Below are 56,104 nucleotides of genomic sequence, written 5' to 3'. Positions count from 1 at the left end.
AAGTGGTTGGCCGGGCCCGACGAGTAGTGGACGTCTGTGTTGCCGAGGCCGGAGGACCAGTAGTCCTTCGACGCGCCGTCCTTGCTCGGCTTGTCCATGTAGCGCAGCGGGGTGCCGTCGCCGTTGATGTTGATCTCCTCGCCGATGAGGTAGTCACCGGTGTCGGAGGAGTTGTTGGCGAAGAACTCGGTGGCGGTGCCGAAGATGTCGGAGGTGGCCTCGTTGAGACCGCCCGACTCGCCGCTGTAGTTCAGGTTGGCGGTCGCCGAGGTGACGCCGTGCGTCATCTCGTGGGCCGCGACGTCGAGGGCGGTCAGCGGGTTGGCGTTGTTCTCACCGTCGCCGTACGTCATGCAGAAGCACTCGTCGTCCCAGAAGGCGTTGACGTAGCCGTTGCCGTAGTGGACGCGGGAGTAGGCACCCTTGCCGTCGTTCTTGATGCCGCTGCGGCCGAGGACGTTCTTGTAGAAGTCCCAGGTCGTGGCCGCGCCGTAGTGGGCGTCCACGCCGGCGGTCTGGCGGCCGCCGCCCCAGACGTCGTCGGCGTCGGTGTAGATCGTGCCGGTGCCGGACGAGCCCTGGTTCAGGTCGTACGTCTTGTGGCCGCCGCGGGCGCTGTCGTTGAGCTGGAAGGTCGACCCGCTCTTCGTGGTGGTCAGGTTGACCTTGCCGCTGTAGGTGCTGGTGCCCGTGCCGGTGTGGACGCCCTCGCGCTGGAAGAGCTTCTTGCCGGTGGCCGCGTCGGTGATGACGTGCAGCTTGCTCGGGGTGCCGTCCTTCTGGACGCCGGTGACGACGGTCTCGTAGGCGAGGACGGGCTTGCCGCTCGCGGCCCAGACGACCTTGCGCGGGGACTGCGTGTCGGCCTTGGCGGTCTTCTCCTCGGCGGCGGCGCTCAGGGCGCTCTTCTTCGCCGCGGAGGGGGCGAGGGACGGCGTCGTGGTGGGCACGGCTATGTCGGCCTCGGTCGCCTTGTCGACGCTGCGCTTGCCGCCCTTGGCCTCGTGGACGACGAGGTCGCCGCCGAGGACGGGCAGGCCGTCGAAGGTGCGCTCGTAGCGCGTGTGCACGGTGCCGTCGGCGTCCTTGATGACGTCACGGACGACGAGCTTCTCCTTGCCGCCGAGACCGATCTTGGCGGCGGTGGAGGCCGCGTCGGTCTGCGCACCCTTGATCGCGGCGACCCGCTGGTCGGCCGAGAGCGTCAGCTGCTGGGCGCCGGTGGCGCGGTCGGCGGACGCGTTCGCCGCGCCGCTCTGCACGCCGACGACGACCATCGCGGCGGAGGCGACCAGGGCGGCGGCACGCAGGGTGTTCTTGCGGGAGGTGGAGGTGATGCTTCTCAACTCTGACTCCTAAACAGGCGGGCCGCGAACACACGGCCCTGTATGGGGGGTTGGAGCAGCCGGGGTCACCGGCCACCCGATGAAGCAAAGGTGAAGCCTGGGTGGTGCAGGAGTGGTGCAGGAGCGAATTGAGGAGAGAGTGCCACCGATCCGAGGACATTGACAGGGGCGCAACAAGGATTTGACCTGTCCTTCTCCGTTGAGCGGTGGATTGATTCCGCTATGCGGTGAACTGCTCCGCGTTGGTCCGGACTTGGATTGTCACGTATGGGCGTTCCGCGATCGGGATTGGATGCGATTGCATACGGAGCAGCGAGATTGCATGCAAACCCGAAGCGGGGAGTGAAGGGGCGTATCGGAGCGAAGGGGGCGTCAGGGGTTGCCGTGCCGGCGCGTCAAGAGCGTGGTGCCCGCGCCCCGATCGCGTCCTGCCCGGGCCCTGCTCGCGTCCTGTGCGCTCCCTGCCCGCGCCGTGTCCGCCTCTCCTGCCGGTCGGTCACCGCGTCCGCTCAGGGCAGCAGGCGCTGCTCCTTCGCCACGGCGACCGCGCCCGAGCGGGTGTCGACCCCCAACTTGTCGTAGATGCGCCCCAAATGAGTCTTCACGGTGGCCTCGCTGATGAACAACGCGCGGGCGATCTCACGGTTCCCGAGCCCCCGCGCGAGCTGCCCGAGGATGTCACGCTCGCGCTCCGTCAGGGAGGGCCGAACGGCCCCTCTCATCCGGGCCATCACCTTCCCGGCCACCGGCGGCGACAGCGCCGTCCGTCCTTCGGCAGCCGCCTGGATGGCCGAGAAGAGCTCCTCGGGCCGTTCCGCCTTCAGCAGATAGCCCGTTGCGCCCGCCTCGATCGCGCGCGTGATGTCGGCGTCCGTGTCGTACGTCGTCAGCACCAGGACGTACGGCCCCGCGGAACCACTCCGTCCGGCCGCGTCGGCGACGATCCGCCGGGTCGCCTCGATGCCGTCCATCCCGGCCCCGAGCTGGAGGTCCATCAGCACGACGGCGGGCCGCAGCCGGGCCGCCAGCGCCACGGCCTCCGCGCCGTCGCCGGCCTCGCCGACCACCTCGACACCGGGCGCGCTGGCCAGCAGCGCGCGCAGGCCGGCCCGTACGACGGCGTGGTCGTCGCAGAGCAGGACGCGCACCGGAGTGGAGGGTTCCGGGGGTGTGGGGGAACCCGGAAGGCCAGGCTGATTCATGACGTCTCCAAAGACGAGGCGAGCGGTACGGCCGCGGACAGGACCGTGCCCTCACCGGGGGCGGACTCCACCGTGAGCGTTCCGCCGAGCTGGCGCACCCGGGCCCGCATCGCGGGCAGCCCGTGCCCACGCTCCCCGGCGGCCCGCGCGGGCGCGGCGGGGTCGAACCCCCGCCCGTCGTCGGCGATGTCCAGGACCACCTGGTCACCCAGATAGCTGAGAGTGACCGCCGCCGTGGTCGCGCCGGCGTGCTCCCGTACGTTCGCCAGGGCGCCCTGCGCGATCCGCAGCAGCGCCGACCGCACCCGCTCCGGCAGCGGCACGGGCGCGCCGTCGACGTGGAACCGCACCTCGGGGGCGGCCCCGGCCCCTTCGCCGCGCTCCGTGGCGAGCTCCCGGAGCGCGTCCTCCAGGCCCAGCCCGCCGTCGAACTGCGGTGGCGCCAGGTCGTGCACGAACCGCCGCGCCTCGGCCAGCCCACGCGCCGCGACCTCCGCCGCCGTACGGACGTGGCGGCGCGCGGCCTCCGGGTCGGATTCCCAGGTCCGGTCCGCCGCCTGCAACAGCATCCGCTGGCTGGACAGCCCCTGCGCGAGCGTGTCGTGGATCTCCATCGACAGCCGCTGCCGCTCGGCGAGCGCGCCCTCGCGCCGCTCGGTGGCGGCCAGTTCGCGCCGGGTCCGCAGCAGGTCCTGGATCAGCGACCGCTGCCGCGCCGACTGCCGCTGGGTGCGGACGAGCACGGCGGTGGCGATCGCCGCGACGGCGGGCGGCGCGAGCACCAGGTTGGGGTCGAAGCCGTCGGCGAGCCGCAGCTGCGCCCCGACCACGAGGGTGGTGAGGAAGACGACCAGGGCCAGCGCGGCCCGGGTGGGCAGGGTGCGCAGGCCCGTGAAGAACAGCGGCACCGCGCACCAAGCGAAGCTCGGCGCGAGCACCACCAGCACCGCCCACACCGCGACGACCGCCCCCAGCCACAGCCGCTGCCGGGACCGGGTGAGGGGCCGCACGGCGCCCAGGACGTGCAGGAGAGCCAGCGTGACGCTGAGCGCGACGATCCAGGGGGTGCGGGGCTCGCCGGGGTGACGGATGAGGAAGCGGGCGAAGGAGGCACCGAGGAGGAGGAAGAACGCGGCGTGCATGACCGCGCCGAAGCGACGTCCGTCGGGGTCGGCGGCGACGTCTGGTTCGGGGTGGCGCACGGTGCTCCTCGCCGGAGGGATGGGGTCCAGACCGTTCTAACCCGCGCGGGCCTCGCCCGCATCATCCGATCGGTCGACCCCCGGGTCCGACGACGGGCCACGGGGGAGCAGCCGGGACGCCGATGCCCGGGGGGAGGGGCCGGGCCAAGGATGGAAGGGCGGGCCGGCGCCCCGGGACGACCCGGAGGAGCCCGGTCCGATCCGCCGGCCACCGCGACGGCCGCCTCGGCCACAGCGACGGCCGCCTCGGCCACAGCGACGGCCGCCTCGGCCACAGCTACGGCTGCCTCCGCATCCATGGTCACAGCCACATCCACAGCCACAGGGAGCCCGCCATGACGAACACGCCGACCGCGCACGACGTGACGACCGCCGCGACCGCGAAGAAGCGGAAGCTGTCCACCCGTGCCCGGCTGATCACCGGCGGCGCCGCCGTGGCCGTGGCCGCGGCCGGCACGTTCGGCGCGGTGGCCGTCGCCGCCCCGGCCGCCCCGGCCGCGGCCAAGGCCGGCGCCACCGCGCAGGGCAAGCACCTCACGCAGTCCACCCACCTGACGCTGGACGCGGCCACGAAGGCGGCGCAGGGCGCCCTGGCCGCGGCGAAGAAGGAGGGCCAGAAGGTCACCGTCGCCGTGGTCGACCGCAACGGCAACACCCTGGTGACCCTGCGCGGCGACGGCGCGGGCCCGCAGTCGTACGAGTCCGCCGTCCGGAAGGGCTACACGGCCGTCTCCTGGAACGCCCCCACCTCGGAGCTGGTCAAGCGCCTCCAGAGCGCCCCGAACCTCAAGGACATCCCGGGCACCCTCTTCCTCCCGGGTGGCGCGCCGGTGCAGGCGCAGGGCGGTCCCGTCGCGGGCATCGGCGTCGCGGGCGCGCCCAGCGGCGACCTGGACGAGAAGTTCGCCCAGGCGGGTGTCGCGGCGCTCGGTTAGTCTGCGCGGAACGTAACGGGGGCTGTGCCCCCGTCCGGGCGCGGGCGCGAAGGGGAACAGTGCGGATCTTGACCTTCGCCGAGGAGGACGTACCGGCGGAGCTGCGCACCCGCGCCGACGCCCTGCGGGAGCAGACATGGCCGGGCGCGGGGCCGCACGACCCCGCGCTGCGGCCCGTCACCATGCTCCTGGTCTCACCGGAGGGCGACGTGCCGGCCGCGCTCGACATCCTCACCAAGCGGATCGCCCACGGCGGGCGGCGGTACCGGGCGGCCGGGCTGAGCGCCGTCGTCACGGACGCGGCGCACCAAGGCAGGGGGTACGGCCGGCGGCTCGTGGCCGCCGCTCGTGAGGCGATCGGGGAGAGCGGCGCCGACCTGGGCCTCTTCACGTGCGACCGCCCACTGCGGGGCTTCTACGAGCGGGCCGGCTGGGACGTCCTGGAGGGCGCCGTCCTGGTCGGCGGCACCCCGCGCGATCCGTTCCCCAGCGACGGGCCCGGCTTCGACAAGGTCACGATGGCCGGCTTCTTCACGGAGCGGGCGAAGCGCGACGCGGGTGCCTTCCGGCACAGCCGCGTCGAGCTGTATCCGGGCGAGATCGACCGGCTCTGGTGAGACCCGGGCCTGAGCGCCGGTGGGCCTTGCGCTCGGGCCCGCCGGGCTAGGGCTGCGGAGGGCGCTGCTCGCCGCCGGGCCTCTCCTGCGTACCGAGCTGTTCGTTGATCTTCTGCTGGGCAGTGTCGACCTGGCTCTGGTACTTGTTCTGCGTCTTGGCGTCGAAGGCGTCACCGGCCTTCTCGACGCCTTGGCGGGCCTGGTCGGGGTGCCCCTTGATCAGACCCTTGAGCTTGTCGAGCATGGACATAACAGTCCTCCTCACGGAACGCTGACGCACCCAGCATCTCCGCATTCCGGCGGGACCGCACCTTCGGCGGACGGCGCGCGGGAGCCCTCGGACGGCGCGCGGGGGCCGGAGGGCGCGAGGGGTGGGTCAGCCGGTGCTCGTGTATCCGCAGTTCCAGCACTTGTACACACCGTTGCCCATCGACTGCATCATGTTCTGGCAGTTCGGGCAGGCCATCGCGAGCGGGGGTATCGCGAGCGGCCGTATCAGCCGCCCGCGCCCAGCCCTCTCGGGCAGTTCGGGCAGACCCCGCGGACGATCACCGGTGAAGTGGCGTCCCCGGGGCTCTCCGCCGCGACGACGACATGGAGCGGATGACTGCACTCCGGGCATCGCTCGTGCTCGTGGTCCCTGTCGCCGATCGCCGCGGCGAGGATCCGTTCGAGCGAGTCGCCGTTGCCGTCGTCCATGGTGCGTGTGTCCTGTCTCCACGGGTTCCCCTCCTTGGGTAACTGTGTACCCGCCCCGTGCATGCCCAACTCCGCTGCTGAGCCCGTGGTTACGCGCCCGTACGGGGTCCCGTGCCGGGCGCGCCAGGGCTTTCTTGTCACGCGTGGTGGACGCTGCGCCAGTGGCGTCGGAGGAGGACAGTGCAGTCGTTCGCTTGCCCGCCCGCGCGTGGGCCGACTTTGTCGCTGCCCTGGAGGCCGTCCTGACGCGGGGCTGCTTGCCGACGGCAGGTTTTCGCCATCGGAATGGGTCGGGTCGGCAGAGTCGAGGCTGTGGTGATGCTGCGTCACCTCGTTGAGTGATTTCCCTGCATGCGACCCGAGTTGGACTACGACGCCGATAGTGTTCGTGGTGGCGCCCCTTCGTGGGCGCCCCCCTTCGAGGAGGAGCCGACGACGGTTGTCGGGTTCGCGGAGGGCCCGGGCACCGGGTTCCTCCGGAGCGGTCACCGGCCTTGACCGCGCGCTGAAAGGGGGGCGCCCCTATGGTGGGTCGCCACCGGAAAAAGCCTCTGCGGGAACGGATCGCTGCGGTGATCCGAGAACTGTGGAGGTGGATGCGACGGCGCTGACCGGAGGCTAGGAAAGCTAGCCTCCGGCCCAAGCATCCTCCGAGGCCCTCGTTGCGGACGGTCGGGTCCGTGGCGGGGGCCGCCTTCGTGCGGGCTACCGGTAAAACTTGGCCGGGCCGGGAGCCCGTACACCCGGCCGACTGCGCGGCCAGGCGGACATGAGTTTAGCGCCGGTGTCGTGCGGACGCACTGCTTTGGTGACCGCAGTACGCCCGAACGGGTCGGGGCCCCGGGTGCCGCAGTGGGCGGGGAGGGGCGCTTGCCCGCTCCCCGGGTCTGGGCGTCGCGTCAGGAAGACGCGCCGAAGTTCTGCGTCCACCAGGGACCGTTGGCGCTGAAGTTGACGCCCACGCCGATCTCCTTGAACGAGCAGTTGAGGATGTTGTCGCGGTGGCCCTGGCTCTTCATCCAGCCGTCCATCGCCGTGCGGGCGTCCTTGGGGCTCTTGAAGATGTTCTCGCCGTACGTGCTCCAGCGGTATCCAGCCGCCGTGATGCGGTCGCCGGGGCCCTTGCCCTCGGGGCTGGTGTGGGCGTAGTAGTCGCGGGCGGCCATGTCGTCGGAGTGGCCCTGCGCGGCCGCCGTGAGCTTCGCGTTGACCGTTACGGCCGAGCAGCCGTGCTTGGCGCGCTCGGCGTTGACCATGTCCACCACCTGCTGGACGTGCGAGCCGTTCTTGCCGCCGCCACCGCCGGCGGGGGCGGCCGCAGCGGGGGCCTTACGGGCGGGCTTGGTGCCGGCGGGGGTGTCGGCCTTGGAGGCGGAGCCGGTCGTGGTGGTGTCGGAGGTCGTGTCGGACTTCGACTTCGCGTCGGTCCCCGCATCGCCCCCGGCCTTGCCGTCGGACTTTCCGTCCGTCTTCGCCGGCTTGTCGGACGCCTTCTCGCCGGGCTTCTTGTCCGCGGCCTTGCTCGCGCTCGGTGAGGCGCTGCTCGGCGCGGCCGACGCCGGGGCCGACCCGTCGGGCGTCGGCACGCCGGGCTGTCCCGGTGCCCGGTCCGCGGCCTGGACGGAGGTGGACCCGGCGGCCCGGTCGGACTCGCCACCGCCGCCGCCCAGGGACTGGGCCACGCCGTAGCCACCGCCCGCGATGGCTATGAGGGCGACCGCTCCGGTCACCACGGCCGCCCGGCGGGGCCGCTTGCTCCGGCGGCGCGAGCGGTCGGGCGTCGAGGTCGTGGGCTCATGGTTCACGAGGATCACTTCCGGTTCCGGTTCGAATCTGCCGAGCATTGGGCTGTCACTCAGGAGACGCGGGGGCCGGAAGCGGATAACAGAAATCCCGGAAAGATTTTCGGGTGGCGAACGGCAGGGTCCGGGAGTGTGGTCGGTCGGCGGCTACAACTTCGTACATAGGTACGGGTTTCGTGTACCGCAGGGCCTCGCTCGCTCGCGATACGGTGGCCTGGAGTCTGCTGCCTCGTTGCGAAACGAAGGCGGCCCCCGACGGTGTGCAACCACCGGTCGGGGGCCTTCACCGCGAGGGCCCAAGGAGTCCCCCGAGATGCTTCGGCATGTTATCGCCCCCGAGCGATTCTTCTCCCAAGTTCCCAACGACATCCTTCGCCACCCACGCCTGTCGGCGGCGGCCGTTCGTCTCCTCACCTGGCAGTTGTCGCTGCCGGGTGACGCCGACACCTCTTTGTCGGAGACGGCGGCCCAGGCAGGTATCAAGAACGCCTTCATCCGCGCCAAGCGGGAGCTGATCGCGGAGGGCTACGTACACGAGTGGCGCCGTCAGAGCGCGCGCGGCCGGTGGGCGACGACGCAGTTGGTGTCGAACGTGCCGCTGTCCGCCGAGGAAGCCCTGTGCTTACGGGACGGGGTCCGCCCGGCGGTCGACGTACCGGCCGTCGGTCAGCCGACACCTCCGTCCGTCGGTCATCACCCACACAACACTCAGGAGAACACGGAAAACCCTCCCTCCCAGCCCTCCCCGGAGCCGGCGGTGACGGCGACGGACGGCGTCCGGCACCCCCTGATCGAACGCGGCGGCCTGGTGATCGCGTCCGTGTCCCACCGCGACCGCAGGCTCCGGCTCACCGGACGTGACGTGCAGCAACTCGCCGCCCTCGCCGGGGAATGGCTCCTGCGCGGCGCCACGGTCAAGGACCTGCGCGAAGCCCTCACGGACGGGCTTCCCGACCGCGTGCACTCACCCGTGGCCCTGATCAGGAACCGCCTGATCCGCAAGATGCCGGACGTCGCGTCCTTCGCCGCTCAGGCGACCGCGCCGCCGCCCGCCCCGCAGCCGCTGCGGAACTGCGCGGGCGGCTGCGCGCGGGTGTTCCGGCCGGTGGCGGACGAGACCAGGTGCCGGGACTGCCGCCGGGAGGCGGCCGAGGCGCGGGAGGCCGCGGGGTCCCTGCGGCGAGCTTGGCTTCAGCTGCCGGAAGCCGGGCCGCCGGTCCTGTCGGCCTCCGGTGCCCTCCCCGGCAGCGGTCCCGGCAGCGGCCCCGCCTGACGCGACCGCAGCCCGTCCAGCACCACCCGAAGGTTCCGCTCCCACTGCCGGTCGCCCGCCCGGATGTCCAGCGTACGGGCGCTCGTCGACGCCGCCGCGAGGAGGAACGGGACGTCCTGCCACGGCACGTCCGCCCGCATGGCCCCGGCCTCCTGGGCGCGTTCGACCAGGCGCCGGACGAGCTCCCGGAGCTCCGCCAGGCGCGGGGCGAGGGCGTCGCCGCACGCTCCGCCCAGGGCCTCGCCGATGCCGCAGCTCTCCGTGCGCAGGCCCACGTACGCGGTGGCGAACGTGGCCAGGCCGCTCCAGGGGTCCGGGTCCTCCAGGGCCCGGTCGCCCACGGTCAGGATGTCGTCGAGCACCTCGTCGAGCACCGTGCGGAGCAGCGCCTCCAGGGACGGGACCCGCCGGTAGAACGTGCCGACGCCGACGCCCGCGCGGCGGGCGATCTCGTGTGCGGAGACGCTCACGCCGACCTCCGCGACGGCCACCCGGGCCGCCGAGACGAGCCGTTCGGCGTTGCGGCGGGCGTCGGCGCGAGGGACGCGCCCGGAGGCGTCTACGAGCAAGTGGTCGGGCAGGCGATCGAGCAAGTGGTCGGCGGCGTCGCCGGGTGGGGTCATGGAACGACCCTACCCAACATCTGGACCGATCTTGTCCGCTTAGCTAGGGTGAGCCGGTACCCAAACGGACAAGACCTGTCCGCTTGTTGGGGGAGGGGGATGAGGGGCAATGGAAGCCAAGAAGATACGCGTGGGCATCATCGGTGCCGACGCGGAGCGGGGCTGGGCGCTACGAGCGCACCTGCCGGCCCTGCGGGCGTTACCGGACTTCGAGATCAGCGCGGTCGCCGCCAGGAGCCCGGAGAGCGCCCGCGCGGCGGCGCACCGGTTCGGCGCCGCGCACGCGTTCGATGACGCGCGACAGCTCGCCGAACACCCCGACGTGGATCTCGTCGCCGTCACCGTCGAGGTGCCCGCCCACGCCGAACCGGTCCGGGCCGCGCTCGCCGCCGGCAAGCACGTCCACTGCGAGTGGCCCCTGGGCCGTACGACCGAGGAGGCCGTCGCGCTCGCGGAGTCCGCGCGCGAGGCGGGCGTCCATCACACGATCGGGCTCCAGGCGCGGTACGCCCCCGCGATCGGCCGTGCGCGCGAGCTGATCGCCGACGGTTACGTGGGGCGGGTGACTTCGGCGACCGTCTACTCGGCGCTCGGCACCGGCGCGGCGGGACAGGTCCCGGCCTGGGCGGCGTACACCCTCGACCGGCGCAACGGCGCCGGACTCCTGGAGGTCGCGGGCGGGCACACCCTCGACGCGCTCCAGTACGTACTCGGCGACTTCACCGAGCTGTCCGCCGGCCTGTCGGTGCGGACACCGGTCCGTACCGTCGCCGGGACCGGCGCCACGGTGGAGGTGACCAGCCCCGACCACCTGCTCCTGAACGGGACGCTCGCCGACGGCGTGGTCGTGTCGGCCCACATCCACGGCGCGAAGGTCTCCGAGGCCCGCACCCGGTTGGAGATCTCCGGTACGCGGGGTGACCTGGCCCTCGTCTCCGTCGGGCCGAACAGCGCGGCGGGCGTCCGGACAGGTGAACTGCGGCTGCTCGGCAGCCAAGTGGTGGACAGCGCGCAGCGGGAGATGCCCGTTCCGCGGCGGCACCGGTGGGCGGCGGGGATGCCGCTCGGGGCCGAGGGGTTCAACGTGGCGCAGATGTACGGGCGTATCGCCTCGGACCTGCGTACGGGCGCGCGGACGACGCCCGGGTTCGAGGAGGGCGTGCGCGTGCACCGGCTGCTCGACGAGATCAGGCGGTCCGCGGGGGCGGGTCTCCGGCAGCAGGTGGGGGAGGCGCCGGAGAGCGGGACCGAGGGGTCCGAAGCGCCCTAGGTGAGGAAGGGGCCGAGGTGCCCTGGACGGGAGGCGATCCGCTTCCTCGGCAGGTCACTCCGGGCGGCGTGCGCAAGCTGCTACTTTATCCACACTTTAAGTATTTTTTAATATCGCGCGCGCGACCAGACCCAAGAGGAGTCGGGCACTTGTCCATACCGATATCAGCGGCGGTCTCCCGCCGCGGACAGTGGCACAGACCGCCACGTAGAGGACAACCGCAGTGGGCGGGGGTGATGGCGCAGGCACTCTGTCTGGTGCTGCTCGCCTCCGCCGCCGTGCTGCTGACGCCCGCTCAGGCCCATGCCGTCGCCGACGTCACGACGAGAGCCCTCACGTTCAACGCACAGGGCGGCACGCGATGGGATCACATCCAGTCCGCCCTCACCAAGGAGTCCGACGTCCTGGCGCTCCAGGAGGTCAACACCCCGCCCAGGGGCTATGAGGCGCACGAGCTTCTGAACAATCGCGGCGACGCCGCGAAGACCGCGACCGGCCTTCCCAGCCTGAAATACGCGCTTTCCATCGGGGGCTGGGGCGATGCGGGCCGGGGTGAGCCAGGGGAGCCCAGGAGGAAGGGGACCCTGGTGTACCTGAACATCCTGGACAAGGAGTACTGGGGCAGCGGGGGCGCCGACGACGACGAAGTCGATCCGGACGCGCAGCGGAATTCGGCGAAGTCCATGGCGGTCTGGCTGAGAAATCCGCTGGCCGGGCCCGACGACATCAAGGTCATCACCGCGGTCGACGGCGGCCCGAACCCCAATAAGTGGATCCGGTCGCGCCCCGCGCTCGGTGTGCGGGTCGGCGGCACGTGGTACTTCGACATCCACGCGGCGTCGATCCGCTCCGGCGACACCCCCAATCCGCATTCCGTCGCCCTGATCAACACCATCAACCAGCAGATGGCCGGTCAGCCGTGGCGGGCGCTGGGAGACTTCAACAGCAACGCCTGGACATTCCGGCAGGGCTGGCCCGCCACCTACTACGCCAGCGGGAACGGTCAGCCGGACGGTTACCCCGTCGCCACGCAGCTGTCCGGCTTCCCGCTGGACTTCATGGTCTCCAGCGAACCGCTGACGAACCTCGCGGTCTCGGTGAACAGCAAGAACGGCGGCTCCGACCACTGGCCGGTGAGATTCGCCCCCGTGGCCGTTCCCGTGTGCGACCTGAACTGGAGCGCCCCTACCGTCTACCAGCAGTTCGCACGCGCCTCCCGTTCCCTCGCCGCGGCACCCCCCGGCACGTGCGGTAATCCGGGGGCCGTCGTCTCGATGGGCGACAGCTACATCTCCGGCGAGGCCGGGCGCTGGGCGGGCAACGCCAACAGCTATGCCGACGGTTCGGCCTGGGGCACGGACCGCGCGGCCTTCGACTGCAACGCGGACGAGAGCAAGTGCGGCCACGACCCGGAGCGGGTCTACGCCGGCACCTCCTATGTCTGCGACCGCTCGGACTCCGCGGAGATCCACGGCGCCGAGCTGGCGAGGTTCCCCGGGGCCAAACGGTTCAACATCGCCTGTTCGGGGGCGACCACCGCCCATGTCACCTCGGAGCCGTTCAAGGGCCAGCGGCCCCAGGTCGAGGCCCTGCGGGAGATCGCCGGCAACCACGAGGTCGGCCTGATCGTCCTGTCCATCGGCGGCAACGACCTGAAGTTCGCCGAGATCCTCCAGGAGTGCGCCAAGGCCTACCTGTACCCGTCCGTGAACAACCACGGATGCCGTGCCGCGAAGGAGCAGGGTTTCGCCGAGGGCCTGGGGACGACGAAGGCCAATGTGATCAAGTCCCTCGACGCGATCCGCACGACCATGCGCGCCGCCGGACAGGGTGACGACAGCTACCGGATCGTGCTCCAGTCCTACCCGAACCCGCTGCCCGCGAGCGGTGACTACCGCTACCCGGAGAAGTCGGCCAAGCCCTTCGGGCGCTACGCCGACGGCGGCTGCCCGTTCCTCGACCAGGACTCCGACTGGGCCCGCGATTCGGTGATCCCCCGGATCAGCACCATGCTGAGCGAGGCGGCCGGCCAGGCGAAGGTCTCCTTCCTGGACCTGCAAAAGGCCTTCGCGGGGCACGAACTGTGCGGGAAGGCCGCCCAGCAGGCGGACTCCTCCCACACCCTGGCCCGGCCGCTCGCCGCGGAGCGCGCCGAGTGGGTGCGCTGGGTGCCCTATCTGTTCGAAGGGACCAAGGACGTCGGCTGGCCGGCGCAGGGCCACCAGCAGGAGGGCATCCACCCGAACTACTACGGGCAGCGGGCGCTCTCGGCCTGCCTGTCCAAGGCGGTGGCCGAACTCGACGACACCACTCCGGTGACCTCCGTGTGCGCCGGCAGACCCGGCGGTTCCCCCGACGCCCTCGACGACGCCAGCCAGGTCTTCGCCAAGGGCAACCGCCGGGGACCGGTCGGGGGACTGCCGGACTGGAGCGGGGCCGGCTACCGGGGCGGCGAACGGCTGCCGGGCAGCTCGGCCCGCACCCAGGATCCGCGCTGCCGGATCAGCCCGTCGGACCTGAAGAGCAAGTACGGGGTGTCGCCCGATGACGGCGCCGACGACACGGCGGGCCTACAGAAGGCCATCGACCACATCCGCACCGACTGCACCCCGGGCGCGAACCGCGGCAGGCTGTCCGTCATCGAGCTTCCCGCGGGGGAGCTCAACGTCAGCAAGCAGCTGTCCGTCGACGCCTCGTACCTGGTGATACGAGGCCAGGGAGCCGCCAGCCGACTGGTGTTCAGCCCGGATTCGGCCACGGCGTACGACACCCTGGACGAGAAGGGTGCCCGGTGGGACCAGAGCTCGATGACCTACAAATGCCCCGGCAAGGTGGGGGAGATCATCGGAACGGGCGGGTGGATCTGGCCCGGACGCGGACTGTTCCGCGTCCAGACGCGGGAGGTGTCGGCCAAGCACCTCAGGATGTGCGGTGACATCTCGAAGGTGCCGGAGAACCGCCGGGACATCTTCGAGGGGTCGGTCAATCAGCACTGGGAGTCCGGTGTGGAGCTGAGCGGCTCCTCGGCGGACGCGAACTACTCCGCGCGCCAGGGCGACAAGGTGATCCGCCTGAAGGCGGGGACGAACATGTCGGTGTTCAAGCCCGGCGGCTTCCTGTGGGTCGGCGCCGCGAACAGCCTGAAGTTCTACCAGAGCCAGCAGATCGACACGGCCGCCAACGCCGGCCGGCTGGAGAACCTGCATATGCGTCAGCAGGTCTTCAACATCTCCTCCGTCGATGCCGCCGGAGGCACCGTCACCATCGACAAGCCGCTGGAATTCGACCTGCCGGTCAATTCCACCTCCGATGGTTCCCCGCCGCTGGAGGACGGCACCAAGGGGCCCTACCCGAGCAAGGTGACGCCGCTCAAGATGATCACCGATGTCGGGTTCGAGGACTTCTCCTTCACCCAGAAGCTCGACGGGATGCCCAAGCTCGGTGGTGGCAGATACCAGGCCGACCCGCAGTGCGAGGCATCGAAGCCGAACTGCCCGGTCCACAACTACGGGAACATCGCCCCCGAGTACGCGATGCACGGCATCGTCTTCAAATGGGCGGCGAACTCATGGGTGCGCGGGGTCCGTGGCGACATGGTCGGCTCCCATCCGGTGGTGACCGAGGTGGCCAAGAACCTCCAGATCGAGAACAACCGCTTCGACGGTGCCTGGAACAAGGGCAAGGGCGGAAACGGCTATATGCGCGGTTCCCGTGTCTGGGACTCGCTCTACGCCTCGAACACGACCCGGAACCTCCGGCACTTCACCTTCCAGTGGTCGTCCTCCGGAAACGTGGCCATCGGGAACGACTTCGATTCCGACCTCAACCTGCACGGCGGCTGGGAGCGCAGGAACCTCTTCGAGAACAACAAGGTGAACGTCCCCTACGAACACGCCTCCTCCCGCTGCTCCGTCAACTGCGGTGGCGAAGGCGGTGGCGGTGACGCCGGAACGTGGTGGCCGATCTACTGGAGTGCGGGGAACAAGGCGGTCAAATGGTCCGGAAGCTCCGGCCCGCAGAACACCTTCTTCCACAACGTCCTCACCAAGCAGACAAAACAGGGCGGAGCGTACGAACTTTATCGGCCGTACTCGATGTCCGACGGTGTCTTCCAGTTCGGCTCGTCGTCCTCCGACCCCAGCACCTTCCAGCACCTGGCGGAAGGGGGCACGCCCCTCTCCGACTGGGCGGGTAACGAGACGAAGACCTACACGGGCGGCCAGGGCGTCAACCATGGCTTGAATGTCCCCGCCACCTCGCTCTTCCTGAAGCACTACCCGAGGCAGTAGGGAGCCGGCGCGGGCGTCCTCGCCCGCGGACGTCCCGCCCGGAAACGCCGAGGGGTGCCCCCGCAGCAGCGGGGACACCCCTCCTTCACTTTCGCGGCGCGGGCCCCGTACGTCAGACGTTGACGCCGAAGTCCTGCGCGATGCCGACCAGGCCCGAGGCGTAGCCCTGGCCCACGGCGCGGAACTTCCAGTCCGCGCCGTTGCGGTACAGCTCGCCGAAGACCATGGCGGTCTCGGTGGCGGCGTCCTCGCTGAGGTCGTAGCGGGCGATCTCGGCGCCGCCGGCCTGGTTGAGGATGCGGATGTAGGCGTTGCGGACCTGGCCGAAGTTCTGGCTGCGGGTCACGGCGTCGTAGATCGAGACCGGGAAGACGATCTTCTCGACGTCGGCCGGGAGGGCCGCCAGGTTGACGTTGATCTGCTCGTCGTCGCCCTCGCCGGCGCCCGTGACGTTGTCACCGGTGTGGACGATGGACTGGTCCGGCGTCGACTTGTTGTTGAAGAAGACGAAGTGGGCGTCGGAGTAGACCTTGCCCGTGGGGTTCACGGCGATCGCGCTCGCGTCGAGGTCGAAGTCCGTGCCCGTGGTGGTGCGGACGTCCCAGCCGAGGCCGACCGTGACGGCCGTCAGGCCCGGGGCCTCCTTGGTGAGGGAGACGTTGCCGCCCTTGGACAGGCTTACAGCCATGGGGATGGTCCCTTTCTGAGTGCGTCGCGGCCATGAGGCCACCGTCACCCTGACTAACGTCACAAGGGGGACCCAGGGTTCCACGCTGCTTTACTTTCTTTGCCAATTCCTGATGTGCGGTGGCCGCACACGAGGCGCAAAACGAGGTGACGCACCGCGTCCCGGCGCGGGATCATGGGGCCATGTCCGGTCCCTACGTCATCCGCGGTTCGGTCTCCCTGCCGGAGGCCGAGCTCCAGTGGCGTTTCTCGCGCTCCTCCGGCCCCGGCGGCCAGCACGTCAACACCAGCGACAGCCAGGTCGAGCTCCGCTTCGACCTCGCGGCCACGGGCGCGCTGCCCGAGGTGTGGAAGGAGCGGGCGCTGGAGCGGCTCGCGAGCCGGCTCGTCGGCGGGGTCGTGACCGTACGGGCGTCGGAGCACCGGTCCCAGTGGCGCAATCGCGAGACCGCGGCCGTCCGGCTGGCCGCGCTGCTCGCCGAGGCCACGGCGCCGCCGCCGCGCCCCCGCCGGCCGACGAAGATCCCCCGGGGGATCAACGAGCGGCGGCTGAGGGAGAAGAAGCAGCGGGCCGACACGAAGCGGGGCAGGTCGGGGCGGGACTGGGGGTAAGGCGCGCGTGGGCGGGCTCCCCTTGCCTCGCCCTTTCACCTCACCCTTTTCCTGAATTCTCCCCATATGCCGGACAGTCCGGGAACCGTCAGCCCAGCCGCCGGTACTTCCCCCGGAAGTACGTCAGCGGCCCGCCCTCCGTGCTCGGCGCCGTCGCCGTCAGGACCCGGCCGATCACCAGCGTGTGGTCCCCGGCGAGCACCCGCTGCTCCGTGCGGCACTCCAGCACCGCCAGCGCGCCCCGCACCAGCGGCGCGCCGACCGCCTCGCCCCGCTCGTACGGGATGTCCTCGAACAGCAGCCGGTCGCTGATGCGGCCCTTCATGGCGAAACGTCCGGCGATGTGCCGCTGGCTCTCGGAGAGCACCGAGACCGCCCACAGGGGCTGCCGCTCCAGGAGGTCGTCCATCCGGGAGTCGTTGCGAACGCTCACCATCACGAGCGGCGGCTCCAGGGACACGGACAGGAACGCGGTCGCCGTCATGCCGACGTCCTCACCGCGCGGGCCGTGCTCCGGGTCGTGGGCGGTCACCAGCACCACACCCGCTGCGAGGCGGCCCAGGGCGGCACGGAAGTCGTCGGCGCTCACCCCTCAGCATGGGGTATGGCGGTCTCGTGGGGCGAAGTCGTCTGCAACACGCTGTGCACGCTAGCCGTCCGGCCAGCCCCGACGCATCGGGCTTCAGGACCAGGCCGGTCCTAGGTCAAAGGGTGCCTAAAGGGTGCCGGAAGGGTGCCCGAAGAGTGACCGAAGCATGTCGTACGGCGTCCGAATCCGATCCCCCCTCGCCCCCGGGCCGCGCCCCGGATGCGACCGCGCGCCCCCCGAAGCCTCCGGAATTCCACCGGAACCGCGGCCGGCGGGCATCCGGCGGGGCCTCGGACGGCGTCTGTACGGATGTGCCACGGACGATTGCCACGGATCGTTGCCACGGATGGGTGTTCCGCTTACGGATTTGCGTTCACGAAGCATAAGAGCGCGCTCGAACGCCAGTGGTAGTACTTCATCACGCACTGTGACATGAGTCACAGAGGGCGGTAATTGTTGACCCTGTGTACCGAGTGGTCAGCTCGCTGTGATTCAGTGGCCGTGGTAAACGGACGACAAGAAGCTTTTGGAGTTGCTGTCGAGGTCTCGGGGGAGAGCGAAGATGGAGACCGAGTCGGAGCCGTATGTCCGCCTGGCCACCTTGCGGGGCCTGCATCAAGTGGTCGCCGATCTGAACACGGCGCGCAGCCTCGCGGACACCTTGCAGACCGTCGCGGACGGCATCATCACCGGGCTCGGCTACGAGCTCTCGGCCGTCAACCTCGTCCGCCCGGACGGTGATCTGGTCGTGGCCGCCGTCGCCGGGAGCGCGGGCGCGGAGGCCCTGATGGCGGGCCGGGTCGGCTCGCGGGTGTCGTGGGAGCGGCGCCTGGCCATGGCCGACCAGTGGGGCTCGCTGCGCTTCATCCCGTACACCGAGGGCTGGGTCCTCGACAACGACGACGTGCCCCAGTGGCACACCGCCGGGCCCGCGCCTCGGTTCCCCGACGAGTGGCACCCCATGGACCGCCTCTTCGCCCCGATGTACACGGCGGGCGCGGCCGGCGGCGAGCTCCTGGGCGTCATCTCGGTCGACCAGCCGCGCAACGGACGCCGTCCCGGCGCCTGGGGCCGGGAGGCGCTCCAGATGTACGCCTTCCAGGCCGCGATTGCGATCAGTAACGCTCGTCTTCGCGCAAACATGCAGCGGGCACTGGTCCGGCTGGAGCGGGAGCAGCAGGCGCTCCGCGCCAGTGAGGAAAGCTTCCGCCAGGCCTTCGAGTACGCGCCGAGCGGCATGGCCATCGCCGAGATGGGCGGCGACCAGCACGGACGGCTGCACCGCACCAACGACGCGCTGTGCCGGCTCCTCGGCCGCCCCGCGTCCCAGATGCGCCGCTACTCCTTCTCCGACCTCGTCCATCCGGAGGACGTCGGCACCCTGCTGCGCACCTCGGCCGAGGGCGGCCGGGCCGAGCTGCGGCTCGCCCGCCGGGACGGCACGTACGTCTGGGTGTCCCTGCGCAACTCGGTGGTCGCCGACGCCGCCGACGGTCCGCGCTACCTCCTCACCCACGTCGAGGACATCGAGGAGCGCAAGCGGCACGAGCTCCAGCTCGCGCACCGGGCCAGCCACGACTCGCTCACCGGCCTGCCCAACAGCGCGGAGCTGCGGGCCCGCCTCAGCAGCCGGCTGTGCGGCACGCCGCCCGGCGGCGAGCCCCCGGTGGCGGCGGTCGCGCCGTACGGCGGCCTCGACGCCTTCGCCGAGGTCGAGGGCGGGGCGTTCGGGCAGTACGGGCAGCACGGCTTCGGCTCCGAGCCGGGGCCCGACTACCCGCCGGAGTACGCGAACGACTGCGCCCCGGACTGCGCGACCGGCGAGTTCGGCGCGGAGCACAGCGGGACGGCCTGCGGCGTCGGCACGTATCCCGGCCACGTCCACGCCGTCGCGCCGGACGAGGACGGCGAGGACGACGGGACGAAGGGGCTGGCGGTCCTCTTCTGCGACCTGGACGGCTTCAAGTCCATCAACGACCGTTTCGGGCACCACACGGGGGACGCGGTCCTCATCGAGGTCGCCCGGCGGCTCAGCAACGGCGTGCGCGACGGCGACACGGTTGCCCGGCTCGGCGGTGACGAGTTCGTGGTCCTGGCGGACGGCCTGGGCCAGGCCGACGCGGAGGACCTCGCGGTGCGGCTGCGCAACGCGATCGTCCCGCCGATAAGGGTCGACGGGCGCGCCGTGCGGGTCGGCGCGAGTTTCGGGATCGGCTGGGCGGGCTGCGGAATGTCCGCGGACGAGGTGCTGCGCTCCGCCGACCAGCGGATGTACGTCGAAAAGCGGTCACGGGCCAAGGCGGGGCGGCGGGCGGGCTGAGGTCCGTACCAGGGCGTGGTATCGCCGTATCGGGGTAGGCTGCGCCGATGCGGCACCGCCGCCTACCGTGAATCGATCGTGAATTTTTGGCCATCCGGACCGTTTGAGCCTCCCGGGCCGCCCCGGCTCGGCAGCGGCGGTCCCTGACGCGTACGCACGTGGGCGCCGATGGTCATACCAGGTTGGGAGTGACAGGGGATGACGGCCGGTAATAACGGCGCGGGAACGCCGGAGAACGACGACCCGTTCGCGCACCTGTACCGCTCGGAAGGCGGCGACGGGAACAACGCCGACAGCGGCCCGGAAGAGCGCCGTCCCGGCGTCCCCCGCACCTCGTACCACCAGGTCCGCCCGGTCGGCTCCCGCCAGTACGGCCCGCAGCCGCCGCGCCAGCAGACCCCGTCGCCGCACTACGCGGCCCCGGAGACGCTCCCGGGCGGCGCCCCCCGCCAGCCGATGCCCCCGGCCGCCCCGGGCGGCCACGGCGGCGGCACGCGCCCGAACCGGCGCGGGCTGCTGATCGCCGCGATCGCCGTCGTGGCGGTGGTCGCGGGCGGGATCGGCGTCGCGATGATGACCAACAGCGGCGACGACAAGGGCAGCACCCAGGCGGGGGCGACGGGCGGCGGGGACGACAAGCCGGGCGAGGACGACGGCAAGAAGGACGACAAGCCGAAGGAGCCGGAGAAGAAGCAGAAGCCGAGCAATCCCTCGGCGGTCGGTCTCCAGAAGCGTGACGCGGCCAGCCTGCGGCTGCTCGGTGGTGCCACCACCGCCACGGAGGTGGCGGGCGCCAAGTCCGAGGGCGGCGCCTACATCAAGGGTCTGGAAGCGCCCGGTGCGGGCGTCGAGTGGGAGGTCGCGGTCAAGAGCACCGGGGCGTACCGCCTGAACGTCACCTACGGCGTCCCCGGCAAGGACGGGGAACTCTCGGTCGCCGTCAACGACACCGTCAACAAGCTGCCGATACGTCTGGGTAACCACGGCGGGTCGAAGCCGGGCGAGTGGTCCACCAACTGGATGGGCAGCTGGACCCAGGTGGACCTCAAGGAAGGCAAGAACACCATCAAGGTCTTCTGCCAGTCGGGCAACAAGTGCGAGGTGCACCTCGACCAGGTGTCGCTGACCCCCGGCGGAGCCTGACGGTCACCCGCCCACCACCCGCAGGAACCCCTCCACCGCCCCCGTCATCCCCTCCCGCGCGGGCGCCAGGTACCTGCGCGGGTCCGTCGTCGACGGGTGGGCCTCCAGGAAGGCGCGGACCGCGCCGGTGAAGGCCGTGTTCAGGGCCGTGCCGACGTTGATCTTGGTCATGCCCGCCGCCACCGCGCGGCGGAGTTCCGTGTCCGGGACGCCCGACGAGCCGTGCAGGACCAGGGGGACCGGGACGGCCTCGTGGAGGGCTGTGATCAGGGTGTGGTCGAGGGTGGCCGTGCGGGTGGTCATGGCGTGGGTGCTGCCGACCGCGACGGCCAGGGCGTCGACGCCCGTGTCGGCCACGTAGGCCGCCGCCTCCGCCGGGTCCGTGCGGACGCCCGGGGCGTGGGCGTCCAGCGGGGGCTCGCCCGCCTTGCCGCCGACGCGGCCCAGCTCCGCCTCCACCCAGATGCCGCGTGCGTGGCCCCAACGGACCGCTTCGGCCGTGGCCTTGACGTTCTCCCCGTAGCCGCGCTTCGACGCGTCGAACATGACCGAGCCGAAGCCGTGCGCGTGCGCCGCCCGCAGCAGGTCCGCCGACTCGACGTGGTCGAGGTGGAGCGCCAGCCGGGCCCGGCACGCGGCCGCCACCGCCGCCGTCGCCGCCGCGAGGGGGCCCACGTCGCCGCCGTGGAACTTCACGGCGTTCTCCGAGATCTGAAGGATCGCCGGCGCGCCCGCGCGCTCGGCGCCCGCCGCGATCGCCTCCGCGTGCTCCAGGGTGATGACGTTGAAGGCGACGACCGCGCGCCCGGCCTCGCGGGCGGCGGTGACGAGTTCGGCGGTGCGTACCAGGGGCATGAGCGGACCTTCCGGTTCAGGGACGGTTCGGGCTTCACGGCTGCTGCTCCGCCGTCACCTCACGCCGGGGCGACCTTCACCTGCGGCAGCAGCGCCGCGTACGCCGCCGCGTCGAACTCGCCGGCCGCCGGTGTCCGTACCGTCGCCGCCGACAGGGCCACCGCGCGCGCGATCCGGTCCGGCCAGGGGAGGTTCTCCACCCAGCCCGACAGCAGGGCCGCGGAGGCGGAGTCGCCCGCGCCCGTCGGGTTGCCGGGTATCCGGCGGGGCGGCGCCGCGCGCCACGAGCCGTCGGGCGTCACGGCCAGCATGCCCGCCGGGCCCAGCGTCGCGGCGACCGCGTGGGCGCCGCGCCGCCGGGTGTCCAGGGCCGCCCGCAGCGGCTCCGTGGAGCCCGTGAGCGCCGCCAGTTCCTCGGCGTTCGGCTTGACGACGTCCGGGCGCGCGGCCACCGCGCGGCGCAGCGGCTCGCCGCTCGTGTCCAGCAGCACCGGCACACCCAGCGCCCGCGCCTTCCGCACCAGCAGGGCGTACGCGCCGACCGGCACCCCCGGCGGCAGGCTGCCGCACAGCGCCACCGCGCGGGCCTCCGGCAGGAGACGGGCGTACGTGTCGGCGAACCCCGCCCACTCCTTGGGGGTGACGTCCGGGCCCGGCTCGTTCAGCTGGGTCGTGTCGCCCGTCGAGGCGTCCACGACGCCGACCGTGCGGCGCGTACGCCCGCCGATCGGGACGAGCGCGTCGGTCAGCCGCCCCGCCGTACCCGCGACCCCGCCGAACGCGAGGCCCTCGCTCGGGGCGCTCTCGGCCAGCAGGCGGCGCACGGTGTTCCCCGTCGCGCCCCCGACGAACCCGGTGACGACCGCGTCGTGCCCCAGCGCCGCCAGCACCCGCGCCACGTTGAGCCCCTTGCCGCCCGCCCGCTCCGTGACCTCGGTGACGCGGTGCGAGCCGTGCGGCTCCAGGCGTGGGACGTGGTACGTCAGGTCGAGCGCGGTGTTGAGCGTGACCGTAAGGATCATCGGCGGCTCTCCCATGACCAGGCCGGCGTGACGGCGGTGTCGACGGCGGTGTCTCTCGGTGTCTCTCGGTGCCCTCGCGGGCGGGTCCGTGCGGTGTCTGCGGTGTACCGACTGCGTGTCGCCGTACGACGACCGCGCGAGCGATCATGCCAAAACAGCGGCGGCAGGCCCAGACCGTGGGCACCGCCGCCGCTGTTCGATGCCCCGTCAGAGGCGGGAGAAACTACCGCGCTTCGGGAGAGACCACCCATTCGCCCTTGCGCATCACGCCCACCAGGTCGTACGACGCGTCGAGCACGACGAGGTCCGCGTCCTTGCCCGCTTCCAGCGAACCGACCCGGTCGCCGACGCCCAGCAGCCGCGCCGGGTTCGCCGACAGCGCCCGTACCGCGTCCTCGACCGGCAGCCGGTCGACCGTCACCGCGCGCTTGAACGCCGTGTCGAGCGTCAGCGTCGAGCCCGCGATCGAACCCGCCGTCGGACCGCCGGCGATCCGCGCCACACCGTCCTTGACCTCCACGCTCATGGGGCCGAGCGGATACATCCCGTCGCTCATCCCGGCCGCGCCCATCGCGTCCGTGATGAACGCGACCCGGTCCGCGCCCGCGCGGGCGAACGCCAGCTCCAGGACCGCCGGGTGCAGGTGCGTCCCGTCGTTGATCAGCTCGACCGTGACCCGGTCGTCCTCCAGCAGCGCGGCGATCGGGCCCGGCGCGCGGTGCATCAGGGACGGCATCGCGTTGAAGAGGTGCGTCGCGACGGTCGCGCCCGCCCCGACCGCGTCGAGCGTGGCCTCGTACGTCGAGTCCGTGTGGCCGACGGCCGCGATCACGCCGAGGTCGGCGAGGAGACGGACCGATTCCAGACCGCCCGGCAGCTCCGGCGCCAGCGTCATCATCCGGGCCGCGCCGCGCGCCGCCTCGACGAGCTTGCGGACGTCCGCCGGGTCCGGGTCCCGCAGGAGCTCCGGCTGGTGCGCGCCGCAGCGGTGCGGGGAGATGAACGGGCCCTCGAAGTGGATGCCCGCCAGGTCGCCCTGCTCGGTCAGCTCCGAGAGGACCGCCGCCTGCCGCGCCAGGTCGTCCAGGTCGCCGGTGACCGTCGAGGCGACCATGGTCGTGGTGCCGTGCGCGCGGTGCGTACGGATCGCGGTCAGGGCCTCCTCGGGGTCGCCCGCCGAGAAGGACGCGCCGCCGCCGCCGTGCACGTGCATGTCGACGAAGCCGGGGACGATCCAGTGGCCGGTGAGGTCGAGGGCGCGCCGTGCGTCGTCGGGCGCGCCGGGCGCCTGGGGTCCCCCGCACCCGGCGATGCGGCCGTCCTCCACCGTGACGTGGCCCCCCTCCACGACACCGGTCGGCAGCACCACGCGGGCACCGGCGAGAACCGTTCGTTCGACCATCAGGCGGATACCTCCGTGGGAGTGGTGGGGTGGTGCGCGGCCAGCAGGTCCCAGGCGAGCAGACCCGCGCCCAGGCAGCCCGCGGTGTCCCCCAGCGCGGCGGGGACGATCAGGGGGAGTTTCTGGAATGTGACCCGCCGCTCGACGGCGGCGCGCAGGGGAGCGAACAACGTTTCCCCCGCTTCGGCCAGCCCGCCACCGATGATCAGCGTCTTCGGGTCGAGCAGGGTGAGGCCGGTGACCAGCCCGTCGGCGAGCGCGTCGATCGCCTCCTGCCAGACGGCCCGCGCCTTCGGATCGCCCGACTCCACGGCCTTGGCGCAGTCCGCCGCGTCCGCCTCCGGGTCGCCGCTCGCCGCCGCCCAGGCGCGGGACACCGCCGCGGCGGACGCCAGGGTCTCCAGGCAGCCCCGGCCGCCGCAGCCGCACTCCGGGCCGCCCGGGCGTACGGAGATGTGGCCGATCTCGCCGGCGTAGCCGTGGGCGCCCTTCTCGATGCGGCCGTCGATGCCTATCGCCCCGGCGATGCCGGTGCCCAGCGGTACGAACAGGAAGCGGTCGGCGCCCTGCCCCGCGCCCACCCGGCCCTCGGCGAGGCCGCCGGTGCGGACGTCGTGGCCGAGGGCGACGGGCGTCCCGTCGAGCCTGCCGCTCAGCAGGTCGCGGAGCGGGACGTCACGCCACCCGAGGTTCGCCGCGTAGACGGCCGTACCCGTCACGTCGTCGACGATGCCCGGCACGGCGACGCCGGCCGCCTCGGCGGGCCGCCCGTACCGCTGCCGGCCCAGCTCCCGGAGCTCGGCGGCGAAGTCCAGGATGCCGCCCACGACCGCCTCCGGGCCCCGCTCGCGGCCGGTGGGCCGGCGGGCCTCGTGGAGGAGCTGGTGGTCGGGGCCGACCAGGGCGGCCTTGATGCCGGTGCCGCCTACATCGAGGGCGATGACGTGTCTCACGGGGACAGTGTCGCGTGCGGCGGTGGGAAAGGTCTAGTCCACCTGGTTCGCAGGCTGCTGCCCCTTGCCGGGGTGCGGGTGCGTGGGGCTTTGTCCCCGGCCCCGCCCCTTCCCGAAACCGGGGAGATCCCCGGGCCCCCGTTCCGCGCTACGCGCGGTGGCCTCAAACGCCGGCCGGGCTGGATGTGCCCCTGTCCGAGGCCGGCTTTCCGCCCGGTTCCGGGCAACGATTCAGCCCGTCCGGGGGCAGTTTGAGGACCGGGGTCCGGGGCGGAGCCCCGCACGCGGCGGAGCCGCACATCGGATGCGGCGGGAAGGGGCGGGGTGGGGAAAAGGCCCGCCGCAGGCGCACCCCGCCCGCACCCGCCCCGCCCACCCCGCGTCACCCCTTCAAGATCACACTCCGCGTCAGGTTCCGCGGCCGGTCCGGGTCCAGGCCGCGGCCCTCCGCCACCGCCACCGCGAGCCGCTGCGCCCGGATCAGGTCCGCCATCGGGTCGCCCTCGGACGTGATCAGCGTGCCGCCGGTCGCGGTCACCTCCTCCGCCAGGCCCGCCGGGACCTCGCCGAAGATCCATGTCACCCGGCCGGGGCCCGTGATCGACACCGGGCCGTGCCGGTACTCCATCGCCGGGTACGCCTCCGTCCAGGCCCCCGCCGCCTCCCGCATCTTCAGGGCCGCTTCCTGGGCCAGGCCGTACGTCCAGCCCGTGCCCAGGAACGTCCACTGCTCGGCGGCCAGGGCCGCGGCCGGGAGGGGGGAGGCGATGGCCGACCCGGCGTCCGCCGCCGCCTCCGCCACCGTCCGTATCCCCGGCAGGCGGCCGTGGAGCTCCAGGCCGGCCCGCAGGAACGCCAGGGCGCTCGTCGCGAAGCGGGTCTGCACCACCGACTCCTCGTCCGCGAAGTCCAGGATCACGGTGTCGTCCGCGGCCGGTACGACCGGCGTCCCGGGGGTGGCGGTCACGGCGAGGACCTCCCACCGCTCGCGGACCTCGCCGATCAGGTCGAGCACCTCGGTCGTCGTCCCGGACCGGGTGATCGCCACGACCCTGTCGTACGTCCGCGACACCGGGAACTCCGACGCCGCGAAGGCGTCCGTCTCGCCCTGGCCGGCCGCCTCGCGCAGCGCCGCGTACGCCTGCGCCATGAACCACGACGTGCCGCACCCGGTGACGGCCACCCGCTCCCCGGGCCGCGGCAGCCCCGGCGCCCCGGCGGCCGCCTCCGCGGCCCGGCGCCAGAGGGAGGGCTGGGTGAGGATCTCGGCGGAGGTGCGGCCGGAGGACGTGGTGGAAGCGGGGATGTCGGACATGTGCCGGTGCTCCTTACCAGGTGCGGAAGGCGTCAGACCGTGGATAGCAGCCCGCTGCCGCAGGGGGGAAGAGCGATACCGAAGCGCAACCGGAGTCGGCTAGACCGTAAGGTGGCGCGCGGGAGAGACTCACGCTCTCCAGCGACGGACGAACCACGAAGGTGGGAAGCAGTAGTGCAGCGGCGGCGGTTCTTGGGTCTGACGGCGGCGGGTGCCGCCACGGCGGCGTTGGCGCCCGCTCTTTCGGCGTGCGGCAGCGAGGCGTCGGGCGCCACGACGCTCAAGCTGGTCGCGGCCGACTACGGCGACAAGCCGGGCAACAGCTCGAAGAAGTACTGGGACGCCCTCGCACGCGAATTCCACGAGAAGAACAGCAAGATCAAGATCGACGTCGAGGTCTACAGCTGGAACGAGGTCGACAAGAAGGTCGCCGACATGGTCGCGGCCGGCAAGGCCCCCGACCTCGCGCAGATCGGCGCCTACGCCGACTTCGCCGCCGCCGGCAAGCTCTACTCCGCCGAGCAGCTCCTCACCGTCCCCACCCAGGCCGACCTCATCGCCTCGATCGCCAAGGCCGGCGAGGTGAACCGGGTGCAGTACGGTCTGCCCTTCGTCGCCTCCACCCGCCTGCTCTTCTGCAACAAGACCCTCTTCGCCCAGGCCGGCATAGCCAAGCCGCCGGAGAGCTGGGACGAGCTCAAGGCGGCGGCCACGAAGCTCCAGAACGTCAAGGGCGTCAAGATGCCCTTCGGTCTGCCGCTCGGCCCCGAGGAGGCGCCCGCCGAGACCATGCTGTGGATGCTCGGCGGCGGCGGTGGCTACACCGACCACAACGGTGCGTACACGATCGACTCGAAGGAGAACGTCCAGACCTTCGACTGGCTGCGCGAGGAGCTCGTCGGCAAGGGCCTCACCGGCTCCGGCGACCCCGCCCGCACCAACCGCCAGGACGTCTTCGACGCGTTCTGCCGGGGCGAGGTCGGCATGCTCCACGGCCACCCCACGCTGATGCAGCAGGCCACCGCCAAGGGCGTCAAGTACATGACGGCGCCGCTGCCGGGCGCCAAGGGCAAGGCGAAGTCGACCATGGGCGTCGCCGACTGGATGATGGCCTTCAAGCAGAACGGCAACCGCGAACAGATCGGCCTCTTCCTCGACTTCGTCTACAGCACCAAGAACGTCCTGGACTTCACCGGCCAGTACGACCTGCTGCCCGTGACGTCGAGCGCCTCCGACCAGATGCTCGGCGACGACAAGCACAAGGACCTGCGCCAGTTCCTGGAGCAGCTAGAGAACGCCACGTTCTACCCCGCCGACAAGACCTCCTGGGCCAGGGTCAGCAAGGACCTCAAGGAGAAGATCGGCGCCGTGGTCAAGAAGGGCGGCGACCCGGCCAGCGTGCTCAGCGAGATCAAGCGCGACGCCGACTCCCAGGAGATCGCGGCCCGCTAGGCTGCGCATCGTGAGCGCGTACGAAGAGTCCGGCCTCTCCGAGCGGGACCGCGCCGTCCTCGCCCTGGAGCGCCGGACGTGGCCCGGCCCCGGCGCGAAGGAACGTGCTGTCCGGGAGCGGCTCGGCATCACCCCGACCCGCTACTACCAGCTGCTGAACGCCCTGCTCGACGACGAGCGGGCGCTCGCCCACGACCCGGTCACGGTCAACCGGCTGCGGCGCGTCCGCGACGCCCGCCGCGAGCGCCGGTAGCCGCCCTCCCCGGCAGGGGGAGGGCGGAAAGGGCCTGTCCGCGCGCCCCGCCCGGTACTGTCACCCCCATGGGCAGTCACCCGCTCCCCACCCCCGTCACCCCCGCCGGCCGTGACGGGCTCGCCGCCCTGCTGGCGTGCCCGGACCGCGCGGTCGTCGCCCTCGACTTCGACGGCACCCTCGCCGAGATCGTGCCCGACCCCGAGCGGGCCCGCGCCCACCCCGGTGCCGTGCCCGCCCTCGCCCGGCTCGCGCCGCGCCTCCGCTCCGTCGCCGTGATCACCGGCCGGCCCGCCGGGGTCGCCGTGCGGTACGGCGGCCTCGCCGGGGTGCCGGAGCTCGCGCACCTCGTCGTCCTCGGGCACTACGGCGCCGAGCGCTGGGACGCCGCGACCGGCACCGTCAGCGCGCCCGCGCCGCACCCCGGCGTCGCGGCCGTCCAGGCGGAGCTCCCCGGTGTGCTGGACGCCTCCGGCGCCTGGCGGGGCACCTGGGTCGAGGACAAGGGCCGCGCCATCGCCGTCCACACCCGCCGCGCCGCCGACCCGCAGGCCGCCTTCGACGCCCTGAGCGGCCCCCTCGCCGAGCTCGCGGCCCGGCACGGCCTGATCGTCGAGCCCGGCCGGTTCGTCCTGGAGCTGCGCCCGCCCGGGGTCGACAAAGGCGCCGCCCTCGCCGCCTACGTCCGCGAGACCGGCGCCGGCGCCGTCCTCTACGCCGGGGACGACCTCGGCGACCTCGCCGCCTTCGCCGCCGTCGGGAAGCTGCGCGCCGAGGGGCTGCCCGGTGTCCTGGTGTGCAGCGGCAGCGCGGAGGTCACCGAGCTGGCCGAGCGCGCCGATCTCGTCGTCGACGGACCGGGGGGCGTGGTGGCGCTGCTGGAGGCGCTGGCGGAGCGGACCGGCGGACAGCCGGGCTGAGGATCCCGCCGGGCTGATGATTCCGCCGGGCTGGGGATTCAGCCGGAGAGGACCAGTCGGCGAGGGTCAGCCCGAGCCGTTCTCCGAGCTGTCCTCCGGGCCGTCCTCGGCACCGGCCGGGGGCTCCGGTTCCGGCCGCCCGCGCCAGTGCTCCAGCGTGGGGTCCAGCTCGGAGTCGTAGACGCCGCTGCCCCGGCAGTGCCTGCACTGGCCCGCCCGCACCGCCGACTCCCCGCCCCCGCCGAACGGATCGGGGCCGGGGACATGGAGCAGCGAGCGCTGCACGAAGCCGGAGCCCGTGCACCACTGGCACGTCATGCACAGTTCGTCGGTGGGCTCGGGACCGGGATTGTCCTTGGGCTGCACCCGCCCAGCCTAGCCCCGGGGGCTAGCCGCCGAGGGCCCGGAGCTGATCGAGGAACCAGCGCGCCGGCGGCAGCGCCGTCGCCGCCGCGGCCAGCCGCTTCGTACGCTCCGCCCGCTCGGCCGGATCCATCAGCAGCGCCTCGTGCAGCGCGCGGGCGGTGGCCTCCACGTCGTACGGGTTGACCACGAGGGCGTCCTCGGCCAACTCCGCCGCCGCGCCCGCCTCCCGGGACAGGACCAGCGCGCAGCCGTGGTCGGAGACCACCGGGACCTCCTTGGCGACGAGGTTCATCCCGTCGCGGATGGGGTTCACCAGCGCCACGTCGGCCAGCCGGTACGCCGCCAGGGAGCGCGCGAAGTCGTCCTTCACATGCAGCACGACCGGCTCCCAGCCCTCCGTGCCGAACGCGGAGTTGATCTCCCGGGCGACCCGCTCCACCGTGGCCGTGTAGTCGCGGTAGACCGCCAGGTCCTGCCGCGAGGGGTACGCGAAGGCGACGTGCACCACCTTGCCGCGCCACTGCGGGCGGTCCTCCAGCAGGCGGCGGTAGGCCAGCAGGCCGCGCACGATGTTCTTCGACAGCTCGGTGCGGTCCACCCGGACGACCGCTCTGCGCCGCGGCCCGATCTGGGCCCGCAGCGCCGCCATCCGCTCCTCGACGTCCGGCTCGTGCGCGCGCCGCCGCAGGAAGTCCGCGTCCGCGCCGAGCCCGTGCACCCCCAGCAGGGTCGTGCGCCCCTCGAAGCGGACCGCCGTCGCCCGCCCCTCCTCGCGGACCACCTCGGCGCCCAGCTCGCTCGCGCAGCACGCGGCGAACGCCTCGGCCCAGCGGTGGGTGAGGAAGGCCGCCCGGTCACCGCCCAGGATGCCGCGCAGCACCTGCCCGGCCACGTCGTCCGGCAGCATCCGGAAGTAGTCCGGCGGGGCCCACGGGGTGTGCGAGAAGTGGCCGATGCGCAGGTCGGGGCGGCGCTCGCGGAGCAGGCCCGGCACCAGGGTCAGGTGGTAGTCCTGGACGAGGACGGCGGCGCCCGGCGCGGCCTCCTCGGCCAGGGCGTCGGCGAAGGCCGCGTTGTACGCCTCGTACGCGGCCCACTGGGCGCGGAAGTCCGCGTCGAAGGTGGGCTCCAGGGGCGTCTGGTACAGCAGATGGTGCACGAACCACAGCACGGAGTTGGCGACGCCGTTGTAGGCGGCGGCGAAGGTGTCGGGCGGGATGTCCAGCATCCGCACCCGGTGGCCGCCGGTGTCCGCCGCGTCGAGCCGCCGGCCGGCCGCCCGGGCCGCCTCGCGGTCGCCCTCGCCCAGGGCCGCGCACACCCACACCGCGCCCGCGTCCGTCCCTATGGCGCTGAGCCCGGAGACCAGCCCGCCGCCGCCCCGGCCGGCCACGAGGGTGCCGTCCTCGCGCCGCCGGTACGACACGGGGCCGCGGTTGGAGGCGACGACGATCGGTGCGGGGTGCACGTGCTCAGCGACCATGACGCGAGCTTTGCCGGGATGCGGAGCGTTCAAACGTTTGTCCCCGGGCTGTCTGCCCGAACCGGGGTGCCGCGCCGGAGCCCGGTCCTGCTCGCCCGGCCGACGCCGGGAGGTGCCGCTGCGCGGGGCTTTCTCCCCGGCCCCGCCCCTTCCCGAAACCGGGGGCTCCGCCACCGGACCCCCGTTCCGCGCTCCGCGCGGTGGCCTCAAGCGCCGGCCGGGCTGATTTTCGGCCCGGCCGGGGAACCCCCGCCGCTACGCCACCCGCCGCCGCCGGTACTCCGGTATCTCCACCATCGGCGGCCGCTCCTCCGTGTCCACCGCGTACGTCCGCGGCACGAACCCCTCCGCCGTCCGCTCGAACTGCGTCAGCGACGGCCGCACCAGGTGCCCGCGCGCCAGTCGCAGCTGGGCCGTGCGGTAGATCGCCGCCGCCATCCGGCCCAGGGCCCGGCCGTCCTGGTGGCGGTGCTTGCGTACGCCCACGTCGACCTGGGCCAGGGCGTCCAGGCCCACCGTGTGCAGCGAGTCCACCAGCAGCCCCAGTTCCACGCCGTACCCCACGGGGAACGGCAGCCGCTCCAGCAGGGAGCGCCGGGCCGCGTACTCGCCGCCCAGCGGCTGGACGAAGCCGGCCAGCTGCGGCCAGTGCAGGTTCAGCAGCGGGCGGGCCACCAGCTCGGTCACCCGGCCGCCCTGGCCCACCGCCTCGCCGAGCGGGCGGTCGTACATCGCCTTGACGAACTGCACCTCGGGGTCGGTCAGCAGCGGGCCGACGATCCCCGAGACGAAGTCCGCCGAGAAGTCCCGCAGGTCGGCGTCGACGAAGCACACCACGTCACCCGTCGTCGCCAGCAGCGACCGCCACAGCACCTCGCCCTTGCCGGGCAGCGCGGGCAGGCCCGGCAGCACCGCGTCGCGGTGCACCACCCGGGCGCCCGCCGCCGCGGCGACCTCGGCCGTCCGGTCCGTGGACCCCGAGTCCATCACCACCAGCTCGTCCACCAGCGGGACCGCGTCCGACATCAGTTCCGCGCGGATCGTGGTCACGATGGTGCCCACCGTGGCCTCTTCGTTCAGCGCCGGCAGCACCACGCTCACCGTGGTGCCGGCGCCGCGTTTCGCGGCGAGGAGCCGGCCGAGCGGGCGGTCGGCGGCGGACCAGGACCGCCGGGCCAGCCAGCGCTCCACCTCATCCAGCACGTGTTCGACTCCTCTTGTGTGACGCGGCGTTCGAGCTGCGTGTGATCCATCTCGCGGTACGGACGGCTGTCTCAGGCGCCCATGCCTTCGGTTACAGTCTGAACAACGCGGAACGCCGTCGTATGTCGGGGTCGCCGCTCATAAACGCCTGGGCCCTGCCCAGTGCCATACCGCTCATCCAGAGGGGCAGAGGGATACGGCCCGTTGAAGCCCCGGCAACCCTCCAGTCGATCTCGATTCGTCAGAAGCGAGGCTCCCGGCTCGGGAAGGTGCCAATTCCGTCTCGTGGCGACGTCCGCCGCGGGGAAGATGAGGAGAAAGGGCCTCGCCTCCATGGCTGTGCAGTCTGTTGAATCCGCGACCACACCCGTAGCTCTCGGTCCCGCCGTCGCCCTCTCGTGCCGTGAGTGCGGAGAGCGCTTCGGCCTCGGTCCCATTTTCGCCTGTGCCGTCTGCTTCGGCCCGCTCGAGGTGGCCTACGAGCTGCCCGCCGGCGACCCCGAGGCGCTGCGCCGCCGCATCGAGTCCGGCCCGCAGAACATCTGGCGCTACGCCCCCCTGCTGCCCGTCCCCGCCGACGTCGCGGACAAGCCCGGCCTGAACCCCGGCTTCACCAAGCTCGTCAAGGCCGACAACCTCGCCCGCGAGCTCGGCGTCACCGGCGGCCTGTACGTCAAGGACGACTCCGGCAACCCCACGCACTCCTTCAAGGACCGCGTCGTCGCCATCGCCGTCGAGGCCGCCCGCGCCTTCGGCTTCACGACGCTCTCGTGCTCGTCGACCGGCAACCTCGCCGGAGCGGTCGGCGCCGCGGCCGCCCGCGCCGGCTTCAAGTCCTGTGTCTTCATCCCGCACGACCTGGAGGCCGGCAAGGTCGTCATGGCGGCGGTCTACGGCGGCGACCTCGTCGGCATCGAGGGCACGTACGACGACGTCAACCGCTTCTGCTCCGAGCTGATCGGCGACCCGCTGGGGGAGGGCTGGGGCTTCGTCAACGTCAACCTCCGGCCGTACTACGGCGAGGGGTCGAAGACGCTCGCCTACGAGATCTGCGAGCAGCTGGGCTGGCGGCTGCCGGACCAGATCGTCGTGCCGATCGCCTCGGGCTCCCAGCTGACGAAGATCGACAAGGGGCTGAAGGAGCTGATCGCGCTCGGGCTGGTCGAGGACCGCCCGTACAAGATCTTCGGGGCGCAGGCGGAGGGCTGTTCGCCGGTGTCCCGGGCCTTCAAGGACGGGCAGGACGTGGTGCGGCCCGTGAAGCCGGACACGATCGCGAAGTCCCTCGCGATCGGCAACCCCGCCGACGGGCCGTACGTCCTGGACATCGCCCGGCGGACCGGCGGCGCGGTCGAGGACGTCACGGACGCGGAGATCGTGGACGCGATCCGGCTGCTGGCCCGCACGGAGGGGATCTTCGCGGAGACTGCGGGCGGCGTGACCGTGGGCGTCACCAGGAAGCTCGTGGAGAGCGGGGTGCTGGATCCGTCCCTGACGACGGTGGTGCTGAACACGGGGGACGGGCTCAAGACGCTCGACGCGGTCGCCGCCGGGCCGACCGTGACGATCCGGCCCTCGTTGGCGGCGTTCCGCGACGCGGGGCTTGCTGCCGTCTGACATCTGCGGGCCGGTTGTGCCCACCCGTTCCGCCCTTGCGGAACGCCTGCCCACAACCTCTTCGGAAGGTATTCCCATGAGCGTCACCGTTCGCATCCCCACCATCCTTCGCACCTACACCGGCGGGAAGGCCGAGGTCTCCGCCGAAGGCGCGACCCTCGCCGATGTCCTCCGGTCCCTGGAGGAGAACCACGCCGGCATCGCGGCCCGCGTGCTCGACGACAGCGGCAGGCTGCGCCGCTTCGTGAACGTCTACGTCAACGACGACGACGTCCGCTTCGAGCAGGGCCTGGAGACGCCCACCCCCGACGGCGCCGGTGTCTCGATCATTCCGGCCGTCGCCGGCGGCTGATCCCGCCCGCGGGTCCGCCCGCCTTTTCGAAGGCTCCCTTCGTAATCGCCCCGTCCAGCAAGCGGACGGGGCGATTCCGTGTGTTGACCGCGATACAGTTGGGGCGTTCCCCCTCCGGCGTCAGTGCCGAACGCATATGAGAACCCGTCAAGTTGTGCGCGAACTGTGTGCACGAAATGCCGGGTTGCTTGTGCTATGCCCGGCCCGACTTGCCCTGGATTTCCCCTAGTTCGCCGCTTATCGACTCTCAGCCGCGCCGGGAATTCTCGTCCGAGTGACCTGTTGCAGAGGGCATCCGTGCAGATACATTCGGCCGCGGTCGACGCGTTCCGGCGCACACCAACTGGGTTCGCCCTGCCGCTGGTGGGGGAGAGATCCGGGGGGTGAGGTCTGACCCGGGTCCGCGAAGTGCGGTCCTGCGCAAGGGCCAGTAATAGGGGAGTTAGGCATGGCTCAGGGCACCGTCAAGTGGTTCAACGCGGAGAAGGGGTACGGCTTCATCGCGGTCGACGGTGGTGCGGATGTTTTCGTCCACTACAGCGCGATCCAGATGGACGGTTACCGCACCCTCGAGGAGGGTCAGCGAGTCGAGTTCGAGATCTCGCAGGGCCAGAAGGGGCCGCAGGCGGACATGGTCAAGCTCGCCGTCGGCTGATCTCGGCGCATCGACCACACCAGGCTCACGAACGCTCGCGCGTGGGGCCCGCACCCGTCACCGGGTGCGGGCCCCACGTGTGTATCCGCACCGGTGTGGCTTCCCCGTCCCCTGGGTATCTCTCGCGCGTCCGCCCCGTCGCGGGCCCCTCGTGGGTGCGGTCCTGATGTCCACGCGCTTGCTCCCCCAGGTGCCACTCAGGGCTGGAACATACGCGGACCGCTTGCACTCGGTAGGGTCGAGTGCTAATCATTGGCGTTAGCACTCTCCGCGTGAGAGTGACAGATTTGGACCGTCGGTGAGGTCCGCAGGCCAGGTGGGGCAAGGAACCACCAGGCATGCAGGCCGTCCGTCGCGGGCGCCAGCGCGGTCCGGGAGCAATCCGCCCCCTGGCTCTGAACGAGCAGGGAGGTACCCCCATCGTCCTGGGAGGACCACTTCACATGGCCAAGATCATCGCGTTCGACGAGGAGGCACGGCGCGGTCTCGAGCGCGGGATGAACCAGCTCGCCGACGCCGTCAAGGTCACCCTCGGCCCCAAGGGCCGCAACGTCGTCCTCGAGAAGAAGTGGGGCGCCCCCACGATCACCAACGATGGTGTTTCCATCGCCAAGGAGATCGAGCTCGAGGACCCGTACGAGAAGATCGGCGCCGAGCTGGTCAAGGAGGTCGCGAAGAAGACGGACGACGTCGCCGGTGACGGCACGACGACCGCGACCGTCCTCGCCCAGGCGCTGGTCCGTGAGGGTCTGCGCAACGTGGCCGCCGGTGCCAACCCGATGGCCCTGAAGCGTGGCATCGAGAAGGCCGTCGAGGCCGTCTCCGCCGCCCTGCTCGAGCAGGCCAAGGACGTGGAGACCAAGGAGCAGATCGCCTCCACCGCCTCCATCTCCGCCGCCGACACCCAGATCGGCGAGCTCATCGCCGAGGCGATGGACAAGGTCGGCAAGGAAGGCGTCATCACCGTCGAGGAGTCCCAGACCTTCGGTCTGGAGCTGGAGCTCACCGAGGGTATGCGCTTCGACAAGGGCTACATCTCGGCGTACTTCGCCACCGACATGGAGCGTATGGAGGCGTCGCTCGACGACCCGTACATCCTGATCGTCAACTCGAAGATCGGCTCGGTCAAGGACCTGCTGCCGCTCCTCGAGAAGGTCATGCAGTCCGGCAAGCCGCTGCTGATCATCGCCGAGGACGTCGAGGGCGAGGCCCTGTCGACCCTGGTCGTCAACAAGATCCGTGGCACCTTCAAGTCCGTCGCCGTCAAGGCCCCGGGCTTCGGTGACCGCCGCAAGGCCATGCTCGGCGACATCGCCATCCTCACCGGTGGCACCGTCATCTCCGAGGAGGTCGGCCTCAAGCTGGAGAACGCCGGTCTCGACCTGCTCGGCCGCGCCCGCAAGGTCGTCATCACCAAGGACGAGACGACCATCGTCGACGGTGCCGGTGACAGCGACCAGGTCCAGGGCCGCGTCAACCAGATCCGTGCCGAGATCGAGAACAGCGACTCGGACTACGACCGCGAGAAGCTCCAGGAGCGCCTCGCGAAGCTGGCCGGCGGCGTGGCCGTCATCAAGGCCGGTGCCGCGACCGAGGTCGAGCTCAAGGAGCGCAAGCACCGCATCGAGGACGCCGTTCGCAACGCGAAGGCGGCCGTCGAGGAGGGCATCGTCGCCGGTGGTGGCGTGGCCCTGCTCCAGGCCTCCGCGGTCTTCGAGAAGCTCGAGCTCGAGGGTGACGAGGCGACCGGCGCCAAGGCCGTGAAGCTGGCCCTGGAGGCCCCGCTCAAGCAGATCGCCGTCAACGGTGGTCTCGAGGGTGGCGTCATCGTCGAGAAGGTGCGCAACCTGCCCGTCGGCCACGGCCTCAACGCCGCGACCGGTGAGTACGTCGACATGATCGCCGAGGGCATCATCGACCCGGCGAAGGTCACGCGCTCCGCGCTCCAGAACGCCGCGTCGATCGCCGCGCTGTTCCTCACCACCGAGGCCGTCATCGCCGACAAGCCGGAGAAGGCCGCCGCGGCCGCTCCGGGCGGCATGCCGGGCGGTGACATGGACTTCTGATCCCGCGAGGATCACTTGTCCTGAACGCTGTACGCCGAAGGCGGCACTCCCTGCGAAGGGGGTGCCGCCTTCGGCGCGTTCAGCTCCGCGACCCGCCCCTTGCCGAAGCCGAAGAAGTACGTCACCGCGAAGCCCGCCGCGTACCCCACCAGCAGCCCCGTCCCGTAGACCGCCACCGCCGGGCCCAGGCCGTGGCTGCCCCTGAGCAGCGGGAAGAGGGCCCAGCCCGAGGGGCCGATCGCGGTCGAGCCGACCACGTGGCCCAGCTGGTTGAGCAGGCCCACGAAGCCCCCGCCGAACGCGCCGCCCACGCACGCGGTGACGAACGGGCGGCCCAGCGGCAGCGAGACGCCGTAGATCAGCGGCTCCCCGATGCCCAGCAGGCCGGCCGGGAGCGCGGAGCGGATCGTCCCGCGCACCGAGCCGTTGCGCGGCAGCCGGGCGTAGACCGCGAGCGCCGCGCCGACCTGGCCCGCGCCCGCCATCGCCAGGATCGGCAGCAGGACGGTGTGGCTCTGCTGCTGGATCAGGGTCGTGTGGATGGGGATCAGCGCCTGGTGCAGGCCCAGCATCACCAGCGGCAGGAACAGCCCGCCCAGCACGAAGCCGGCCGCGGCGCCGCCCTCGCCGAGGAGCCGATCCGCGAAGTGGCCGATGGCCGTGGAGACCTCGCCGGCGACGAACATCAGCCCGTACAGGGTGGCGAAGCCGGCCACCAGCACCGTCAGCGTCGGGGTGACGAGGACGTCCAGGGCCTCCGGCACCCACGTCCGGCACCACCGCTCGACGTACGCGGCGAGCACGGCCGCCGCCAGCGCGCCCAGCACGCCGCCCTGGCCGGGCGCGAGCCGTTCGCCGAGGACGGTCACCCGGTCGACGCCCGGATAGACGATGATCGCCGCGACGGCGCCGCCCAGCACCGGGGTGCCGCCGAACTCCTTCGCCGCGTTGTAGCCGACGAACACCGCGATCAGCGACATGAAGCCGGACGCCACCGCGGCCAGCCCCGGGGCGAGCGCGGGCAGCCAGCGCAGGTTCGCCAGCAGCCCGGCCAGGCCCGCGACGATGCCGCAGCCGATCAGGGCCGGGATCAGCGGGACGAAGATCGCGGCGATCCGGCGCAGCAGGAGCTTCACCGGGGTGGCGTTGCGGGCCTTACGGGCGGCCCGGAGCGCGGACCCCCGCGCGGCGAGCGCCGCGGCGGTGACGGGCGCGGGCTCCTCGGCGGGGCCGGGTACGGGCTCTTCGGCGGGGCCGGGTACGGGCGCGGCCAGCCGCGCCAGCTCGGGGGTCACCCGGGCGACCGCGCCCGGCCCCAGGACGACCTGGTACGAGGTGCCGTCCTCGACGACGCCCAGCACCCCGGGCAGCGCCCGCAGCTCCGCGTCCCGGACCAGGGCGCGGTCCCGCAGCTCCAGGCGCAGCCGGGTCATGCAATGGGTGACGGACAGGACGTTCCCGGCGCCGCCCAGGAGGGGGAGCAGGGCGGCGGCGGTGGCGCTGTGCCGGTCCGCCGGTTCGTCTGGTGCCATGGTGCCTTGCCTGCGTGGGGCGCGGGGCTCAGCCCCGCGCGAGGTGGAGCGCCGCGCGCAGATGCCCGTCCGCCTCGTCCAGGAGCCGGGCGGCGGTGCGGCCGTCGACGCCGCCGAGGACGACGAGGATGGCGTTCTTCACCTCTCCTCCCGTCTCCTCCAGGGCGGCCTCGGTCTCGGCGTCGGAGGCGCCGGTCGCGAGCGCGACGATGCGCCGGGAGCGGGCGCGCAGCTTCTCGTTGGAGGCGCGGACGTCGACCATCAGATTTCCGTACGTCTTGCCGAGGCGGATCATCGTGATCGTCGAGAGCATGTTGAGGACGAGCTTCTGGGCGGTGCCCGCCTTCAGCCTGGTGGAGCCCGTGATGAGCTCGGGGCCCACCACGACCTCGATCGCGTGGTCGGCCGCCGCGCCCAGCGCGGAGCCGGCGTTGCAGGACAGCCCGATCGTCAGCGCGCCGGCCGCGCGGGCGTACTCGACGGCCCCGACGGCGTAGGGCGTGCGGCCGGAGGCGGAGACGCCGACGACGGTGTCGGCCGGTCCGACGCCGAGCGCGGCCAGGTCGCCGGCGGCCAGCTCCCGGCTGTCCTCGGCGCCCTCCACGGCCGTGACCAGGGCGGGCGCGCCGCCCGCGATCAGCCCGACGACCTGGGCCGGGTCGGTGTTGAACGTCGGCGGGCACTCGCTGGCGTCGAGCACGCCGAGCCGGCCGGCCGTGCCCGCGCCGGCGTAGACCAGGCGGCCGCCGCGGGCCATCCGGGCCGCGGTCGCGTCGATGGCGGCGGCTATCTCGGGGAGCCGGGCGGCGACGGCGGCGGAGACGGCCGCGTCCTCGCCGTTCATGAGCTGCGCGAGGTCCAGGGTCGGCAGCCGGTCGATGTCCGCGAGGTCCGGCCGGAACGCCTCGGTGGTGAGCGTGGCGAGCTCGGCGCGGAGGGCGGCGTGGGCCGCGGACGAAGCAGAGGGGGCCATGGGGGTTCGGCGCCTTTCCGTTGTTCGTCGGAGGGGGTGTCCGTCGCAGGCGGGTCAGCCGGTGGGGGCGGGGTCAGGGGGCGTGCCGGTGGGCCAGTGCCTCGTAGGAGTCGGACAGGGCGGGCGCGGCGGTCTCGTACGTCCGCTGCGCGACCCCGATGAACAGGCAGTCCACCACGAGGAGCTGGCTGGTGCGGCTCGACATGGCCGCCGGGCGCAGTTCGCTCTCCCGTGCGGAGGAGGTGGTGAGCACGTGGTCCGCGTACTGGGCGATCTCGCCCTGCGGGCGGCCGGTGATCGCGACGGTGGTCGCGCCGTGCTCGAAGGCGACCCGCAGCGGCTCGATGACGTCGGTGGTGCGGCCCGAGTGGGTGATGGCGACGGCCACGTCGCCGGCCCGCAGCTGGACGGCGTTGGTCACGGCCAGGTGGGGGTCGGCGGGGGCGTGCGCGAGCAGCCCGATGCGCAGCAGTTTCTGCACGAGGTCCTGGCCGACGAGGTTGGAGGCGCCGATGCCGTAGACGTCGATGCGGCGGGCGGTGGCGAGCGCGCCGACCGCGGCCTCCAGCTGGGCGGTGTCGAGCCCGGCGGCGGTGTCCGCCAGGCACTGGGCCTCCTCCTGGGCGAGCTTGGCGACGACCTCGGCGAGCGGGTCGTCCACGGCGATGTCGGCGGTGACGGCCGGGGCGCGGCCCGCCGCCTGCTCGGCCGCGAGGGCGGCGAGGGCGAGGCGCAGGTCGCGGTAGCCGGGATAGCCGAGGATCCGGGCGGTGCGGACGACGGTCGCCTCACTCGTACCGGTGCGTTCGGCCAGGCCGGTGACGGTGAGCGCGGCGGAGCCGGCCGGGTCGCCGGCGACGGCCTCGGCGACGCGCTGCATCGAGCGCGTCATGGAGGGGCCGAGCGTACGGACCTTGGCGGCCAGGGCGCCGGGCGCGGGCGGGGCGGAGGGCTGCGGCCCCGGGGGGACGTCTCCGAAAGTTTCTTTCAATTTGCTGCTCACCTTTTGAAAGGTATTTTCGGCCTGGTGAGCCGTCAACCCTCGCCGTCTTGGACAATGGACCGTATGGAGCTCGAACAGGCACTGCACACGGCGCGCGCCCTCGTCCTCGCCGATCTCGTCGCGGGTGAGGTGGCGGAGGCCGATGTGGTCTCCCTCGTGGAGGACGCGATCACGCACCGCCGGTGGTGGGTCGAGCAGTGGCCGGAAGGCGCCGCGTATCTGGTGGGCCTCGTCGCACAGGACGTGCAGGACGCCCTGCTGGAGCGGCACGGCCGCTGGCCGCTCTGCCCGGTCTGCACGGACTCCGGCGACCCGCACGCCCTGGAGGTCGAGCCCGAGCTGGGCGCCGACCCGCACTGGGCCTGCGCCAAGCAGGTCGTCCTGGTGGCGCCGGTGGGCTCGCTCGGGAAGGCGCTGCGGTGAGGCGGGCGCGCCGGTGACGCTGTACATCGACCCGCCCACCTGGCCCGGCCACGGCCGGATGTGGTCCCACCTGATCAGCGACGTGTCGTACGCGGAGCTGCACGCCTTCGCGGCCCGGCTGGGCGCGCCGCCGCGCGCCTTCGACCGCGACCACTACGACGTGCCGTCGACGTCCTACGGGCAGGCGGTGCGGATGGGGGCGCGGGAGGTGGGCAGCAAGGAGCTGGTGCGGCTGCTGGTGTCGGCTGGGTTGCGGCGGCCGAAGTACGAGCGCCCCTGAAGCGGTGCCTCAGGGGCGTGCGAGCCTCGGGTTCCGTGCCGTTCGCGCCTTCTGCTCTCTCTGTGCCTTCCGTTCTTTCCGCGCCTTCCGTGCCTCAGCCTTCGCCGAGCAGTTCCAGCTCCGTGGTGAGGTTCCGGCGCGCGACCGGTTCCCACCGCGACCGCCCCAGCGGGGTGCGGAAGAGCAGCGGCAGCCCCAGGAGCTGCCGCAGCACGGCGGCCCGCCCCTGGCGGAAGGCCGCGTCGGGCACGAAGCCGTACTCCTCGCGGACGGCCGCCGCGTAGGCCGCGTACTCCTGCGGGGCGCCCGCCAGGACGGCGAGGTCCGCGTCGCAGAGCACCTCGCCGTCGTGGTCGCCCGGCGCGGGGTCGTGGCCGACGGTGAGCCGCACGAGACGGGCGACCTCGGCGGTGCGCCGCGCGTCCAGGCCGAGCTCGGGCAGGGCGCGCTCGGCGAGGTGGGCGCTGCGCTCCTCGTTCTCGGAGCGGTCCGGGCGGTAGACGGCGTCGTGGAACCAGGCCGCGAAGCGGACGGTGTCGGCGTCGTCGGCGTGCGCCGAGAGCTCGTCGACGCGGTCCAGGACCGCCGTGAGGTGATCCACCGTGTGGTACCGGCGCTGCGGCTCCGACCAGCGGCGCAGCAGGTCGTCGGCGTACGGGCCGGGGTCCGGGCCGGCGGTGCCCGGGCGGGTCCGCGCGACGGTCTCCCGCCAGCGGGCGCGCAGGGCGGGGCCGGACGGGTGCTCGTACACAGATGCCATGGGCCAATTGTGGGGCACGGCTTTCGACGCGGGCCGGGGGTGTGGCAGTCTTTGTTACATGTCTAGACCAATTCTTGAGGTGATCGCGCTCGACTCCGAGGACGCGAGGGCGGCGGAGGCCGGTGGGGCCGACCGCCTCGAACTGGTCACCGACATGGCCGCGGACGGGCTCACGCCCGCCCTGGAGACCTTCGCGGCGGTGCGCGCCGCCGTCGGCATCCCCGTCCGGGTGATGCTGCGGGACACGGACGGCTTCTCGGCGGGCGGCGCGGCCGCGCTGGAGCGGCTGTGCGGGTCCGCCCGGGCGCTGGCGGCGGAGGGGGCGGACGAATTCGTGTTCGGCTTCCTCACGGACGACGGCCGTGCCGACCTCACGGCGGTGACCGCCCTCGCCGAGGCGATCGGGCCGCGGGCGCGCTGGACGTTCCACCGCGCGATCGACCGCGCGGCGGACCGCGACACCCTCCGCAAGCAGCTCGCGGACCTGCCGGGCCTGGACACGTACCTGACGGCGGGCTCGCCGACGGGCGTCGAGGACGGCCTCCCCACGCTCCTCACGGAGGCGTCCCGCGGCGACGAACCGGGCTACGAACCCCGCATCCTCGTCGGCGGCGGACTCCAGCTGCCGCATGTGCCCGCACTGCTGGCGGCCGGGATCACCGCTTTCCACATCGGCGGCGCGGCCCGGCCGGAGGGGTGGGGGCGGCCGGTGTCGGCGGCGGCGGTGGGGGTTTGGCGGGAGGCGCTTGGCGGGTAGCGGGTTTGTTGCCGGGTGCGGCGCCATTTCCCGCTGCGGTGTCCGCTGCGCGGGGCTTTCAGGTCGGTGCCGGGCCGGAGGGGTGGTCGCCGGGCTGCTTCGCTTTACGCCCGGCGACCACCCCTCCGGCCCGTCCCCTCCTGCGGGTGGGTGGGGAAAGACGCGGGGGCTGAGCCGCACATGTCGGCTGACCGTGACCACAGCTGTTTTTCACCCCCCACTCACGGGAGGGGGCGGGCCTGCGCGGGTGGTGTCGGGACGTAAAGCGAAGCAGTCCCGACACCACCCGCGCAGGCCCGACACCGCCACGGTGAACGCCCCGCGCAGCGGGACCCGCCCGCGCAGCGGAAACAACGCCGCACCCGGCAACGCACCCGCCCCCGCGCAGCGGACCCCGCAGCGGGAAACGGCGCCGCACCCGAAAACGAACCCGCAGCGGCCGGCAACGAACAGAGGCCGGATGGCGTCACCGCCCCGGGAAGGGGGCCGTCACCCCAACTGCCCCGGCAACCCCTCCGCATGCACCACCGTCAGCCCCGACACCGCCCGCGTCAGCGCCACGTACAGCCGCCGCAGACCCGTCCGTTCGTCCGGTTCGCCCGCGACGACCTGGGACGGTTCGTCCAGGACCACGTAGTCGTACTCCAGGCCCTTGGCCAGGGTCGCCGGGACCAGGGTCAGGCGGGAGTCCGCCGAGGTCTCCTCGCCGGGGGCGAGGAACGGCAGGCCGGCGGTGCGCAGGGTCTCCGCCAGGGGCGCGACGCGGGCGTCCGCCGCGATCAGGCCGATCGAGCCCTCGCGTTCCAGGGCCTCGCGGCAGGCGGTGACGACCGCCTCGTCGCGCGCCTCCGGGGCCACCTCCCGCACCGAGAAGTCGCCCGCCGTCTCACGCACCGACGTGGCCTCGGCGAGGCCGGGTGCGATGGCCGGCAGCAGCCGGGACGCGTAGGCGATCACCTCGCGCGGCACGCGGAAGCCCTGCGTGAGTTCCTCCACCGCGGCGTCCGGCTTGCCCAGGTGGGTCAGGGCCTCGGCCCAGGTCGGCGTCGCCCACGGCGTCGTGCCCTGCGCGAGGTCGCCGAGGATCGTCGCCGAACCCGTCGTGCAGCGGCGGCCGACCGCGCGGTACTGCATGGGGGAGAGGTCCTGGGCCTCGTCCAGGACGACGTGGCCGAGCGACGGCGTCCGGGCGACGAGGTCGGCCGCCTCGTCGATCAACACCGCGTCCGCCGCCGACCACTTGGCGGACCGCGCGCTCCGGGCGGGCTTCGCCCAGAGGATCTCCGCCTGTTCCCCGGCCGTCAGGACGCCCTCCGCGTGCCCCGCGAGGAACTCCGCGTCGGACAGCAGCCGCAGCACCAGCTTCGCCGGATCGACCGCCGGCCAGAGCGTCTTGACCGCGGCCTTCACCGCGGCGTTCCGCGCCACCGCGTCCTGCACCCGGTCGTCGGGCGCCTCGCCCGCCTCCTCCATCCGTACGAGCACCGCGTGCGCGATCCGCTGCGGCAGGGCCTCGCGGGCGGCGCCGTAACGGATGTCGCGGGCCAGGAGCTCCCGCACCATCTCCTCGATCTCGCACGCCGGCACCCGCCAGCGCCGCGAGCCGCGCACCACGACGACCGCCTCGTCCGGCATCGTCACCCCGGACCGCACCGCGCGCCGCAGCACCTCGGCCATGCGGGCGTCGCCCTTGAGGCGGGCCGCGGCGGGGGAGTCCTCGCCGCGCACCTCGACATGGGCGACCAGGTCGTCGACCGTGGCCTGTGCCACGTTCAACTCGCCCAGGGCGGGCAGTACTTGCTCGATGTAGTGGAGGAAGGACCGGTTCGGTCCGATGACGAGCGTGCCCGTACGGGCGAGCCGCTCGCGGTGGGCGTAGAGCAGGTACGCGACACGGTGCAGGCCGACGGCGGTCTTCCCGGTGCCCGGGGCGCCCTGGACGCACACCGTGCCGCCGATGCCGGCGCGGACGATCTCGTCCTGCTCCGGCTGGATCGTCGCGACGATGTCCCGCATCGGGCCGACGCGCGGCCGCTCGATCTCCGTCTGGAGGAGCCGGCTCGCCTGCTCCTCGCCGGCCGCGTCCGTGAGGTCCTCGTCCTCGTAGGCGGTCAACTCGCCGCCGGTGTAGCCGAAGCGGCGGCGCGTCCGCACGTCCATCGGCTCCTTCTTGGACGCCCGGTAGAACGGCTGCGAGACGGGTGCGCGCCAGTCGATGACCATGGGGTCGCCGTCGGCGTCGTGGACGTGCCGGCGGCCGATGTAGAAGCGCCCACCCGTCTCCCGGCCACCGCCCCTGCCAGAGGCGCTTCGCGCCGCCCCTCCTGATGCCCCGCCCTCCGCCTGCTCCGCGCCGGGCGCGTGCAGATAGTCCAGCCGGCCGAAGAACAGCGGGGTGTGCGCGAGGTCGGCGAGCGCGGTGATGCGGTCCTCGATCTGGCGCTCCAGGACGGCGGCGTTCACCCAGTTCGCGGTGACGTCCTTGATGTCCAGGGCCTCGACGTCGGCGCGCATGGCGCGCAGCGCGGCACGGGAGGAGGAGAGGTGGGCGCGCTCACGCGCGAGGGGGTCGTTCGGGACTTGCTGGGCGGGCACGGCGGAGCCTCCGGGCGAACGGCGGTTGCTGAAGGTGGTGCGTGGACCCGCCGGTTTCCGTCCGGTCGGTGGCGCTCCCGGCGCGCCGGGGCGCGCGGGAGGCGGCAAGGCGGACGATTGTAGCCACCACGGAAGAGGCCCGCGAATGGTTTTCCGTCCGGTGCGCCGGGCGTACCCCGGGGCGTCTCAGGGTCGCCCTCCCCCTTACGTAGGGGGCGGCATGGTCCTGTGGTCCCAGGGACGGGCGGCGGCTTTTACACCGGCAGGGCGATGTACGGCGAAGGCGCGGAAACCATCATGGAACACATGAACACCGCGTCCCTCACCCCCACCGCCCAGGGCGCCCACGCGGGCGCCACCGCCCTCCACGACGGCGCGGACCACCCCCGCCACGGCCTCGGCAACGCCCTCCGCGTGCTCAAGGTCTTCGCGGGCGCGGCCGTGAGCGTCGTCCTCCTCGGCGAGTACAGCGACAAGCGGGCCGTACGCACCGTCTGACCCGTACGGCTACGCGTCCTCGCCGGTCAGCAGCGCGTCCGCGTCCACGATCCGGTACGCGTACCCCTGCTCGGCCAGGAAGCGCTGGCGGTGCGCCGCGAAGTCCTGGTCGACCGTGTCGCGGGCGACCACCGAGTAGAAGCGGGCCTCGTGCCCGTCCGCCTTCGGGCGGAGCACCCGGCCGAGCCGCTGCGCCTCCTCCTGGCGGGAGCCGAACGTGCCGGACACCTGGATGGCGACCGTCGCCTCCGGCAGGTCGATCGAGAAGTTCGCGACCTTCGAGACGACGAGGACCGAGATCTCGCCCTGCCGGAAGGACTCGAAGAGCTTCTCCCGCTGCGCGTTCGTCGTCTCGCCCTTGATGACGGGCGCGTCCAGGTGCTCGCCGAGCTCGTCCAACTGGTCGATGTACTGGCCGATGACGAGCGTCTGCTCGCCCCGGTGCTTGCGCACCAGCGCCTCCGTGACCTTCCGCTTGGTGGCGGTCGTCGCGCAGTAGCGGTACTTCTCCTCGGTCTCCGCCGTCGCGTACGCCAGCCGCTCGTGGTCCGTGAGGTTCACCCGGACCTCGACGCAGTCGGCGGGCGCGATGTAGCCCTGCGCCTCGATCTCCTTCCACGGGGCGTCGAAGCGCTTCGGGCCGATCAGCGAGAAGACGTCCGACTCGCGGCCGTCCTCGCGCACGAGGGTGGCCGTCAGACCGAGGCGGCGGCGCGCCTGGAGGTCGGCGGTGAACTTGAAGACCGGCGCCGGCAGCAGGTGCACCTCGTCGTAGACGACCAGGCCCCAGTCCCGGGAGTCGAACAGCTCCAGGTGCGGGTAGATGCCCTTCCGCTTGGTCGTGAGGACCTGGTACGTGGCGATGGTGACCGGGCGGATCTCCTTCCGCGTCCCCGAGTACTCGCCGATCTCGTCCTCGGTCAGGGACGTCCGCTTCACCAGCTCGTGCTTCCACTGCCGCGCCGAGACGGTGTTGGTGACGAGGATCAGCGTGGTCGCCTTGGCCTGCGCCATCGCACCCGCGCCGACCAGCGTCTTGCCGGCGCCGCAGGGCAGCACGACGACGCCCGAGCCGCCGTGCCAGAAGCCCTCCACGGCCTGCCGCTGGTACGGGCGCAGCGTCCAGCCGTCCTCCTCCAGCTCGATCGGGTGCGCCTCGCCGTCGACGTAGCCCGCGAGGTCCTCGGCGGGCCAGCCCAGCTTGAGCAGCGTCTGCTTGATCTGCCCGCGCTCGGAGGGGTGCACGGCGACCGTGTCGGCGTCGATCCGGGCGCCGACCAGCGGCTGCACCTTCTTCGACCGGAGGATCTCCTCCAGCACCGGCCGGTCCGTGCTCTCCAGCACCAGCCCGTGCACGGGGTGCTTCATCAGCTTGAGGCGCCCGTAGCGGTCCATCGTCTCGGCGATGTCGACCAGCAGCGCGTGCGGCACGGGGTACCGGGAGTGGGTGACCAGCGCGTCGACGACCTGCTCGGCGTCGTGCCCGGCGGCCCGGGCGTTCCACAGGCCGAGCGGGGTCAGGCGGTACGTGTGGATGTGCTCCGGCGCCCGCTCCAGCTCCGCGAAGGGGGCGATGGCGCGGCGGCACGCGTCCGCCTGCTCGTGGTCCACCTCCAGAAGCAGCGTCTTGTCGCTCTGGACGATGAGAGGTCCGTTCACGCGCTGGGCCCTTTCCGCTAGCGGTCGGCCGGTACGGACGCCGGGGCGGCGCCGTAAGGCCAAACGTCCAGTGTGCCCCATGCGGGGGAAAGGCGGGGCGGGAGCCGTGCGGGCGCGGGCGGAACCGTGGTCGGGGGCGGGCCGGTCCGGCCGGGCCGCCCCCTGGGTGCGGGCGCCTAGAGGAGCGCGATCGTGGAGAACAGGACAGTAGCGATACGACGCACGGGTCTCCCCTGCTTTCTGTCGCCTTTCGGATGCGTTTCGTGACTGTTCGACCCGTGGCTGCCCACGGTGGGGCGAGGCACACCCGCCGTCCCCCGTGGGGGTGAGGGAAATCAGACGGAGTCGTCCACCAGTTCGGCCACGCCCGTGATCCGGTGCAGCGGATACGTGCGGATCTCGTCCGCCGTGTGGTCGTACGCCGTCACGAAACCGCCCTCCACCCGCACCGGTGCGATCACCCGCTGGCTCGCCGCGCCCTCCGCGTTCACATAGCCGATCCAGACGGCCGCGCCCGTCAGCACCGCGGCCTGGACCGTCGCCAGGGTGTCGGCGGACGTCGTGCGCGGCAGGCCGCCGGAGGCCTGGGCCGGGGCGGCCGTGGGCCTGCGTTCGGCCGTGGACGCCATGTCGCCCGCGCGGATCGCCCGCACCGCGGCGCCCAGCAGCGTCGGGTCGGGGACGGGCGGGCCCTCCGGCACCGGGGCGGGTGCCGTGCGCGGCGGGGTGCGGTGGGCGTCGGCGCGGGTGACCACGACGTCGCCCTCCGCCGACTCCGCCGCCGGCGCGTAGCCCATGGCCCGCAGGCCGTCGAGGAGGGCGTCGGGCGCGACCTGCGCCGCCAGCACCGTCGGCGCCAGGCGGCGCGGCCGCAGCGGGGCGGAGCGCCGGTCGGCGAGGATCTCCGCCAGCACGGCCTCGTCGTCGCAGCGCACGTACGAGGAGGCCGCGCCCACCCGCAGGTGGCCGTGGCGGCGGGCCACGTCGTCGATGAGGTACGAGAGCGGCTGCGGCACGGGCGTACGCGAGTGCTCCGTGAGGAACGACTTCAGGTCCGTCGCCGTCCGCCCCGCGTCCAGCGCGCGCCGCACGGACCCGGGCGTGAAGCGGTAGACCGTCGCGCCGCCCTTGGACTCGATGTCGGCCAGCACTCCCAGGGTCTGCGCGAGGGGCCGTCGCAGCGGGCCCGGGGCCACCGCCGTGAGGTCCGCCTGGAGCAGCACGTGGTCGAGCGGCTCGGGCAGGAGCGGCGCGAGCCGCGCCGCCGCCCGTGTGGCCGCGGCCCCCAGCTCGGCCTCGCCGGCCGGGCGCCACGGCGCCGGCGTGGTCTCCGCGCCGCCGCCGGCCTCGGTCCCGAGCAGGGCGCGGCCGTGGTCCGTGAGGGCGCCCCGGTTGGTGACGCCCAGCATCTCGGCCTCGGTCAGGGTCCAGAGCGCCAGGCGGGAGCGGAGGTCGTCATGGGACACGTGCGGCTGCGGTCCGGGAGCGGCCGCGGTGGGCGGCCGGGTGCCCGGTGCGGCGGCCTGCGCGGCCCCCGCCTGGCCGCCCGTCACCGTGCCGCGCGGCGGGCGCTCCCAGTGCAGCCGCCTCAGCAGCGTCTCCGGCGTGACCGACCCGCCCGCGGGCAGCGTCGCCAGCAGCGCCAGCACCCGGTGGCGCACCTCCGGCGCCGGCGCGCGGTCCAGGTCCGGGCCGAGCGCCGCGAGCGTACGGGCCTTGGCGTCCCGGCCGCCGACCGGGCCCGCCGTACGGGTCGACGCCAGCCACGCCGTCGCCAGGCGCGTCCACCGCTGCTCCGCCGGCAGCAGCAGCCAGTCGTCGTAGGCCGGCGTCGGGGCGTACCGCTCGTCGACCTCGCCGTCGGACGCCAGCAGCCCCGCCGCGTACGCCAGCTCGGTCCAGAAGGCCGCCGCCTGCTCCGTCGTGTCCAGCGCGGCCGCCGTCCGCTTCAGGTCGCGCACGCTCAGCCCGCCCGCCCGCAGCACCAGCGGGCCGCCCGTCTCCCAGCCCTTCAGCAGGTCCTCGACGGTCGTCAGCGCCGTGAACGCCTGCCCGGCCGCCGTCGCGTCCACCACCCGCGGGGAGTGCTCGGTGACCGGCGCCAGCTCCGGGGCCACCGGCTCCGGGTACCGGTGCGCGCGCCCGGCACGCAGGTGCAGCGCCACCTCGCGGGGCAGCAGCACGCTCCCCGGACCGGCCGACAGCAGCAGCCCGCGGTCCAGCAGCCAGCGCAGGTGCGCCGCCGGCTCGGCCGTCACCGTGCCGTACGGCGGCCCCCAGACCAGGCGCCCCAGCACCGCCGTCGCCTCCGCCGGGGCGGTGTCCAGCAGCTCCGACATCCGCGCCCGGTCCTCGAACAGCTCCGTCAGCGCCGCGACCGCCGTCACCGGGTCGTGCGTCGCGGGCAGCCCCGCCGCCGCGATGATCTGCTGCACCCGGCCCGGCGACATGCCCGCCGTCGCCTCGGCCACGGACGGGCCCAGGCCCGTCGGGGAAGGGTGCGCCGGGCTCGGCGCCAGCAGCTCCCGCACCGTGCGCACCAGGCGCAGCCGGTCCTCGCCGCCCCAGACCAGCGCCTGGTCGCGCAGGGCCGCCACGGCGCGCGGCAGCTCGGCCGCGATCCTCGGGTCCTCGGGCGCGTCCCCGCCCATCAGGGCGTCCAGCGTGGCGTACGGGCACGGGTCCGGCGCCACGGCCAGGGCCTCCGCGACCTGGAGCGTGAACCGGTCCAGGCGCTCCAGCGCCCGTACGACGGAGGCGCGGGTGCCGGCCCGGGTCGCGAGCTGGGTGAGGTCGCCCGGGACGGGGTTGAGTAGATCGGGGCGGGCGCGCAGGAGGCCGGCGAGGGAGTCGTCGGGGCGGCCGCGGAGCTCTTCGGCGAGCGTCCGGGCGGAACCGGGGGAGGGGGCCGTGGCGGGTGCTCCTCCCGTGCGGGGTCCGCTCGTGTGCTTCTCCGGCCGCGACGTGGTCATTCTGCTTACGGTACCGGGTCGCTGCGCTGTACTGGGCTGTTGTCCGTGCGGCGCCGTCGCGGTGCTGTTCCTTGGTGATGCCGCTGCGCGGGGCGTTCACCTGTGCGGGGCCGGGCCTGCCCGGCCCCTCCCGTGGGTGGGTGGGGGGAGGAGGAAGTGGTGCGTTCCCGGGATGGGCGGGCGCCGCCCGGTAGCCCACGGGACCTGCCCGCCAGGCCGGTGAACGTCCGGGATTCCCTCCGTCGGCCCCGTGGCGAAGCGGTACCTTCGGGGCAGGAACGCGGCTGGTGGTCTGAGGGGTTTCGGTGGGGATCGAGAGCGATCAGCTTGTTTACGACTATCTGAGCCGGGTCGGCGACATCGCCCAGCGGCAGTCGCTCACCTCCGGCGACCGGATGCGGCTCGTCTCGCGGCTGCGTACGGAGATCGAACGCCGCCGCTCCTCCGAGGGCGCCGACACGCCGAACGCCGTGCAGCGTATTCTCGCCGACCTCGGCAGCCCGGACGAGGCCGTGGCCGGGGCCGGGGCCGCCGGGAGCGACAGCGGCAAGGTGCCCGCGCCGCGCCGGGAGGGCGAGGCCGCCCGCGCCGCGGCCCCCGCGCCGCAATACTTTCCCGCGGCGGACGGGACGGGGCCGGCCGCCGGTGCGCCGGACTGGTGGCGGGTCGAGCCCGGCCCGTTCCCGGGCGGCGCGTCCGCGCCGATGCACGGTTTCACCGGCGGCATCGAGGTCCCCGAGATACTGAAGCCGCCACCGCACGACGCCCCGCCGGGCGACCCGGGCGGGCGGGGTGAGGAGGACGAGGTGGCCGAGGAAGCCGAGGAGGACGGGCCGCGCCGGCTCAGTCTGCTGCGCCGCCCCGACGGCGCCCCCGTCCCGCCGCTGCTCCTGATCGTCGCCCTGTTGCTGCTCGTCGGCGCCGCGCTGGGCAACTGGATCGTGCTCGCCGTCGGCTGGGGCCTGGCCTACCTCACCCGCAAGCTCTCCCACACCGAGTCGCAGTGGGCGGTCGTGGTCCTGCCGGGCCTGACCGTCGCCGCCGGCGTGGTCTGGCTGTGGGGGCGCACCGAGGGCCGCTGGGGCGAGCCCGTCCCGTCGGGCGGGCTGGGCCCGGCCCTGGCCGACACCTGGCCCTGGGTCATCCGCGTCGCCGCCGTGGCCTCGGCCCTCTATGTGACGTGGCGGGCCCGGCGCCCCGGCTGACCGGGCATGCCGTACGGCCCGGCGGGCCTTTCCCCTGCCCGCCCCTTCCCGTAACCGGGCCTCAAGTTCCCCCGGCTACCGCTGGGAGGCGCCCCCGGACGGGCTGAGTCGTCGCCTGGAACCGGGCAGGAAAGCCGGCCTCGGACAGGGGCGAAGTCCAGCCCGGCTGACGTGGCACGGATGGCCGCCCCGCTGATCCGGCCCGCACGGGACGTGGCCGCGTGACGGCCGCGCGGCCGGTTGCGGCGCCGTACGGGATGACGAGCGCGCCGCCGGCCCCTCAGCCCCCGACGCTCTCCGCCCCCACCGGCTCCGCCGTCCCCTCCGGCATCGCCCACGGCATCCCCGGCACCACCAGCGGCCCGCCCGTCACCGGGTCCGGGACGACCACCGACTCCAGGCCGAAGACCTCGCGCACCAGCTCCGCCGTCACCACCTCCGACGGGGCGCCCTGCGCCACGATGCGGCCCGCCTTCATCGCGACCAGGTGGTCGGCGTAGCGCGCCGCCTGGTTGAGGTCGTGCAGGACGGCCACGACCGTCCGGCCGCGCTCGTGGTTGAGGCGGCGGCACAGGTCCAGGACCTCCACCTGGTGGGATATGTCCAGGTATGTGGTCGGCTCGTCCAGGAGCAGCAGGTCCGTCTCCTGCGCCAGGGCCATCGCGATCCACACGCGCTGCCGCTGGCCGCCCGAGAGCTCGTCCACGGCCCGCTCGGCGAGGGCCGCCGTGTCCGTGCGCTCCATCGCGTCCGTGACGGCGCGCTCGTCCTCGTCCGACCACTGCTGCCACCAGCGCTGGTGCGGCTGCCGGCCGCGGGCGACCAGGTCCGCGACGGTGATGGCCTCGGGCGCGACGGGCGTCTGCGGCAGCAGGCCCAGCGAGCGGGCGATGTCCCGGGTGGGGATGCGGGCCAGCTCGTTGCCGTCCAGGAACACCGCGCCGCGCTGCGGCTTCAGGAGCCGGCCGAGGGCCCGCAGCAGCGTCGACTTGCCGCACGCGTTGGGGCCGACGACGACCGTGACCTTCCCGTCGGGGATGTCCACGTCGAGGCCGTCCACGACCACGCGCTCCTCGTAGGCGAGCGTCAGGTCGCGGGCGGTGAGCCGGGGGTTCGTCCGCTCGGTCACGCTCTTCCTCCGGTACGGCCCCTGATGATGAGCCAGATGAGATACGGGGCGCCGACGGCGGCGGTGAGCACGCCGACGGGGAGTTCGGTGGGTTCGAACAGCTTGCGGCCCAGCAGGTCCGCGAGGACGACGACGAGCGCGCCCGTCAGGGCCGAGCACAGCAGCGGGATCTGCGCGGTGCGGGTCACCCGGCGGGCCAGCTGGGGCGCGAGCAGCGCCACGAAGTCGACCGGGCCGGCCGCGCCCGTGGCGACGGAGGCCAGCAGCACGCCGAGCAGCGCGAGCCCGAGCCGGGCCCGGTTCAGCCGCACGCCGAGCGCCGTCGCCGTGTCGTCGTCCATGGACACCGTGCGCTGCGCCCGCGCCGCCCAGCCGATGAAGGGCAGCAGGGCGAGCAGCGTCCAGGCCAGCGGGGTCGCCTCGGCCCAGCCGCGGCCGTTGAGCGAGCCGGTCATCCACACCTGGGCCTGCTGGGCGACCAGGTAGTCGCCCTTGGTCATGAACAGGTGGGAGAGGGAGCGCAGCGCGACGGCGAAGCCGATGCCGATGAGGACGAAGCGGGTCGCGTGCAGGCCGCCGCGCCAGGCGAAGGCGTAGACGAGGACGGCCGCGAGGAGCCCGCCGAGGACGGACACGTAGGGGAGGACGGCGTACGAGGTGACGCCGAAGGTCAGCGCGCCGACCGTCAGGGCGCTCGCGCCCTGGCTCACACCGATGATGTCGGGGCTGGCCAGCGGGTTGCGGGCGACGGTCTGGATCAGCGCGCCGGCCACCCCGAACGCGGCGCCCACCAGCAGCCCCACCGTCATCCGGGGCAGCCGCAGGGTCCCGACGACCAGCTCGGCGTCGGTGGGCTGTCCGAACACGGCCTTCAGGGCCTCGCCGGGCGCGACGAACGACTTGCCGACGCACAGGTACGCCAGGCAGGCGGCCGCGAGCAGGAGGGTCAGGACGAGCGCCGTGGCGGTGGCCCGCCGGTGCACGAGGAAGGAGCCGCGTCCGGCCCGGACGAGGGCGTAGCCGGCGGGGCGGACGCCCGGCCGGGAGCTCAGGGTGGTGCTCACGCGGCCACCGCCTTGCGGCGGCGGACCAGGGCGATGAGGAAGGGGACGCCGATCAGGGCCGTCATCACCCCGGACGGCACCTCGCCCGGCGGGAAGATCACCCGGCCCGCGGTGTCGGCGAGCAGCAGGACGACCGGGCCGAGGAGCGCCGTCATCGGCAGCAGCCAGCGGTGGTCGCCGCCGATCAGGGCGCGGGCGATGTGCGGCACGGCGAGGCCGATGAAGGCGATCGGGCCCGCGGCGGCGACGCCGATGCCGGTGAGGACGGTGGCGCCGAGGCCGCCGACGATCCGTACGGCCGCGATGTTCTGCCCGAGGCCCTTGGCGACGTCCTCGCCGAGCGCCAGCGCGTCCAGACCGCGTGCCACGGACGCCACCATCACGGCGCCGACCAGCAGGAACGGCCAGATCTGGGCGGCGAGGACGTGCTCGCCGCCGGACAGCGAGCCGACCTGCCAGAAGCGGAACCGGTCCAGGACCGCGGCATGGGTGGCGAGGACGGCGTGCACGACGGCGACGATCAGCGCGTTGACCGCGGCACCGGCCAGCGCCAGCTTCACCGGCGAGGCGCCGCCCCGGCCGCGCGAGGCGATCGCGTAGACGGCGACGGACGCCAGCGCGGCGCCCGCGAACGCCCACCACACGAAGCCCGTCAGGGTCTGCACCCCGGCCAGTGTGATCGCCGCGACGACGCCCAGCGAGGCACCCTGGCTGATGCCGAGGATGCCGGGGTCGCCGATGGGGTTGCGGGTGAGGCCCTGGAGGACCGTGCCGGCCAGGCCGAGGGCGGCGCCGACCATCAGGCCGATGAGGGTGCGCGGCAGCCGCATGTCACGCACGACCAGGGCGTCCCGGCTCTGATCGTCATGCAGGAGGGCGTCGAGCACCTGGCCGGGGGCGACCGGCCGGGCCCCTACCGCGAGGCTGAGGACCACCGCGACCAGCAGGGCGACGGCCGCGGCCACCGTCCAGCCGATGCGGCGCCGGACCAGAGGCGATCCGGGTGTGCTGATCGGGACGGCGGCTGACATCGCTTCCACTTCGGGCTGTGCGGGGGTGGGTCACGGAGCTCGGGGGTGAGGTGGGGCTCAGTCTACGGGCGGGCCCTCACGGCAGAATGTGGGCATGACCCCGCTCGCGCGCGCACCCCGGTTCACGGTCGGCTTCGATCTCGATCTGACCCTGATCGATTCCGTTCCCGGCATCAGGGCCTCCTACGAGTCGCTCGTCGCCACCACCGGGACGTACATCGACGTCGACCTGGTGTGCGCCCGGCTGGGCCCGCCGCTGGAGCAGGAGCTGGCCAACTGGTTCCCCGCGGACGGCGTCGCCGAGGCCATGGAGCTCTACCGCTCGGTCTACCCCACGCTCGGCATCCACACCTCGCCCGCCATGCGGGGCGCGCGGGAGGCCCTCGCGGCGGTGCGGGAGCTCGGCGGGCGCTCCGTCGTCGTCACCGCGAAGTACGAGCGCAACGCCCGGCTCCACCTGGACCACCTCGGCCTCGACGCCGACGCGCTCGTGGGCGACCTGTGGGCGGAGGGCAAGGCGGTGGCGCTGCGCGAGCACGACGCGACCGTCTACGTCGGGGACCACACGGGGGACGTGCGCGGCGCGCGTAAGGCGGGTGCGCTGTCGGTAGCGGTGGCCACCGGGCCGTGCGACGCGGACGAACTGCGCGCGGCCGGCGCGGACGTGGTCCTCGACGACCTCACGGCCTTCCCCGGCTGGCTGCGCGGCTACCGCGCGGAGACGGTCGGCGCGGTCACCGACTCCCTGGCCTGACGGCGCTGCGCGGCGATCGACCGCAGCACCCCGGCACCCGCGATCAGGAAACCCGCCCCCATCAGCATGCAGACGAAGTACGCTGCGGACGGCAGCGGATCGGCGCCCAGGAACAGCGGGGCGACCGTCGCCAGGGTGGCCACCGCGCCGACGAGGAAGACGATGGCGCCGATGCGTACCAGGAGATCCCCGTCGTGGGGAGTTTCGCTACTCACCTGACCAGGGTAGATCCCAAGGCGTCGGCGTGAAGGCCCCATCGCCGCACGGACGAGGACGTCTTGTCAGCGGGCCCGGGACCATTAGCCTTGGGGGGAGCGGGTCTTGCGACCCGCTGTAGTGCTATCAAGAGCTGTTTTTCCGTTGATTGCAGACGTTTTCCGTATTTCCGACGAGACACGAGGACGAGGACAGACGTGCCTACCGGCAAGGTCAAGTGGTTCAACAGTGAGAAGGGCTTCGGCTTTCTCTCCCGCGACGACGGCGGAGACGTCTTCGTGCACTCCTCGGTGCTCCCGGACGGGGTCGACGCCCTCAAGCCCGGCCAGCGCGTCGAGTTCGGCGTCGTGGCCGGCCAGCGCGGGGACCAGGCACTGACGGTGACGCTGCTCGAACCCGCCCCGTCGGTCGCCGCGGCCCAGCGCCGCAAGCCCGACGAGCTGGCGTCGATCGTCCAGGACCTCACCACGCTCCTGGAGAACGTCACCCAGCAGCTGGAGCGCGGCCGCTACCCCGACAAGGCCCACGGCTCCAAGATCGCCGGCATGCTCCGCGCGGTCGCCGACCAGCTCGACGTCTGACGGGTCAGGGACCCGACGTCCGACGGCTCAGGGAAAAGCGAGCGCGTCCGGGCCGAGGGGCGGTACGAGCCCTTCGGCCGCGGCGCGGGTGAGCAGCCCGCGCACCGCCGCGTAGCCGGCCTCGCCGAGGCCGGCCGTGAATTCGTTGA

51 protein-coding genes and 1 riboswitch (2 of these 52 running past the window's edge) are annotated in these 56,104 nt (G+C 72.9%); of the genes, 22 read left to right on the top strand and 29 right to left on the bottom strand.

The features are described from left to right. The 3 genes from SMD11_RS14060 to SMD11_RS14050 all read right to left on the bottom strand — a co-directional run. Positions 1-1,277: the 5' portion of a M4 family metallopeptidase gene (locus SMD11_RS14060; protein ID WP_418952525.1), read on the bottom strand. It extends 271 nt beyond the left edge of the window; only the first 1,277 of its 1,548 coding nucleotides appear in the window; its start codon is at positions 1,275-1,277; the stop codon falls past the left edge of the window. Between the two features lie 578 nt (positions 1,278-1,855). Continuing rightward, positions 1,856-2,548, bottom strand: a complete 693-nt coding sequence (locus tag SMD11_RS14055; protein ID WP_087926801.1) for a response regulator — start codon at positions 2,546-2,548, stop codon at positions 1,856-1,858. Then, positions 2,545-3,690, bottom strand: a complete 1,146-nt coding sequence (locus tag SMD11_RS14050; protein WP_087930492.1) for a sensor histidine kinase — start codon at positions 3,688-3,690, stop codon at positions 2,545-2,547. Before SMD11_RS14050 ends, SMD11_RS14055 begins: the two co-directional genes overlap by 4 nt. A gap of 395 nt (positions 3,691-4,085) precedes the next feature. Here SMD11_RS14050 and SMD11_RS14045 point away from each other — a divergent pair, with 395 nt between their 5' ends. After that, positions 4,086-4,685, top strand: coding sequence for a GlcG/HbpS family heme-binding protein (locus tag SMD11_RS14045; RefSeq protein WP_087926800.1), 600 nt, complete (start codon positions 4,086-4,088; stop codon positions 4,683-4,685). A 59-nt stretch (positions 4,686-4,744) separates the two neighbouring features. Then, positions 4,745-5,302 carry a GNAT family N-acetyltransferase gene (locus SMD11_RS14040; RefSeq protein ID WP_087926799.1) on the top strand — a complete coding sequence of 186 codons (558 nt, stop codon included), beginning with the start codon at positions 4,745-4,747 and terminating at the stop codon, positions 5,300-5,302. A 46-nt stretch (positions 5,303-5,348) separates the two neighbouring features. Here the strand turns inward: SMD11_RS14040 and SMD11_RS14035 are convergent, their stop codons facing one another. The 3 genes from SMD11_RS14035 to SMD11_RS14025 all read right to left on the bottom strand — a co-directional run bounded on the left by SMD11_RS14035 (position 5,349) and on the right by SMD11_RS14025 (position 7,806). Continuing rightward, positions 5,349-5,552, bottom strand: a complete 204-nt coding sequence (locus tag SMD11_RS14035) for an antitoxin (RefSeq protein WP_087926798.1) — start codon at positions 5,550-5,552, stop codon at positions 5,349-5,351. Between the two features lie 245 nt (positions 5,553-5,797). Next, positions 5,798-6,001 carry a hypothetical protein gene (locus SMD11_RS14030; RefSeq protein ID WP_087926797.1) on the bottom strand — a complete coding sequence of 68 codons (204 nt, stop codon included), beginning with the start codon at positions 5,999-6,001 and terminating at the stop codon, positions 5,798-5,800. An 899-nt stretch (positions 6,002-6,900) separates the two neighbouring features. Then, positions 6,901-7,806 (bottom strand): CAP domain-containing protein, encoded by a 906-nt coding sequence (locus tag SMD11_RS14025; protein WP_234366031.1) that lies wholly within the window; start codon positions 7,804-7,806, stop codon positions 6,901-6,903. Positions 7,807-8,116: 310 nt separating this feature from the next. Here SMD11_RS14025 and SMD11_RS14020 point away from each other — a divergent pair, with 310 nt between their 5' ends. Then, positions 8,117-9,076 carry a hypothetical protein gene (locus SMD11_RS14020; RefSeq protein ID WP_159395299.1) on the top strand — a complete coding sequence of 320 codons (960 nt, stop codon included), beginning with the start codon at positions 8,117-8,119 and terminating at the stop codon, positions 9,074-9,076. Here the strand turns inward: SMD11_RS14020 and SMD11_RS14015 are convergent. Further along, positions 8,995-9,699 carry a TetR/AcrR family transcriptional regulator gene (locus SMD11_RS14015; RefSeq protein WP_087926794.1) on the bottom strand — a complete coding sequence of 235 codons (705 nt, stop codon included), beginning with the start codon at positions 9,697-9,699 and terminating at the stop codon, positions 8,995-8,997. The two genes, SMD11_RS14020 and SMD11_RS14015, sit on opposite strands and share 82 nt — an antisense overlap. A gap of 109 nt (positions 9,700-9,808) precedes the next feature. Between SMD11_RS14015 and SMD11_RS14010 the strand changes: the two genes are divergently transcribed. Further along, positions 9,809-10,969 (top strand): Gfo/Idh/MocA family protein, encoded by a 1,161-nt coding sequence (locus SMD11_RS14010; RefSeq protein WP_087926793.1) that lies wholly within the window; start codon positions 9,809-9,811, stop codon positions 10,967-10,969. A 236-nt stretch (positions 10,970-11,205) separates the two neighbouring features. Beyond that, positions 11,206-15,258: a GDSL-type esterase/lipase family protein gene (locus SMD11_RS14005; protein WP_087926792.1), complete on the top strand. Its 4,053-nt coding sequence runs from the start codon at positions 11,206-11,208 to the stop codon at positions 15,256-15,258. Between the two features lie 112 nt (positions 15,259-15,370). Here SMD11_RS14005 and SMD11_RS14000 read toward each other — a convergent pair whose 3' ends face one another. Then, the gene (locus SMD11_RS14000) at positions 15,371-15,946 is read right to left on the bottom strand and encodes a TerD family protein (RefSeq protein ID WP_087926791.1); all 576 of its coding nucleotides are present in this window, start codon (positions 15,944-15,946) and stop codon (positions 15,371-15,373) included. Positions 15,947-16,128: 182 nt separating this feature from the next. Between SMD11_RS14000 and arfB the strand changes: the two genes are divergently transcribed. Beyond that, on the top strand, positions 16,129-16,557 hold the full coding sequence (arfB, locus tag SMD11_RS13995; protein ID WP_087926790.1) for an alternative ribosome rescue aminoacyl-tRNA hydrolase ArfB: 429 nt from the start codon (positions 16,129-16,131) through the stop codon (positions 16,555-16,557). Between the two features lie 88 nt (positions 16,558-16,645). Here the strand turns inward: arfB and SMD11_RS13990 are convergent, their stop codons facing one another. Beyond that, positions 16,646-17,146, bottom strand: coding sequence for a flavin reductase family protein (locus tag SMD11_RS13990; RefSeq protein ID WP_087926789.1), 501 nt, complete (start codon positions 17,144-17,146; stop codon positions 16,646-16,648). Between the two features lie 562 nt (positions 17,147-17,708). Here SMD11_RS13990 and cdgB point away from each other — a divergent pair. Together cdgB and SMD11_RS13980 are read left to right on the top strand one after the other, a co-directional pair. Beyond that, entirely contained in the window at positions 17,709-19,466 is a 1,758-nt protein-coding gene (gene cdgB, locus SMD11_RS13985) for a diguanylate cyclase CdgB (protein WP_087926788.1), read from the top strand. A gap of 198 nt (positions 19,467-19,664) precedes the next feature. After that, positions 19,665-20,609: a carbohydrate-binding protein gene (locus tag SMD11_RS13980; RefSeq protein ID WP_087926787.1), complete on the top strand. Its 945-nt coding sequence runs from the start codon at positions 19,665-19,667 to the stop codon at positions 20,607-20,609. Positions 20,610-20,612: 3 nt separating this feature from the next. Here the strand turns inward: SMD11_RS13980 and SMD11_RS13975 are convergent, their stop codons facing one another. From SMD11_RS13975 to SMD11_RS13955, 5 genes are all read right to left on the bottom strand, one after another. Then, the gene (locus SMD11_RS13975; protein WP_087926786.1) at positions 20,613-21,464 is read right to left on the bottom strand and encodes a class II fructose-bisphosphate aldolase; all 852 of its coding nucleotides are present in this window, start codon (positions 21,462-21,464) and stop codon (positions 20,613-20,615) included. Positions 21,465-21,523: 59 nt separating this feature from the next. Then, positions 21,524-22,486, bottom strand: a complete 963-nt coding sequence (locus SMD11_RS13970) for a 1-phosphofructokinase family hexose kinase (protein ID WP_087926785.1) — start codon at positions 22,484-22,486, stop codon at positions 21,524-21,526. A gap of 223 nt (positions 22,487-22,709) precedes the next feature. Next, positions 22,710-23,888: an N-acetylglucosamine-6-phosphate deacetylase gene (gene nagA, locus SMD11_RS13965; protein ID WP_087926784.1), complete on the bottom strand. Its 1,179-nt coding sequence runs from the start codon at positions 23,886-23,888 to the stop codon at positions 22,710-22,712. Further along, entirely contained in the window at positions 23,888-24,841 is a 954-nt protein-coding gene (locus SMD11_RS13960) for an ROK family protein (RefSeq protein WP_087926783.1), read from the bottom strand. Before SMD11_RS13960 ends, nagA begins: the two co-directional genes overlap by 1 nt. Before the next feature lie 382 nt (positions 24,842-25,223). Continuing rightward, positions 25,224-26,156, bottom strand: a complete 933-nt coding sequence (locus SMD11_RS13955; protein WP_087926782.1) for an SIS domain-containing protein — start codon at positions 26,154-26,156, stop codon at positions 25,224-25,226. A 174-nt stretch (positions 26,157-26,330) separates the two neighbouring features. Here SMD11_RS13955 and SMD11_RS13950 point away from each other — a divergent pair, with 174 nt between their 5' ends. The 3 genes from SMD11_RS13950 (at position 26,331) to otsB (ending at position 28,781) form a co-directional block, all read left to right on the top strand. Next, positions 26,331-27,608 carry an extracellular solute-binding protein gene (locus SMD11_RS13950; RefSeq protein ID WP_087926781.1) on the top strand — a complete coding sequence of 426 codons (1,278 nt, stop codon included), beginning with the start codon at positions 26,331-26,333 and terminating at the stop codon, positions 27,606-27,608. Positions 27,609-27,618: 10 nt separating this feature from the next. Further along, a complete protein-coding gene (locus SMD11_RS13945; RefSeq protein WP_234366030.1) occupies positions 27,619-27,861 on the top strand; it encodes a DUF3263 domain-containing protein in 243 nt (80 codons plus the stop codon). A gap of 68 nt (positions 27,862-27,929) precedes the next feature. Beyond that, positions 27,930-28,781, top strand: coding sequence for a trehalose-phosphatase (otsB, locus tag SMD11_RS13940; RefSeq protein WP_087926779.1), 852 nt, complete (start codon positions 27,930-27,932; stop codon positions 28,779-28,781). A gap of 66 nt (positions 28,782-28,847) precedes the next feature. Here the strand turns inward: otsB and SMD11_RS13935 are convergent, their stop codons facing one another. From SMD11_RS13935 to SMD11_RS13925, 3 genes are all read right to left on the bottom strand, one after another. Then, entirely contained in the window at positions 28,848-29,147 is a 300-nt protein-coding gene (locus SMD11_RS13935) for a hypothetical protein (RefSeq protein WP_159395298.1), read from the bottom strand. Positions 29,148-29,169: 22 nt separating this feature from the next. Next, positions 29,170-30,630: an alpha,alpha-trehalose-phosphate synthase (UDP-forming) gene (locus tag SMD11_RS13930; protein WP_087926777.1), complete on the bottom strand. Its 1,461-nt coding sequence runs from the start codon at positions 30,628-30,630 to the stop codon at positions 29,170-29,172. 255 nt (positions 30,631-30,885) lie between these two features. Further along, positions 30,886-31,833 carry a glucosyl-3-phosphoglycerate synthase gene (locus SMD11_RS13925; RefSeq protein WP_087926776.1) on the bottom strand — a complete coding sequence of 316 codons (948 nt, stop codon included), beginning with the start codon at positions 31,831-31,833 and terminating at the stop codon, positions 30,886-30,888. A gap of 171 nt (positions 31,834-32,004) precedes the next feature. Beyond that, a riboswitch (SAM riboswitch) is annotated at positions 32,005-32,149 on the top strand. A gap of 17 nt (positions 32,150-32,166) precedes the next feature. On the opposite strand from SMD11_RS13925, the gene thrC reads away from it, so the two are divergent. The 4 genes from thrC (at position 32,167) to groL (ending at position 36,523) form a co-directional block, all read left to right on the top strand. Beyond that, entirely contained in the window at positions 32,167-33,450 is a 1,284-nt protein-coding gene (gene thrC / locus SMD11_RS13920; protein WP_199843874.1) for a threonine synthase, read from the top strand. 76 nt (positions 33,451-33,526) lie between these two features. Next, a complete protein-coding gene (locus SMD11_RS13915; protein WP_087926774.1) occupies positions 33,527-33,802 on the top strand; it encodes a ubiquitin-like small modifier protein 1 in 276 nt (91 codons plus the stop codon). A gap of 448 nt (positions 33,803-34,250) precedes the next feature. Further along, positions 34,251-34,457 carry a cold-shock protein gene (locus SMD11_RS13910; RefSeq protein WP_003967346.1) on the top strand — a complete coding sequence of 69 codons (207 nt, stop codon included), beginning with the start codon at positions 34,251-34,253 and terminating at the stop codon, positions 34,455-34,457. Between the two features lie 443 nt (positions 34,458-34,900). Then, positions 34,901-36,523, top strand: a complete 1,623-nt coding sequence (groL, locus tag SMD11_RS13905; RefSeq protein ID WP_087926773.1) for a chaperonin GroEL — start codon at positions 34,901-34,903, stop codon at positions 36,521-36,523. Between the two features lie 11 nt (positions 36,524-36,534). Here groL and SMD11_RS13900 read toward each other — a convergent pair whose 3' ends face one another. The 3 genes from SMD11_RS13900 to SMD11_RS13890 form a co-directional block, all read right to left on the bottom strand. Further along, a complete protein-coding gene (locus SMD11_RS13900; protein WP_087926772.1) occupies positions 36,535-38,055 on the bottom strand; it encodes a PTS transporter subunit EIIC in 1,521 nt (506 codons plus the stop codon). A 28-nt stretch (positions 38,056-38,083) separates the two neighbouring features. Further along, positions 38,084-39,028 (bottom strand): N-acetylmuramic acid 6-phosphate etherase, encoded by a 945-nt coding sequence (gene murQ / locus SMD11_RS13895; RefSeq protein WP_087926771.1) that lies wholly within the window; start codon positions 39,026-39,028, stop codon positions 38,084-38,086. A 73-nt stretch (positions 39,029-39,101) separates the two neighbouring features. Then, positions 39,102-40,031, bottom strand: a complete 930-nt coding sequence (locus SMD11_RS13890; protein WP_087926770.1) for a MurR/RpiR family transcriptional regulator — start codon at positions 40,029-40,031, stop codon at positions 39,102-39,104. A gap of 63 nt (positions 40,032-40,094) precedes the next feature. Between SMD11_RS13890 and SMD11_RS13885 the strand changes: the two genes are divergently transcribed. Together SMD11_RS13885 and SMD11_RS13880 are read left to right on the top strand one after the other, a co-directional pair. Beyond that, positions 40,095-40,454 (top strand): hypothetical protein, encoded by a 360-nt coding sequence (locus tag SMD11_RS13885; protein ID WP_087926769.1) that lies wholly within the window; start codon positions 40,095-40,097, stop codon positions 40,452-40,454. Between the two features lie 13 nt (positions 40,455-40,467). Next, positions 40,468-40,734, top strand: coding sequence for a DUF4031 domain-containing protein (locus SMD11_RS13880; protein WP_087926768.1), 267 nt, complete (start codon positions 40,468-40,470; stop codon positions 40,732-40,734). A gap of 94 nt (positions 40,735-40,828) precedes the next feature. Here the strand turns inward: SMD11_RS13880 and SMD11_RS13875 are convergent, their stop codons facing one another. Beyond that, on the bottom strand, positions 40,829-41,494 hold the full coding sequence (locus SMD11_RS13875; RefSeq protein ID WP_087926767.1) for a hypothetical protein: 666 nt from the start codon (positions 41,492-41,494) through the stop codon (positions 40,829-40,831). A 58-nt stretch (positions 41,495-41,552) separates the two neighbouring features. Here SMD11_RS13875 and SMD11_RS13870 point away from each other — a divergent pair, with 58 nt between their 5' ends. Continuing rightward, complete coding sequence (locus SMD11_RS13870) at positions 41,553-42,251, top strand: copper homeostasis protein CutC (protein WP_087926766.1); 699 nt, start codon at positions 41,553-41,555, stop codon at positions 42,249-42,251. Positions 42,252-42,740: 489 nt separating this feature from the next. Here SMD11_RS13870 and SMD11_RS13865 read toward each other — a convergent pair whose 3' ends face one another. After that, the gene (locus tag SMD11_RS13865) at positions 42,741-44,846 is read right to left on the bottom strand and encodes a HelD family protein (protein WP_087926765.1); all 2,106 of its coding nucleotides are present in this window, start codon (positions 44,844-44,846) and stop codon (positions 42,741-42,743) included. Between the two features lie 306 nt (positions 44,847-45,152). Between SMD11_RS13865 and SMD11_RS13860 the strand changes: the two genes are divergently transcribed. Further along, complete coding sequence (locus tag SMD11_RS13860; protein WP_087930491.1) at positions 45,153-45,344, top strand: hypothetical protein; 192 nt, start codon at positions 45,153-45,155, stop codon at positions 45,342-45,344. 9 nt (positions 45,345-45,353) lie between these two features. Here SMD11_RS13860 and SMD11_RS13855 read toward each other — a convergent pair whose 3' ends face one another. Then, positions 45,354-47,003 carry a DNA repair helicase XPB gene (locus SMD11_RS13855; protein WP_087926764.1) on the bottom strand — a complete coding sequence of 550 codons (1,650 nt, stop codon included), beginning with the start codon at positions 47,001-47,003 and terminating at the stop codon, positions 45,354-45,356. A gap of 335 nt (positions 47,004-47,338) precedes the next feature. Beyond that, positions 47,339-49,975 (bottom strand): helicase C-terminal domain-containing protein, encoded by a 2,637-nt coding sequence (locus SMD11_RS13850; RefSeq protein WP_087926763.1) that lies wholly within the window; start codon positions 49,973-49,975, stop codon positions 47,339-47,341. Positions 49,976-50,280: 305 nt separating this feature from the next. Here SMD11_RS13850 and SMD11_RS13845 point away from each other — a divergent pair, with 305 nt between their 5' ends. Then, on the top strand, positions 50,281-51,180 hold the full coding sequence (locus SMD11_RS13845) for a hypothetical protein (RefSeq protein ID WP_087926762.1): 900 nt from the start codon (positions 50,281-50,283) through the stop codon (positions 51,178-51,180). 280 nt (positions 51,181-51,460) lie between these two features. Here the strand turns inward: SMD11_RS13845 and SMD11_RS13840 are convergent, their stop codons facing one another. The 3 genes from SMD11_RS13840 to SMD11_RS13830 are packed head-to-tail and all read right to left on the bottom strand — an operon-like array spanning position 51,461 to position 54,404. Further along, entirely contained in the window at positions 51,461-52,309 is an 849-nt protein-coding gene (locus SMD11_RS13840) for an ABC transporter ATP-binding protein (protein ID WP_087926761.1), read from the bottom strand. Next, positions 52,306-53,373, bottom strand: coding sequence for a FecCD family ABC transporter permease (locus SMD11_RS13835; RefSeq protein ID WP_199843873.1), 1,068 nt, complete (start codon positions 53,371-53,373; stop codon positions 52,306-52,308). The genes SMD11_RS13840 and SMD11_RS13835 overlap by 4 nt, the downstream gene beginning before the upstream one ends. After that, positions 53,370-54,404: a FecCD family ABC transporter permease gene (locus SMD11_RS13830; protein ID WP_087926760.1), complete on the bottom strand. Its 1,035-nt coding sequence runs from the start codon at positions 54,402-54,404 to the stop codon at positions 53,370-53,372. The genes SMD11_RS13835 and SMD11_RS13830 overlap by 4 nt, the downstream gene beginning before the upstream one ends. A gap of 94 nt (positions 54,405-54,498) precedes the next feature. Here SMD11_RS13830 and SMD11_RS13825 point away from each other — a divergent pair, with 94 nt between their 5' ends. Beyond that, positions 54,499-55,158: an HAD family hydrolase gene (locus tag SMD11_RS13825; protein WP_087926759.1), complete on the top strand. Its 660-nt coding sequence runs from the start codon at positions 54,499-54,501 to the stop codon at positions 55,156-55,158. Here the strand turns inward: SMD11_RS13825 and SMD11_RS13820 are convergent. After that, a complete protein-coding gene (locus SMD11_RS13820; RefSeq protein WP_199843872.1) occupies positions 55,113-55,373 on the bottom strand; it encodes a hypothetical protein in 261 nt (86 codons plus the stop codon). The genes SMD11_RS13825 and SMD11_RS13820 overlap by 46 nt on opposite strands. A gap of 198 nt (positions 55,374-55,571) precedes the next feature. On the opposite strand from SMD11_RS13820, the gene SMD11_RS37060 reads away from it, so the two are divergent. After that, the gene (locus tag SMD11_RS37060; protein ID WP_087926757.1) at positions 55,572-55,955 is read left to right on the top strand and encodes a cold-shock protein; all 384 of its coding nucleotides are present in this window, start codon (positions 55,572-55,574) and stop codon (positions 55,953-55,955) included. A 27-nt stretch (positions 55,956-55,982) separates the two neighbouring features. On the opposite strand, the gene SMD11_RS13810 is transcribed toward SMD11_RS37060, so the two are convergent. After that, positions 55,983-56,104: the final stretch of a 1,4-dihydroxy-6-naphthoate synthase gene (locus SMD11_RS13810; protein WP_087926756.1), read on the bottom strand. 730 nt of this gene lie beyond the right edge of the window; only the last 122 of its 852 coding nucleotides appear in the window; its start codon lies off the right edge, out of view; its stop codon occupies positions 55,983-55,985.

The sequence above is a fragment of the Streptomyces albireticuli genome, from assembly GCF_002192455.1.
Lineage (GTDB): Bacteria > Actinomycetota > Actinomycetes > Streptomycetales > Streptomycetaceae > Streptomyces > Streptomyces albireticuli_B.
The sequence above is the reverse complement of the archived record's forward strand: the minus strand, read 5'-3'. Positions and strand labels throughout refer to the sequence as shown.

Excerpts from the sequence above, each read along its gene's own strand:
- otsB (WP_087926779.1), top strand. The coding sequence starts at position 27,930 with ATGGGCAGTCACCCGCTCCCCACCCCCGTCACCCCCGCCGGCCGTGAC.
- thrC (WP_199843874.1), top strand. The coding sequence starts at position 32,167 with ATGGCTGTGCAGTCTGTTGAATCCGCGACCACACCCGTAGCTCTCGGT.
- SMD11_RS14030 (WP_087926797.1), bottom strand. The coding sequence starts at position 6,001 with ATGGACGACGGCAACGGCGACTCGCTCGAACGGATCCTCGCCGCGGCG.
- SMD11_RS13915 (WP_087926774.1), top strand. The coding sequence starts at position 33,527 with ATGAGCGTCACCGTTCGCATCCCCACCATCCTTCGCACCTACACCGGC.
- SMD11_RS13875 (WP_087926767.1), bottom strand. The coding sequence starts at position 41,494 with ATGGCATCTGTGTACGAGCACCCGTCCGGCCCCGCCCTGCGCGCCCGC.
- arfB (WP_087926790.1), top strand. The coding sequence starts at position 16,129 with ATGTCCGGTCCCTACGTCATCCGCGGTTCGGTCTCCCTGCCGGAGGCC.
- SMD11_RS14055 (WP_087926801.1), bottom strand. The coding sequence starts at position 2,548 with ATGAATCAGCCTGGCCTTCCGGGTTCCCCCACACCCCCGGAACCCTCC.
- SMD11_RS13870 (WP_087926766.1), top strand. The coding sequence starts at position 41,553 with ATGTCTAGACCAATTCTTGAGGTGATCGCGCTCGACTCCGAGGACGCG.
- SMD11_RS13970 (WP_087926785.1), bottom strand. The coding sequence starts at position 22,486 with ATGATCCTTACGGTCACGCTCAACACCGCGCTCGACCTGACGTACCAC.
- cdgB (WP_087926788.1), top strand. The coding sequence starts at position 17,709 with ATGGAGACCGAGTCGGAGCCGTATGTCCGCCTGGCCACCTTGCGGGGC.
- SMD11_RS14020 (WP_159395299.1), top strand. The coding sequence starts at position 8,117 with ATGCTTCGGCATGTTATCGCCCCCGAGCGATTCTTCTCCCAAGTTCCC.
- SMD11_RS13975 (WP_087926786.1), bottom strand. The coding sequence starts at position 21,464 with ATGCCCCTGGTACGCACCGCCGAACTCGTCACCGCCGCCCGCGAGGCC.
- SMD11_RS13860 (WP_087930491.1), top strand. The coding sequence starts at position 45,153 with ATGAACACCGCGTCCCTCACCCCCACCGCCCAGGGCGCCCACGCGGGC.
- SMD11_RS13955 (WP_087926782.1), bottom strand. The coding sequence starts at position 26,156 with ATGTCCGACATCCCCGCTTCCACCACGTCCTCCGGCCGCACCTCCGCC.
- nagA (WP_087926784.1), bottom strand. The coding sequence starts at position 23,888 with ATGGTCGAACGAACGGTTCTCGCCGGTGCCCGCGTGGTGCTGCCGACC.
- SMD11_RS14035 (WP_087926798.1), bottom strand. The coding sequence starts at position 5,552 with ATGTCCATGCTCGACAAGCTCAAGGGTCTGATCAAGGGGCACCCCGAC.
- SMD11_RS14005 (WP_087926792.1), top strand. The coding sequence starts at position 11,206 with ATGGCGCAGGCACTCTGTCTGGTGCTGCTCGCCTCCGCCGCCGTGCTG.
- murQ (WP_087926771.1), bottom strand. The coding sequence starts at position 39,028 with ATGGCCCCCTCTGCTTCGTCCGCGGCCCACGCCGCCCTCCGCGCCGAG.
- SMD11_RS13850 (WP_087926763.1), bottom strand. The coding sequence starts at position 49,975 with ATGACCACGTCGCGGCCGGAGAAGCACACGAGCGGACCCCGCACGGGA.
- SMD11_RS13825 (WP_087926759.1), top strand. The coding sequence starts at position 54,499 with ATGACCCCGCTCGCGCGCGCACCCCGGTTCACGGTCGGCTTCGATCTC.
- SMD11_RS13830 (WP_087926760.1), bottom strand. The coding sequence starts at position 54,404 with ATGTCAGCCGCCGTCCCGATCAGCACACCCGGATCGCCTCTGGTCCGG.
- groL (WP_087926773.1), top strand. The coding sequence starts at position 34,901 with ATGGCCAAGATCATCGCGTTCGACGAGGAGGCACGGCGCGGTCTCGAG.
- SMD11_RS14015 (WP_087926794.1), bottom strand. The coding sequence starts at position 9,699 with ATGACCCCACCCGGCGACGCCGCCGACCACTTGCTCGATCGCCTGCCC.
- SMD11_RS14045 (WP_087926800.1), top strand. The coding sequence starts at position 4,086 with ATGACGAACACGCCGACCGCGCACGACGTGACGACCGCCGCGACCGCG.
- SMD11_RS14050 (WP_087930492.1), bottom strand. The coding sequence starts at position 3,690 with ATGCACGCCGCGTTCTTCCTCCTCCTCGGTGCCTCCTTCGCCCGCTTC.
- SMD11_RS13980 (WP_087926787.1), top strand. The coding sequence starts at position 19,665 with ATGACGGCCGGTAATAACGGCGCGGGAACGCCGGAGAACGACGACCCG.
- SMD11_RS13900 (WP_087926772.1), bottom strand. The coding sequence starts at position 38,055 with ATGGCACCAGACGAACCGGCGGACCGGCACAGCGCCACCGCCGCCGCC.
- SMD11_RS14010 (WP_087926793.1), top strand. The coding sequence starts at position 9,809 with ATGGAAGCCAAGAAGATACGCGTGGGCATCATCGGTGCCGACGCGGAG.
- SMD11_RS13930 (WP_087926777.1), bottom strand. The coding sequence starts at position 30,630 with ATGGTCGCTGAGCACGTGCACCCCGCACCGATCGTCGTCGCCTCCAAC.
- SMD11_RS13885 (WP_087926769.1), top strand. The coding sequence starts at position 40,095 with ATGGAGCTCGAACAGGCACTGCACACGGCGCGCGCCCTCGTCCTCGCC.
- SMD11_RS13910 (WP_003967346.1), top strand. The coding sequence starts at position 34,251 with ATGGCTCAGGGCACCGTCAAGTGGTTCAACGCGGAGAAGGGGTACGGC.
- SMD11_RS14000 (WP_087926791.1), bottom strand. The coding sequence starts at position 15,946 with ATGGCTGTAAGCCTGTCCAAGGGCGGCAACGTCTCCCTCACCAAGGAG.